Genomic DNA, 56609 nt, shown 5'->3' with positions numbered 1-56609 from the left:
ACACCCTGCAACACCACGCCAATGAGCCCTCGCCCACCTGGTCTGCTTATCCCAGCATTCCTGCACGCACCGCTTCTAGACGAGCGCGAGAACGGGGAAGACGTGCACGATTGCGTTACGGTCTGTGTGGCTGATGCGTCTGATGAATAAAGCAGCGTCAGGTGCGGATTGCCTTGGAAGCGGCCGGCGCTTGCGCTAAACACACAGTGTAGCCAGGGTCTTTCCCACTACATCAACTTGCTCTAATATTCGCCCCCCTTCCGACACCAAGCCAGGGCACAGACTGAATCATGCGCACCAATCTGCCGGTCACCCGCCACGAGCTGTTTCTTGATCCCAAGCGCCCCATTGTCACCAAGACGGATCTGAAGGGCCGCATTACCTATGCCAATCCGGCCTTTGTCGAGATCAGCGGCTTCAGCGAGGCCGAGCTGCTTGGGCAGCCGCACAATGTCGTGCGCCATCCGGACATGCCCAGCGAAGCCTTTGCCGACCTGTGGGCCACCATCCAGCGCGGCCAGCCCTGGCGCGGGCTGGTGAAAAACCGCAGCAAACAGGGTGATTTCTACTGGGTGGATGCCTATGTGACGCCCTTGCGCGAGAACGGCGAGGTTATCGGCTACATGTCGGTGCGCAGCAAGCCCGATTCCCGCGCGACCGCAGCGGCCGGCGAGCTGTATGCGCAGGTCAAGGCCGGTACGGCGCGCTTTCCGGCGACGCCGCTCGCGAAGGCGTGGCCCTTCAAGGCCAGGCTCCTGCTGGCCGGGCTGCCGCTTCTGCTGGCCCTGTTTGCACTCGCGCTGCTTGAACATGGCAGCGCGCGCTGGGGCATTGCCAGCGCGGCGGGCGTCTGGCTGCTGCTCGCGGGAGGCTGGCTGCATGCGCACTGGACGGGCACGGCGGCCACGGTGCGCCAGACGGTGCAGCGCTTTGGCGAGGGCGATTTCCGCCAGGCCGTGGCGCCAGTCGGCTGTGCGGAGATTCGCGCCATGCTCACCGAGCTGGAATCGATGCGCATCAATCTGCGCGCCCTGCTCGCCGATGTGGTGACACTCAGCTCGGACGTGAACGGCGCTGCCAGCGCGACCAGCACGGCAGCCGGGCAGCTGCGCGCGAACAGCGAGCAGGAGCTGGAAGGCATTACCCGCGTGGCCGCCGCGCTGGAGGAATTGAGCGTGTCGGTCAATGAAATCGCCGACACGACCAAGGCCGGCGCCGAGCATGCCGGGACGGCGGAACGGCTTGCCAGCGAGGGCAAGCAGCGCATCCTGGCCACCCGGGAGGCGACCGCGGCGGTCACGCAGGAGGTGGCCAGCACCCATGCGGCGATCCGGACGCTGGAAGAAGCGGCCAATTCGATCCGCTCGGTCACCGCGCTGATTCGCGACATTGCCGAGCAGACCAATCTCTTGGCGCTGAACGCCGCCATCGAGGCCGCGCGCGCCGGTGAACAGGGGCGCGGTTTTGCCGTGGTCGCCGACGAGGTGCGCAAGCTCGCCGAGCGCACCGCCGGCAATACGCAGGAAATCGAGCAGTCGGTCAATGCGCTGCTGGAGCGCACGGCCAGTACGCTGGCCAGCGTGGCCAGCACGCGCGACCGCGTCGCCGCGGCCGAAGACGCGATCGCGCTCACCGCCGCTAGCCTGGACGCCATTCGCGACGCCAGCCAGGGTGTGGCGCGCTCGGCCGCCGAGGTGGCCACCATGCTGCACCAGCAGTCGTCGGCCTCGACCGAGGTTGCGCAGAATATGGAGCTGATGACGGCGCTGACCGAACGCAACAATGCCAGCATTGCCAAGGCCGCAGGCGTGGCCGATGATCTGCACGCCACGGCGCAGGCGCTGCAGCGCCTCGTGCAGCATTTCGAGCGGCATCAGTAAGGGGAGTCTCGGCCGCAGCCTGCGGCTCAGCGTGCGAACGGTTTGCCGCCGACGCCAGAGGCAATCTGCTGCCCGGTTGGCGGGCTGCCCGCCCGGTCAGGAACCGGCAACCAGAACGCCGTAAGGCCAGCCCGGCACTTCGCCATGCCGGCATCCGGCTGCTCGCCCGAGCCGGCACGCCTGTGCGGATTTCCGTTGTCGCAGGGAGGGCTCCGGCTTCTCAGCGGTGACGCGCCGCCGGGCTGTCCGCCCCCCGGCCACTGCCCGCATTAGCCTGTCAAAGCCCCAGCATCCCCGCGCGCTCGGGCTGCCAGGTCACGCCGAGAATGACTACCCTCACCTGCCCGCCGCCGGGCGCCGGCCAGTCGATTTCCTGTCCGGCCGCCAGGCCCAGCATGGCCGCCCCCACCGGGGCCAGCACCGATACCTTGTGCGGGTTGTCGTCCATTTCATCGGGATAGCACAGCGTCAGCTCGAACTCGCGCCCGCCGGGAATGATCTGGAAACGCACGATGGAGCGCATCGTCACTACATCGGGCGGCATGTCCTCGGGATCGACCACCTGGGCGCGCGCCAGCTCGTTTTCCAGCGCCACGGCGGTGGCATAGACACTGTCCGGCGCATCGTCCAGCACGCGGTACAGGCGCTCAAGGTCAACGGTGGAGACGATGATGGGAGGCAGATTGCTCATGACAAGACTCCTGGTTGCAAGATCGCGCAAGTGCTGAATGGCAAGCGCTTCAGGCCCACGCCCATACAGGTCGGCAGATTTGCAGTACCTCCCCGGCCAAGCACAGTGGCACGGGGGCACTGGAACAACAACGCCAAGACCCCCTGCTGCCGGATATTGCTGCGTCGCTGCCGTTGCGGCTTCAAGCCATTCGGGCTGGCAGCACAGGCCAGCAGCCGCGCGTCATTCAGCAATCAAGGGTATAAGCCTGCAAGCCATTACCAGAAATGGCCATAGGCATATACCCTAATGAGCTTCAATCATGCTGCGGAATCACGTCGCGCATGTCTGCCCTGCCCGCCGCGGCGGGCACAAGGCCGTGGCTCAGTGCACGGCGGCGCGCCATTGCAGCAGTACGGCGAGCACGCTCATGGCCTGCAGGCGGGCATTGTCGGCCAGCAGCCACAGCTGCGCGGTGCGCCCGTCGGCGCTGACCTCGACATTGCCCACCCAGACCTTGTCGGCACCGATGACATCCTGCGTGCTGGTCAGCTGCGCCCGCGGCAGCACCATCAGGCCATCGTTGGCCGCCAGCGCGGCCTCGACAGACTCGGCCGTAGCGGTGGCGGCGAGATGGAGCGCCAGTGTGGCAGCCATGCCGTAGAACACCGGCACATGCAGCACCTGCAGCGTGGCGGGCGGCTGGCCGGCCAGCTTGCCCAGCTGGGCATCAAGCGCCGGACGCAGCGTGTCGCTGGCATCGGGCAGCAGGTTGAAGGCGATGCGCTTGGGATAGACCTTCTGCGCCAGCTCGCCCTGGGCAAAGAGGCCGCGCACCTGGGCCGACAGCTCGTCAACGCCGGCCTGGCCGGCAGCGGATACCGGCAGCATCACGGTGGCGGCGCTGGACTGCACCTGCACACCGGCGGCGGTCAGCGCCTGCAGCGGCCGCGCCAGCAAGAGCGCGGCCATGTGCGGCAGGCTCAGCAGCTTGCCGCTGCCCGTGGCCTGGGCGCCGGAATGGCTGGCGTCGATGACGGTCAGGCCGGCAGCCAGCGCCTCCGGGATGGCCCTGGCCGACAGGGGGGCATCGGCCAGGCAGATCAGCGCATCGGCCATGCCCCAGTCGAAATCATCCAGCCCCATCACCGGCCAGGCATCGTCGCCGTGCTCCAGCAGGCTGCCGTCATCGTCTTCGGCCAGCGGGTAGAGGGCGGAAACCGTCAGGCCGGTGCTGGCCAGCAGTTCCAGGAATGTCGGTGTTGCGCCAATCAGCGCCAGTTTCAGGCTTGCCATGGGCAGCTCCTCGCAATCAGTGCAAAGGGGGATTGTAACAGCCGCGTCAAGCCCGCCGGGATCGCCAGGTCCGCGCCGGCAGAATCGCACAACTTGCCCGGCCAGGTCTCTGGGCTTATCGTGTCCGTGGACAGGTCGGCAGGCCGTGCACATACCTGCCGCCCCATAATCATAAAGCCGATTCAGGCATTGGCCTGGATGGACATACCCGTTACCAGCATGATTGAAAGAATGACTCGGTCAAACCATGACAATCCGCTTTGACTACACCGACGAGCGCGCCGGTTTCCTGATGCTGCTGCTGCGCCTCGATATGGCCTGGGCGCTGGCTGCCGGCCTGTTGCTGGCGCCGGCGCTGTATGTGGTCAGCCCCGCGATGGCGGCGATGGCGGATGGGCGTTCTTCGGCCGGGCAAGGCATCGCGCTGGGCTTTGGCGTGTTTTCGCTGTGCCGTGCCTGCTGTTGCCATTGCGCCAGCCGCTCGGGCGGAGGCTGGCTGCTCGCGGTACTGGTGCTGAGCGTGCCGGTGTGGCTGGCACTGCTTGTGGCTCTGCTGGCCGTGCTGCTGGCCAGCGGCTTCTCGCTGGCCAGCCTGGCCGGTGCGCTCTGCGTCAGCCTGCTGCTGTTCGGGCCCTGCCTGTTGCTGCTGCCCGCGGCCTGGCGGATTGCCCGCCGCAGCGACTGAACTCAGCCGGCCAGCGAATGGGCGGCGCGCCAGCTGGCCACCGCCGGCTCGATGGCGGTCAGGCTTTGAAACAGCTCGATGCCACCCACGGGCAGCGTCAGGCCGGACAATGCGGCGCCGCCGGCCCAGATGGTCACATCGTCCGGCAGCGACTGCCGCAGGCCCAGCAGCGCGACCGTGGCATCCATCGGCTTGCAGGCCGCACTGAACGACAGCACCAGAATGTCGATCTGGTAGCGCCTTGCGGCGCCGATGATTTCATCGAAGGGCATTTCCACGCCGAAGGAAGCGCATTCGCAGCCATTGAGCCGCAACATGGCCTCGACCATCAAGAGGCCCAGGCTGTGCGATTCGCCGGGTACGGTGGTCAGCATCATGCGCGGATGCTGGCGCGGCGTGCCAAGGCGCGCCATCTGCTCGCGCAGCACGACCTTGACCGCTTCGGTGTACAGATGCTCCTGATGCACGGCAAGCTCGCCGCGCGCCCAGGCGCTGCCGACTTCCTGCGTCAGCGGCACGATGGTTTGCAGCAAAAAGCCCACGAGGCCCTGCGCCTGCAGGGCGCCGCGCAACCAGTCGCGCACGGCGCCGGCGTCGCTGCCCTGCAAATGCGTCAGCAGGGCCGGAATGGCGGGCGCCACTACCAGCGCCTCTCCCCCCGCCAGCTCCGCCCAGGCGCTTTCCAGCTCGGCCAGCGTGAGGCCGACCAGCTTGCGCGGACGACCGCCATGATCGATCAGCCGGCGCAGCAGGCGCAGGCGCTGCACGTCGTCGGCGCTGTAGACCCGGTCGCCGGCCGCATCGCGCCCCGGTTGCGGGTAGGCATAACGGCGCTCCCACTGGCGCAGCAATTCCTTGGAGACGCCGGTTTCGCGCTCGACTTCGGCAATGGAAAACAGGGGCAGATCGGTAGCGGTCATCATGGTGGCCCGGATTATCGCATGCGCGCGGCCAGCCAGCCCATCAGGGGGCCGATCACCGGCAGGTGCGCATAGAGGCCGCCGGCGGCATCCCAGTAATCGACGTGCTCGCAAACCCGGCCGTCCGCCGCCAGACGCAGGCGACTGCCGCCGTCGATCACCAGCGCCTTGCCTGCCACCACGACATGAAAGCGCCAGAGGGCGAAGGCATCGCTGCCATCGCGCCAGTGCCGCTCGATGTCAAAGCGCGGCGAGCCGGTGCTGGCGAACATGTGCCGGAAAATCGCGGCAATCGCGAAATGCCCGCGCACATCGTTGAAGGGGTCGCGAAAGCGCGCATCCGGCGCATAACAGGCCAGCAGCTCGTCCAGCGTCTCCGGGCTCAGCCGCGCGTAGGCAGCGAGCACGCGCTCAAGGCCCGCTTGCAGCACGGCATCATCCGCCGGCATCGTGTTCATCGGCCCGTCAGCCCCAGCAGACGCCGGCGCAGCGCAAAGGGAAGCAGTCGCAAGCATTTCAGCCATAAGGTAAACCGCCTTGGAAAGTGGATTTCAAACTCGCCGCGCGCCAGCCCGCGCACAATGGCGCGAGCCGCGGCTTGCGGCGTCTGCAACGCGGGCATGGCAAAGTCGTTGCGCTCGGTCAGCCGCGTGGCGACAAAGCCGGGGCAGACCAGATGCACGGCAATGCCCTTGTCGCGCAGGTCGTAATGCAGGATTTCCGCCAGATTGATGATGGCGGCCTTGTGCGGGCCGTAATTCAGCGCCTCGGGCATGCCGAAATAGCCGGCCGGGCTCGCCACCAGCACCAGCCGCCCGCTGCCTTGCGCCAGCAGCGCCGGCACGATGGCGGCCAGACCGAGATACACGCTCTCCAGATTCACCCGCAGCGCGGCGACGCTGGCCGGTGCGTCCAGCTGCCAGGCACGCGTGGGCTGGTAATCCGCAGCGCAATGCACCCATACGTCCACGCCACCCCAGGCCGAACGCAGGGTAGCGAGCGCCCTGCCCCAGTCGCCCTCTGCACAGGCATCCAGCGGCAGGCGCAAGGCCGCATCCGAGAGCGGCAGGCTGTCGAGCACGGCGGCGCGGCGCGCGCTGACGGCGACAAGTGCGCCGGCGGCATCCAGCTGCAGCGCCAGTTCGCGACCGATGCCGCTGGAGGCGCCGACAATCCACACGCGCTGGCCGCGCCAGTCGGCAAGGGGCGGGTTCATGGGCATCTTACTGATCCCGCTTCTTGAAACTGAGGAAGACCTCGCCCAGATCGAAGCCGAACTTGCGCATTACCGAGCGGTTCAGCAGTACGTCATCCTCCTGCAGCCACATCCAGTCGTCGAATTCGACCTCGTAGACCTTGCCGTCCACCGGCAGATTGAGGCGGTAGCGCCAGTGCAGCGCATTGCCGGCGACCCGGCCCTCGGCCTCGCCGACCACATCGCTGGCCGTGCCGGTGTAGCGGCCGTCCGGATGCGCGGTGATGGTCCACACGCGGCGGCCGGTGCTGCCGTCGCTGTAGCGGAAATGCTCGTCCAGCGTGCCGGTATTGCCCTGCCAGCTGGCGTCGATCACCACCTTGAAGCGCTTGACGACCGTGCCGTCGCGCTTCTGGAACTGCCCCCAGCCGTCGATGGTGCCGGTGAAATACTGCTCCAGCCGCAGCGGCGGCGCTTCGTTGCGGTAGGTGTCGACATCGACGCCGGCACAACCGGCCAGCCCCAGTGTCAGCATGCATAGCCATTTTTTCATGAGGTAGCTCCAGTGAGAGGATTGCGGCCGTGATTGCCGTTTGCTGGCCCGGCACCCGCGATCTCGCCGCCTCCGGCGTGATCGCCACCGTCCGCCGCCGCCAGCGCAGACTGCCAGCGCCACAGCAGCGCGGCGGCCAGCAGTTTCATCGTGCACGGCAGCGCCGCATAGCAGATGGCCAGGGCCAGCAGCCCGGTTTTCGCGCTGGAGGAATAGCCCAGCAGTTGCAGGAGCGGCAACGACACGCCGACGGCGAGCGCCAGCGCCAGCTTGCCGCACAGGCTCCACCAGCCGTAGCGCTGCGTGAGCAGCTCGCGCCCGGCCAGCGCGCCCAGCATGGCCGGCGGCAGGGCCAGATCGGCGCCGAGCAGCGCGCCGCTGAGCACGCAGATCACGGCAAAGATCGCCACATCGCCGGCAGCCAGCCAGGGCACCGGCAGGAACACCAGCACGGTGAGCAGCATGCCGGCCAGCCAGACGCGGAGGCGGCCAAAGCGCGCCGCCAGCCGCACCCACAGCGACAACAGCAGCACGGCGGCCAGGAAATACAGCGCCAGCAGCGGGCCGGTCCAGGCTTCAGCTGCCAGCACGTCGGCGATGAAAAACGGCGCCAGCGTTGCCGGCAGCGCCGCCGACAAGGCATTCACGAGGTATATCGCCAGGAACTTGATCAGTGTTGGGTCTGTTGGCCATACCCCCGATTTTTCGACAAGCTCCTTGCCGGACTGCCGGCTGCTGTCCTCCCCGCTGCCGGCCTGGCGTGGCAGCAGCAGCACACCGGCCAGCAGCAGCAAGCCCAGCAGCAGCAGCGCCGGAGCCTGCCAGTGCGGGCCGGCCTGCAGCACGGCCGGCAGCGTGGCGCTGGCTAGCAGTACGCCAAGCAGACCAAAGCCTTCGCGGCTGGCATTGAAACGGTCGCTGGCGCTCGCATCAGCAGCAAGCCGCCCGGCCAGCGCCAGATAGGGCAGCGTGATCAGGCTGTGTCCCAGCGCAATCGCCACCAGCGACAGGCACAACCACACGGCGAGCGCCGGCCCGGGCAGCGCGGGCGGTGCAAACAAGGCCAGGAGGCCCAGCGGCATCAGCAGCGCACCACCCCAGCGCGCCGCGGTGGCATGCGCGGGGCGGCGATCCAGCCAGCGGCCCAGCAGCGGGTCCTGCACGGTATCGAACAGGCGCGCAACCAGGATGGCCGCGCCGGTCAGTGCCAGCGCCAGGCCGAATTCGTGGTTGTAAAAGCGCGGCGCGGTCACATACAGCGGCAGCGCCACCATGGCCAGCGGCATGCCCAAGACACCGTAGGCCAGCCAGCCGCGCGACTGGGCGGCGTTCATCCCGCCTGCCCCAGCAAGGCGCGGCGCAGGTCCGGCTCGCGCGTGCGCGGATCGAGCCAGATGGCAAAGAACTTGCGGCCGAATTCCGGATCGGCGATTTCGCCCAGCAGGCGGCCCTGCTGGTAGAAGCGCGCGGGCCCGCCGGGCTGATACACGCCGGTGATTTCGTCGCCATCACGCACATCGACAAAGGCGCGACGCATGCCCTCTTCCCATTGCGCTAATGCCGGTGGCGCGCCAAACAAGCGGCGGATTTCGTCAACGCTGCTTTGCACGATGTCATCGCGCTCGATGCTGCGGCGATACACCAGCTGCAGGGCAAACGGCTCATTGAGGCTGTAGCGCCCGGCGGGCGCCCACAGCCGCGCCTCGTAGACGCGCAGCGCCAGCCAGCGCATCTCGCCCTTGCCCACCAGCGCGGGCTGCGGCATATGGCGCTCGAGCCAGCGCGGCGTTTCCGCCCATACCATGGACTGTATTGCCAGCAAGCCAAACAGCAAAATAGCTTTCATGATGATACCCATAGCAATGCGCAATACGATAACCGATTGGCAAACCTTGTCGGCCACAAAACCTTTTTGAACCACAGAGACACAGAGAGCACAGAGGAGGCAAAACCCTGAGAAAAGCGCAGAGCGGCTCCCACATTGCTCTGTGTCTCTGTGCTTATTGGTCCAGCCCTCAGAAGTTTGAACTTTCGTAGGAGCGAGCTTGCTCGCGAAGCGTTGCTGATCGCGAGCAAGCTCGCTCCTGCGACAAAAAACATCAGAGGGCCGGATCAGTAATTGGGGTTTTGCCAAGTCATCCTGCCCATCCGGCTCAGGCGTGTTCCAGCCACCAGTGCGAAACGCCGATGCTGCCGGCGCGGAAACCTGCTTCGCAGTAGCACAGGTAAAAACGCCACAGGCGGATGAAGGCTTCGTCGTAGCCCTGCTCGCGGATGGCCTCCAGCTTCGCCTCGAAGGCATGACGCCAGCGCTCCAGCGTGATGGCGTAGTCAATGCCGAAATCGCGGCGCTCGACGACCTTCAATCCGGCACGCGCCGCCTGCGCTTCGAAGACGCTGCGGCTGGGCAGCATGCCGCCGGGGAAAATGTATTGCTGGATGAAATCGGTGCCGCGCCGGTATTGCTCGAACTGCTCGTCGGCGATGGTGATCACCTGCAGCGCCGCCCGCCCCTCGCGCGACAGATGGCGCTTGAGCGTGGCGAAATAGGTCGGCCAGTAGCGCTCGCCCACCGCCTCGAACATTTCGATCGACACGATGTGGTCGTAGCGGGCGGCCGGCGGCAGGTCGCGGTAATCGGTCAGGCTGCATTGCGCAAGCCGGGCAAGGCCGGCATTGGCCAGGCGCTCGCTGGCATAGGCCAGCTGCTCGGTCGACAGCGTCAGGCCATGCACGCGCAGGCCGGCGCGCGCGGCGGTTTCGGCAAGGCCGCCCCAGCCGCAGCCGATTTCCAGAATGTGCTGGCCGGGCCGGGCATTGAGGCCTTCCAGCAGGCGCAGATACTTGCGGCGCTGCGCCTGCGCCAGATCCTGCGTGGCATCGCCATCGAAGGCGGCGCTGGAATACGTCATCGTGTCGTCCAGCCACAGGCGGTAAAAGGCGTTGCCCAGGTCGTAATGCGCGGCAATATTGCGGCGGCTGCCCTTGCGCGTGTTGGCGTTGAAGGCGTGGCGCAGGCGGTAGGCCAGCTTGCCCAGCCAGTTGCCGTCGATGGCCTGCTGCAGCGCTGCGCGGTTGGCGATGGCCAGCCCGATCAGCGCCACCCAGTCGTCGCAGTCGCACAGGCCATCGCGGTAGGCTTCGGCCAGCCCGATGTCGCCACTGGCGAGCACGCGCTCGAACACCGCCCAGTCATGCACGCGCAGCGTGACCTGCGGCTGGCCATGGCCACAGGCGCGCTGGCTGCCGTCGGGCAGATCGAGCAGCAAGAGCCCGCCCTGCAGGCGCTCCAGCTGCGCCAGCAGCAGGCGGCTGCGCCAGCCGGGCGCGCGGGGTTTGGCGGTGGAGGGACGGTCAAGCACGCGGGTATTCATGGTCTTGCCTCATTGGTTTGGTAGCCGTTCTTGCCAAAGAAGGGCACGCGCTTGCACAGCAGCAAGAGCGCATGCCAGTGAATGCGGGCCATGATGGCGAAGCTCATCAGCGGATAAGCCAGCAGCAGCCGGGCGCAGGCGGCGCGGTTCAGCGGCGCGGGTGCGCCCCACACCGCCGTCTGCAGCAATAGCCCCGCCTCGTCGTGGTAATCAATGGCGACGCGCAGGCGCGCGGCCTGCCAGTCGAGCCGGAATTCGTAATGCCCGCTGATGCGGTTGAACGGCGACACCTGCATCAGCTTGCGACAGCTGAGCGTGCCGCCCGGCACGATGGGCCCCGCATCCGCGCTGAGCAGATAGACATGCCGCTCGCCAAAGGTGTTGTTCACCTCGGCCAGCACGGCCTGCAGCTGGCCGGCACGATCCAGGCAATACCAGAAGCTGACCGGGTTGAAGACATAGCCGGCCACGCGCGGAAAGCACTGCAGCCAGATGTCGCCGTCCGCCGAGGCAATGCCGGCATCACGCAGCCGCGCGCGCGCCCAGGCCTCGGGGGCATCGTCGCCCGCGCCATGATCGCGCGCCAGCCAGGACAGGGGCCGCCAGCGATTCCAGCCAAACAGCACGCTGCTGCGCGCCTCGGGCAGCGCCGCCAGGCGAAACAGCAGAAAGCCGACGCCATAGTGGAAGCGGTGCCCGGCCGGGCGCAGGCGCCGGTGCATGACGCGGCCAAAGCAGAGGTTGAAATCGGGCAGGCCGTCAAACATCGCCGTCACCCTGCCAGGCGGCGCGCACGCCCAGCGCATTGGCCACGCGCATCCCGGCCTTCAGGCCGTCCTCGTGAAAGCCATAGCCGCACCAGGCGCCGCAAAACCAGCTGCGGCGATTGCCCTGGATGCGCCACAGCCCTTCCTGGGCGCGGATGGCCAGCTCGTCAAACAGCGGGTGGTCGTAGTCCAGATCGCGGATGACGGTGGCGGGGTCGGGTTCGCGCCAGGGATTGAGCGTGACGATCACCGGCTCGGCAAAGGGCAGCGGCTGCAGCGCATTGATCAGGTAGCTGACGCACACCGGGCGCTGCAGGTCCTCGCCGGCCGGGCCGCCCTGGTAATTCCACGCCGACCACAGCCCGCGCCGGCTGGGCAGGAAGCTGGCGTCGGTATGCACGACGGCGCGGTTGGGCTGATAGCGGATCGCCGACAGCAGCTCGGCCTCGGCCGCGCTGGCGTCGCTCAGCAGCGCCAGCGTGTCCGGCGCGTGCGTGGCGAACACCACCTGGTCAAAGTGCGCGGTCTGGCCCAGGCTGTCGATTTCCACATGGTCCTCAAAGCGGCGCACGGCGCTGACCGGGCTCGCTACGCGTACCTGCTGGATGGCCGGCAGCATGCGCGCCACGTACTCGCGCGAGCCGCCGGCCACCGTTTTCCACTGCGGGCGGTCGTTCACCTGCAAGAGGCCGTGATTCAGGCAGAACTGCAGGAAGGTGGCCGCCGGAAAGCGCAGGATTTCCGCGCTGGGGCTGGACCAGATCGCTGCGGCCATCGGCAGCAGATACCACTCGCGCATTTCCTGCCCGTAGCCGCCGCGATCAAGCAGGCGCAGCAGCGTCTGGCCGTTGTCGCGGCTCTCGGCCAGCAGTGCGGCGGCGTTGCGGTTGAAGCGCAGGATGTCGGACAGCATGCGCCAGAAGGCCGGGCGCAGCAGGTTGCGGCGCTGGCCGAACACGGTATTGAGATTGCTGCCCGCCCATTCCAGATTCAGGTGCGGCAGCGCCACGGCAAAGGACATGTCGCTGGCGACCGTTTGCACGCCCAGCTCGGCAAACAGCGCGATCAGGTTCGGATAGGTGCGCTCGTTGTGCACCAGAAAGCCGGTATCGACCGGGTGCGTGGTCCCGCCCAGCGTGACGTCGATGGTGTTGCTGTGGCCGCCGACATAGTCGCCGGCCTCGTAGAGCGTCACGTCATAGCGCCTTGCCAGCAGCCAGGCTGCAGCCAGCCCGCTGATGCCACCGCCAATCACCGCAATGCGCTCGCCTGCCTGTCTCGCTTTGTTCACGATGGTCTTCCCGAATTTTGTACAGTCAAATCTACTACTTTGTATTGTACAAAACAAGGTAATAAACGATGAAAGGCCGATTTTGTACAAGACAAGCCTGGACAAACGCGTCTGCGCCCGCAGCGCTGTCGCAGCCTGTCATCACCATGCAAACCGGCGCGCCTAAGCTCTTGCTATCCTTTCACCCTCCCCGACCATCATGAACCGCAAACACCTGATGACCCTCCCCGCACTGGCTCTCGCGCTGCTGCTGGCCGCCTGCGGCGGCGGCAATGACAATGCCACCAGCGTGCCGACCCCGACGCCCGCGCCCATCGACGTGAAGCTGCTGGCCTTCAATGACTTTCACGGCAATCTGAAACCCGGCGGCTCGGTCAGCATTCCCGACCCGCTGGACGCCAGCAAGACCGTCAGCGTCAAGGCTGGCGGCGCGGAATACCTGGCCACCTGGCTCAAGACGCTGAAAGCGAAAAATCCGAACAATGTGGTGGTGTCGGCCGGCGACCTGATCGGCGCCAGCCCGCTGCTGTCCGCGCTCTTCCATGACGAGCCGACCATCGAGGCCATGAACGAGATGGGGCTGGACCTCAATGCCGTGGGCAACCACGAGTTTGACGAAGGCGCCGAAGAGCTGCTGCGCATGCAGAATGGCGGTTGCCACAAGCTCGATGGCTGCGTGGGCAAGAGCAGCTTTGGCGGTGCAAAATTCAAATTCCTCGCGGCCAATGTCGTCGAGGAAAAAACCGGCAAGACCCTCTTTCCGGCCTACAGCGTCAAGGAATTCAAGGGCGTGAAGGTCGCCTTCATCGGCATGACGCTCAAGGGCACGCCGGGCATCGTCACGCCGGCTGGCGTGGCCGGGCTCAAATTTCTCGACGAGGCCGAGACCGTCAACAAGCTGGTGCCGGAACTAAAGGCGCAGGGCATCGAAGCCATCGTGGTGCTGATCCACGAAGGCGGCCTGCAGACGGGCAGCCTGAACGAGTGCAAAGGCATTTCCGGCCCCATCGTCGACATTGTCAGCAGGCTCGACAAGGCCGTGGACGTGGTCGTCAGCGGCCACACGCACCAGGCCTACAACTGCCAGATCAACGGCAAACTCGTGACCAGCGCCAACCAGTATGGCCGGATGATTTCCGAAATCGACCTGCAGATCGACCCGCAGACCCGCGACATCATCAAGCGCAGCGCGAAGAATGTCGTGGTCAGCAACGATGTGGCGCCCGATGCGCTGCAAACCGCGCTGATCAGCAAGTACGACCTGCTGGTCAAGCCGCTGGAAAACCGCATCGTCGGCCAGCTGAAAGCCGCGCTGAGCCGCACGGCCAACGCCGCTGGCGAATCGCTGCTGGGCAATGTGATCGCCGACGCCCAGCTGGCCGCGACCAGCGACGCCAAACTGGGCGGCGCGCAGATCGCCTTCATGAATCCGGGCGGAGTACGCGCCGATCTGACGCCCGACGCCAGCGGCAATGTCACCTACGGCCAGCTGTTCACCACGCAGCCCTTCGGCAACAGCCTGGTGACGCTGACGCTGACCGGCGCGCAAATCCGGGAACTGCTCGAACAGCAATTTGCCGGCTACAGCAACAAGCAGCCCGGCAACCGCATCCTGCTGGTATCGCGCGGTTTCAGCTACAACTGGGACAATGCCAAACCGGCCGGCCAGAAGGTTGACCCCGCCTCGATCAAGCTCAACGGTGTCACGCTGCAGGCCGGCAGCAGCTACCGCATCACGGTGAACAATTTCCTCGCCAGCGGTGGCGACAACTTTACCGTGCTGGTGCAGGGCGGCAATCCGCTGGGCGGCGCGCAGGATGTCGATGCGCTGGAAAATTACATCAAGGCCAACTCGCCGCTGACGGCGCCTGAGCTCAACCGGGTAAGCCGCAGCAACTGAGCGCCTTTCCCGTTCCCTTAAAACAACAACGCCGGCTTTGCCGGCGTTGTTGTTTTAATGGGTATTGGTCTGCAGCCGTTGCTAGAATTTACCTGTAGGGCAATACCCGCAACGATGTTCCTAATTATCAGTTTCGGGGTTTCAGCGCCTGCGGCGCTTTTTTCCGTGCCTATTAATCCGGCCCTCAGAAGTTTGAACTTCCGGAGCGAGCTTGCTCGCGAAGCGTTGCCAATCGCGAGCAAGCTCGCTACGACTGAAAACATCAGAGGGCCGGATCAATAGTTGCCCGTCAGCGCGCTCTGGCCAGCCGGCGCGGGAAGTGGAACCACACCAGCCAGCAGGCGATGAACAGGCACCACGACGCGCTGTAATTGGCCACCCGCACCGTCACCTCGCGATCCGGCGCGAGCACTGCCCAGTACAGCGCGTAGCTGGTATCGACGCAGAAATTGCCGACCATGAAGGCCGCCAGCCAGCGTTCGCGCGCAGCGAGGCACCAGTCAAAGTAAGGCATCAGCAGATAGGTAAGGCCAGCCATCAGCAGGGAGACGCCATCATCCCAGTCATTGAGCTGATACCACTTCCCGCCGGCGATCAGCAGCGCCAGACCGGCCAGAAAGCTGCCTAGCCGCCACGGCTGCAGGTAGATGCGCCACAGCGCGCGCAGATCAGGCATGGGCGCCGCCATGCCGGGCATGCCGGCAATCAAGCACCGCCAGCAGCGGCGCGTGGTCGGACATGCTGCGCCAGGGCTGACCCAGCAGCACCTCGGCCGTCTCGATGGCGAAACCGCGCGTGTAGATGCGGTCGAGATTCAAGAGCGGCAATCTGGCCGGGAAACTCTTCGCCGGCCGGCCGTGCAATGTCTCGAAGGCCTCGTGCAGGCCCAGCTCGCGCTGCAGAATGGTCGATGCCTCGTGCTGCCAGTCGTTGAAATCGCCTGCCAGCACCAGCGGCGAATGCTGCGGCACTTCCTGGTGCACGCAGTCGATCACCATGTCGAGCTGGCGACGGCGGTCGCGCGCGCGCAGGTTCAGGTGCACGCACAGCGCATGCAGCGGCTTCTCCCAGCCGGCGACATCAACCACGCAATGCAGCAGCCCGCGCTGCTCGAAGCGATGCAGCGTCAGGTCATGGTTGTGCCAGCGGCGTATCGGAAAGCGCGACAGCAGTGCATTGCCGTGATGGCCCAGCTGATAGCTGGCATTGCGCCCGTAGGTCGAGGTCCAGACCTCGCCGGCGAGGAATTCGTGCTGGGGCAGCGCCGGCCAGTGCGAAAAGCGCCGCGCATGCCGGTGATGCTCGCCCTGCACTTCCTGCAAGAAAACCACATCAGGCGACAGGTGTGCCAGTGCCTCGCGCACATCGTGCAGCACCAGCCGCCGGTTGAGCGGCGACAGGCCCTTGTGGATGTTGTAGGAGGCGACGACCAGGCGCTGCGAAGCGGAACTGGCAGAAAGGACGGTATGCGGCATAGGGGCATTATATGAGGCGGAAGACGCCGCATCGCCGGCAGTTTTCACCTTACCGGCGAGCGGCACGGGCTGCGCATGGCGTCTCATGCGTCCTGCAATTCCTGCACAAAGGCCCGCACCGCATCGGCCAGCGCGCGCTCGGCGACGGTTTGCCGGCGCCAGTGATGCCAGTACAGCGGCACGGTGATTTCCGGCGCGGGCAGCCGCTGCAGGATGTCGGCCGCCAGCGCCGGCGCCGCCTGCGGCAGCGGAACAAGTCCATAAGCCAGCCCGGCGCGCACCGCGCCGAACAGCGCGGTCGAATCGGGGATCACATGACAGGGATAATCACCGTGCTGCAGACCGTGCCGCTCGCGCAGCCAGCGCCGGTGGATGCTGTCCTGCTGGCCGAACACCGCCGCCGGCGCATCGGCCAGTGCGGCGGCGTTCAGTTCGCTGGGCAGAAAGGCCACGACGAATTCCGGTGTCGCCACCAGCACATACTCGACACTGCCAAGGGGTATCACGCCACAGCCAGCGATTTCATTTGGCTGCGTACCTATACATCCGGAAACCTCGCCGAGACGCAACTGATCGAGCGTTTGCGCCTCATCCGCCACCACGCAATCGAGCAGGATGCGCCCGGCTTGCAGCACCGGCGCCAGCGCGGCGATCAGCCCCAGTGCGAGGCTGTCGGCGTTCACGCCGATGCGCAGCGTCAGCCAGTCGTCCAACACGCCATCCACGTCCTGCTGCAGCTCGGCTTCAAGCAGCCGCACCTGGCGCACATGCGCGAGCAGCTTCTGCCCGGCCCCGGTCGCGCGCACCGGCGTATCGCGCACCAGCAGCACGGTGCCGCTGCGCTCTTCGAGCTGGCGGATGCGCTGCGAGATGGCGGATTGCGTCAGATGCAGGCGCCGCGCCGCGCCCTCGAAACTGCCCGCCGTCACCACGGCATCGAGCGCTTCCAGCAGTTTGTAGTCGAGCATTAGGCGGCCTGCATCCCGATAAGAAAGCATCGTTTTACCACGGCCGGGCGCTCTGGTTGAATAGCTGCCAACCCAAAGTCAACGCAGAGATTCCGCCATGAAACCCGTCAACGGCCCGCAACTCGTTTCCATCGCCCAAGCCCACGGCACGCCGTGCTGGATTTACGACGCGGCCATCATCCGCGAGCGCATCAGCCAGCTGCGCCAGTTCGACGTCATCCGCTTCGCGCAGAAAGCCTGCTCGAACACCCACATCCTGCGTTTGATGCGCGCACAGGGCGTGAAGGTGGATTCCGTTTCGCTGGGCGAAATCGAGCGTGCGCTGGCGGCGGGCTTTACGGTTGGCGGCGTGCATAGCGATATTGTTTTCACCGCCGACCTGCTGGATCGCGCCACCCTGGCGCGCGTGGTCGAGCTGAAAGTGCCGGTGAACGCCGGCAGCCCGCAGATGCTGGAGCAGCTCGGACAAGCAAGCCCCGGCCATCCGGTATGGCTGCGCATCAACCCGGGTTTCGGCCACGGCCACAGCCAGAAAACCAATACCGGCGGCGAAACCAGCAAGCACGGCATCTGGCACGCGCAGCTGGCTGAAGCCTACGCGCTGATCGACCAGTACGGCCTGAATCTGGTGGGGCTGCACATGCATATCGGCTCGGGCGTCGATTACAGCCACTTGTCCGAAGTCTGCGACGCCATGGTCGCCCAGGTGAAGGCCAGCGGCCGCGACCTGCAGGCCATCTCCGCCGGCGGCGGCCTGTCGATTCCCTACAGGATCGGCGGCGAGCGCATCGATACCGCGCACTATTTCTCGCTGTGGGACAAGGCACGCAAGGAAGTCGAAGCGCATCTGGGCCATCCGGTCACGCTGGAAATCGAGCCGGGCCGCTTCCTCGTTGCCGAATCCGCCAAGCTGATTTCTGAAGTGCGCGCGAAAAAAGACGCCGGCAGCAATCACTTCGTGCTGTGCGACGCCGGTTTCAACGACCTGATGCGCCCGGCGATGTACGGCAGCCACCATGAAATCAGCGTACTGACGCCGGCAGGCGAAGTACGCAACACAGAGGTGCGCCCCACCGTGGTCGCCGGCCCGCTGTGCGAATCGGGCGACGTCTTCACCCAGGAAGAAGGCGGCACGGTGATCCCGCGCGAGCTGCCGGCAGCGGAGATCGGCGACTGGATGGTGTTCCACGACGCCGGCGCTTACGGCGCATCAATGTCGTCGAATTACAATACCCGCCCGCTGATCCCGGAAGTGCTGGTAGACGGCGCCGAAATCAGGCTGATCCGCCGCCGCCAGACCGTCGCCGAGCTGCTGGCGCTGGAAGGCATCTGACAAGCCGCAACCCCTGAGCAGCAAGCGTCAATCAGCGCGGTAACCCTGACAACTGTCGCGAAAACAAGCACATCCTCTTCGCTCGGATAAGCGCCAGCGCCGCAAGGCGCTGCGCTTTTTCGCCTGCGTCGGCTTGTTTTCGCGACAGTGGCCCTTGCAGGGGGAAGGAGCCAGCATCAGCGTGACACGAGCACATTTAGCCTGATTTCATGGCAAGGGGTAGTCCTGACGCTGGCTTGAACAACGTTTCCCTGCGAACAAACTCTTGCGGGTATATCTCTGTGACCAAGTTATTACAAAGGCTGCAGAAATATACAAGCAAATAATCATATACAAACCTGTGTAAAAACTGTCACACCACGCAAAGGAAAGACTTCGCAGGTGACACCGATTCCCGGCATGCTTTCGTTCGCTTGAATCAACACGACGGCCGGACTCCTCCGGCGGCACAGGGTGCAGCATGCTCGGTTTTGTCACTTTCTTTTGCTTCAGCTGGCTCGTCATCGCCTGCCTGCTCAAATTCAATCTCGCCTGGCAGGAACGCCAGAATGGCGCCGCCAGCTTTCCCACGGTGGCAGCGAGCAGTACACGGCAAACACTCTTCACCGCCCTGCTCGCCGTGGTGGGCATGGCGCTGCTGGCGCGCGGCAGCGTGTGGCTGTATGGCTGGTTGTGCTTCATGCTGCAAAAGGGCCAGTACATCGGCTTTTTCGAGAGCTTCCGCGAAATCTGGGTGCGCTGGGATGCCTGGCACTATCTGGGCATTGCCGACAATGGCTATGTGAACAGTGGGGACGAGCGCTTCCGCCTGGTTTTCTATCCGCTCTATCCGGCGCTGATCGCGCTGCTCAAGTTCACCGGCCTCAACGCCGTGCAGGCCGGTACGCTGCTCTCGCTGGCGGCCTTTGCCGGCGCCTGCGCCATGCTTTACCGCCTGGTGCTGCGCGAAACCAATGACACGCACACCGCCTGGCACAGCTGCGTGCTGCTGGCGTTTTTTCCGTTCTCCTTCTTCTACGGCATGGTGTACACGGAAAGCCTGTTTCTGTTGCTGACCATCAGCTGTTTCTGGTTCCTGCGCGGACAGCAATGGCTGGCGGCCGGACTGGTCGGCTTGTGCGCGGCGCTGACGCGCAACCAGGGGCTGCTGCTGCTGGTGCCCATCGGCGTGGACATCGCCCTGCACTGGCGCGCCGGCACGCTGCAGCGGCCGCGTCATGCGCTGGCGGCCGTGCTGCTGGTGCCCACCGGCATCCTGCTCTACCTCGGTCTCAACTATGCCGTCAGCGGCGACCCCTTGCGCTTTGTCGAATACCAGCAGCTCAACTGGCAGCAAAGCTTCGGCTGGTTGCCCAACAATCTGGCCGGAGCCGCCGAGCGCCTGCTCACCGGCGAGCAGAATCTGGGCCTGGGTACCTGGCTGCCGACGCTGCTGATGTTCTTTGCGGCGGTCATCGTGCTGGCCGCCGGCATGCGGGTGATGCCGCTGCCCTATCTGGCCTATGCGCTGGTCTACCTGCTGATCAGTTACTCGCCCACCTGGCTGATTTCCGGCCCGCGCTATCTGGGCGGCCTGTTTCCGCTAGCCATTGCGACCGCCCTGCTGTGCCGCAAGCACCGGCTGCTGCAATCGGCCACCGATGCGGCGATGGTGTTCGGCATCGCGCTGTTTGTGCCGCTGTTGCTGCGCAATGGCGTTTACTAGGCTGTCGCTGGCGTGACGCTGCTGGCAAGCTATGATGTAGGGTTGTCATCCATACCGGGCGCCCGTCATGAACCCACGCACCCTGCTCCGCCTGGACGCACAGACCCGCTTCGAGCAACCCTTTCACGCCCTCGGCTGCGACAACTGCCGCAATCTCACCGCACTGGGCTTTGAATTCACGATGGCGTTCCAGCCCATCATGAATCTCGATACCGGCCGGCCCTACGCCTACGAGGCACTGATCCGCGGCGCCAATGGCGAACCAGCGGGTGAAGTGCTTGCCAAGGTCAACGATGGCAACCGCTACCGCTTTGACCAGGCCTGCCGCGTCAAGGCCATCGAGCTGGCGGCAGGCCTGGGCCTGCCACAGCTGCCCGACTGCCGCTTGTCGATCAACTTCCTGCCCAATGCCGTCTATCGGCCGGAAACCTGCATCCGCGCCACGCTGGAAGCGGCGGAACGCCACCGCTTTCCGACCGACCGGCTGATGTTTGAAGTCACCGAGGGCGAACAGGTGCGCGACAGCCAGCACCTGATCGGCATATTCGAAGCCTATCGCCGACATGGCTTCATTACCGCCATCGACGATTTTGGCGCCGGCTATTCGGGCTTGAATCTGCTGGCGACCTTCCAGCCCGATGTGCTGAAGATCGACATGGAACTCACCCGCGGCATCGACCAAAGCCCCAGCCGGCAGGCCATTCTGGCTGGCGTGCTGCTGACCTGCGAACGGCTGGACATCACCGTGATCGCCGAAGGCGTGGAAACACAGGGCGAGCTGGCGACGTTGTCCAGCATGGGCGTCAGGCTGATTCAGGGCTACCTCTTCGCCCGCCCGGAAATCGAAGCGCTGCCGCTGGCCCGGCCATAAGTCACCCCGCTCTCGCCAGCACATACAGTGCAGAGGCGTAGAGAAAGCAGCAACGGCTGCGATTTTCTCTGCGCCTCTGCGCCTCTGCGTTGAGGTTTTTGGGGAATGAGGGGCGTTACAAGCCTTCCCCGCTGTCCGCCTCACGGGCGGTATCGGCGGCATCGGCGCTGACGGGGACAACCAGATTGCCCAGCTCGGCCAGCGGCGGCAACTCGCGCAGGCTGGCCAGCCCCAGATCCGCCAGGAAATCCTTCGTGGTGGCCAGCAGTTCCGGCCTGCCCGGCACTTCCTTGTGGCCGACGACGTCGATCCAGCCGCGCTCCTTCAGCGTCTGGATGATGGCGCTCGACACCGTCACGCCGCGAATTTCCTCGATCTCGCCACGCGTCACCGGCTGCTTGTAGGCAATGATGGCCAGCGTTTCCATCACCGCGCGCGAATAGCGCGGCGGCTTTTCCGGCTTGAGGCGCTCAAGATAGGGCTGCATGTCCAGCCGCGCGCGAAAGCGCCAGCCATTGGCCAGCCGCACCAGCTCGATGCCGCGTCCGTCCCAGTCGCGCTGCAGCTCTTCGAGCACGGCAACCAGCTCGGCGCCTTCGGGCGGCACGCCAAACAATTGCTTCAGCTGTGCGACCGACAGCGGCTCCTGGTTCACCAGCAGCGCGGCTTCGAGGACGTTTTTCAGATGACGACGGTCGATGTCGGACATGCGCGCAAACCTTTTTTGCCTAAGCGGTACGGAACATGAAAAAACATTTCATCACAGGGGTATTGCCACACAGCCTTTATTCATAAATGGCTTCAATCCAATAGATTGCCATGTATAAGAAAATTCCGGGCATTTTGCGAGCCTGTGCTCCGCAGCGTTATCAAACCCGGCTCGCATAGATTGGCGCGTAGCCGGCATATGGCGGATTCTCTGCGGCCAGCTCGCTGCGGCCCGCCTCGGCGTCAAAGCCGGCCTGGCTGACGCGGATCAGCTTTTCCTTCACCAGCTCCAGCAGGGCCGAGAAGGTGACCACCAGCATGGGCACGCCGCAGGCGTGGTCGAACAGCGTCACGAAATCGTGGTGGCGGCCGTCGTCGAGCACGCGCAGGATATGGCTCATCTGCTCGCGCACCGAGAGTTCCGAGGTTTCGATGGTGTGGTGGCGGCGGTTTTTCGCGCGCGTGAGGATGGTCAGCCAGGCGGCCTTCAGGTCGGCAGGCTTCACTTCCGGCAGCAGCTCGACCAGCTCGCGCTCGCGTTCGAAAAGGGCAAAGGCCCAGAGGAAATCGCGGCCGGCTTGCGGGATGCGGTCCAGCTCCAATGCGGCCAGCTTCATCTGCTCGTATTCCAGCAGGCGGCGCACCAGCTCGGCGCGCGGGTCATCGCCCTCCTGCTCGGTGCTGACTGGCGTTTTCGGCAGCAGCATGCGCGACTTGATTTCGATCAGCAGCGCCGCCATCAGCAGGTATTCGGCGGCGAGCTCCAGGCGTTCGGACTGCATCGCCTCGACGTACTGCATGTATTGCGCGGTGACGGCAGCCATCGGGATGTCGAGGATGTCAACATTCTGCTTGCGGATCAGGTACAGCAAGAGATCAAGCGGCCCCTCGAAACTCTCCAGCAGCACGCGCAGCGCATCGGGCGGGATGTAGAGATCGGCGGGCAAGGCCAGCACCGGCTCGCCAAACACATGGGCAAGCGGCGCGGCCTGTGCGCTCGCCTGCACTTCGGCGGGCGCCGCCAGCTCAGACATCGCCGGCCGGCTCCTGGCGTGCCTTGCGGTGGAAATGCGCGCGCGCTGGCGGTATTGCGTCGCTGCGGCGCAGCAGCAGCAAGAGTCCCAGCAGCATCAGCAGGGCCGGGAACTGCAGGTTGAAGCCCAGCCCGTAATACTGGCGCAGGAAGGTCAGCAAGGCGCCAGCCATCAGCATGGGTCCAAGCACGATGCTGGACTTGTTCACGCCGTCGATCGCCAGTACGGCAATGCCGGAAATGGCCAGACCGAAGATCACGATCCAGCTCACCTCGGGCATGATGTTCAGTTCATTGAGCAACCACCCCGCCCCAACGACGATCAGCAGGACAGGAAAGAAAGCACCGCGCATTGATTTCTCCTTGATGAAGTTATCGGGCATGGAACACTACGCCAAATCGGGGTCAGGCAGGCGCCGTTGTGGCAAGGGGCAAAATTCGAGCCGGTTTCCGCCGTTTTTGCAGCCTTTTGCGGTTTATCGCGCCATGCAAGCACTTATATCAGCCACTGCAGCGGCATGGCGGCAATGCCCAGCAGTGGTGACATGATGACGCCAAGCAGACCGGTGGCCAGCAAGGCCAGCAAAATCCAGAAGCCATAAGGCTCGATGCGCGACACCTGCTCCGCCTGCTTCCACGGCAGCAGCGACACCAGAATGCGCCCCCCGTCGAGCGGCGGCAAGGGCAGCAGATTCAGCACCATCAGGCTGAGGTTGATGGTGATGCCCGCCTTGGCCATCAGGAACAGCGGCTGCTGGAAATCGCTGCCTTCCATGCCCGTCGCGAGCTTGAGCAGGATCAGCCAGACAAAGGCCTGCGCATAATTCGACAGCGGGCCGGCGGCGGCGACCCAGCGCATGTCGCGCTTGGGGTTGCGCAGATTGCCGAAACGCACCGGCACCGGCTTGGCCCAGCCGAACAGGAAGCCGCCCAGCGCCAGCAGCACCAGCGGCAGGATGATGGTGCCCAGCGGGTCGATGTGCTTGAGCGGATTGAGCGTCAGCCGCCCTTCCGCATACGCCGTGTTGTCGCCGAAGTGCCGGGCGGCATACGCGTGCGCGGCCTCGTGAATCGTGATGGCGAACAGCACCGGAATGGCCCAGATGCAGGCCGTCTGGATGAAGGTAGTCAGGTCAAAACCGCCCATTGGCGAAAATCCTTGTGCGTGAATGCTTGATCAAGATGGGGCTGAACCGGGCTTCCGCCAATACATCGCACCCCATGACCCTGCAGTCTTTTACATGAAATGGCTGCAGGCCTATACCCTCAGAAAACAAGCTCAGGCGCCAAAGGGGGCGAGCGAACCCTTGCCTTCGCGCAGAATCACCGCGCCGTCGCCGGACAGATCGACGACCGTCGTGGGCTCGGTGCCGCAATACCCGCCTTCGATCACCAGTTCGACCTCGTGTTCCAGGCGTTCGCGAATTTCCCAGGCATCCGTCAGCGGCAGCTCTTCCTCGGGCAGCAAGAGGCTGGACGACAGGAGCGGCTCGCCGAGTTCCTCCAGCAGCGCCAGCGCCACCGGATGATCGGGAACGCGCAGGCCGATGGTCAGCTTTTTCGGGTGCGACACGCGGCGCGGCACTTCTTTGGTCGCCAGCAGGATGAAGGTGTAATTGCCCGGCGTGGTGGCCTTCAGCAGGCGATAGGTGGCGTTGTCCACCCGCGCGTAATTGCCCAGCTGCGACAGGTCGCGACAGGCCAGCGTGAAGTGGTGCTTGTCGTCGAGCTGGCGGATGCGGCGGATGCGATCGAGCGCGTCCTTGTTGTCCAGGCTGCAGCCCAGTGCATAGCAGGAATCGGTCGGATACACCACGATACCGCCCTTGCGGATGATGTCGGCGGCCTGCTTGATCAGCCGCGCTTGCGGGTTTTCGGGGTGGATGGAAAAAAACTGGGACATGGGTTTCCGTAATCAAAGTACCGTAGGAGCGAGCTTGCTCGCGAATCCCTACTGATTGCCAGCATCACTGATCGCGAGCAAGCTCGCTCCTACAAAAAAGCAGACATCAAAAGCATTCACTCAAAGCCAGCAGGCATCCCACAAGGGGTAATCGCCAAGCCGCTCAACAATACCGGCACGCAAGGGGTTGGCCACTACATAACGGGCCACGGACAAGACATCTTCTTCGGCCCGCAAGGCATGGTCATGAAAACCGGGCTGCCAGACTTTACCAGCACCGCGACGATGGCGATTGATCATGATTGCCGATCGGGATTTGACTGCCTGGATCACGGCCGACAGATTTTGCTGCTCAAGGCGGCAAAGCCAGTGCAGATGATCCGGCATGATGACAAACGCCAGTGTATCAACCTTGCTCATGCGTAGTTCATTCACCAGTAAGCGCCCAACCCGCCAATCGGAAAATAAGGGCGTGCGCTCGGCGGTAATGCTCGTCAGCAGGTAAATCTGACCATTCTGCGAGTAGCGTCCCTTGCGCAGATTGCAGGCATGAAATTCACCCATGATGCGTCCCGCCTCAGGAGCGAGCATGCTCGCGAAAGTAATGTTTGATTGAGCTCTTGTGCTTCAAAGTACCATGCCGTTCGCGAGCAAGCTCGCTCCTACAGCTGAGCCAGCCACCTTGTCCACACCGGCTCGCAATCCATCGGCAGATCGCCGTTCAGTCCCGGTTCGCGCGCGCCTTCGCCGGTGGCGTGGTAGTCGGTGCCGGCCGAGGCCAGGTAGCCGTATTCGACGGCGATGCGGCCAAAGCGCGCGGTTTCGCCGATATTGTGGCAGCCCGACAGCACCTCGATGGCCTCGCCGCCCATGCGCTTGAATTCCACCAGCAGCACGCGCAGCGTTTCATTGCCCAGTTCATAGCGCGCCGGGTGCGCGAGCACCGCGACGCCGCCGGCGCCGCGTATCCAGTCGACCGCGTCATGCAGGCGCGCCCATTCGTGATCAACGTAACCCGGCTTGCCGCGCACCAGATACTGCTTGAATACCGATTTCATGTCCTTGCAGCGGCCGATTTCCACCAGATAGCGCGCGAAATGCGCGCGGCTGATCATTTCCGGGTTGGCCGCGTAGGTCTGCGCGCCTTCGAGCACGCCGGCGATTTTCGCCTTCTTTTCCAGCTCGGCCGCCATGTGTTCGGCGCGCTGCCAGCGCCCGGCGCGCACCGATTCCAGCCCGGCGAGCAGTTCGGGATTGTTGCGGTCAAAGCCCAGGCCGACGATGTGCAGCGTGTGCTTGCCCCAGCTCACCGAAATCTCGACGCCGTTGATGAAGGGCATGCCAAGCTGGCGCGCTTCGTCTTCGGCGTCCGCCAGCCCGCGCGTGTCGTCGTGATCGGTCAGCGCAAACAGCTGGCAGCCGCGCGCATGCGCCATGCGCACGACCTCGCGCGGCGGCTTCATGCCGTCGGAAATCGTTGAGTGGCAATGCAGGTCGATGGGGGTCATGGCGTGCAAAACCTCAGCGCAGGGGCGCCAAGGCAGGGAGCAAGGCGCAGAAAACCGGGCAATGTCATGATTTTCTCTGCGCCTCTGCGTCTCTGCGTTGGGTGTTGCTGCGCCGATCAAACACCAGCTTCATCACCAGCACGGCGCCGGCGAGGATGAGTGTCAGGGTATTGGCCACAACCACAGGCAGTGCATTGGCCAGCAGCCCATACCCCAGCCAGAGCGCGACGCCGGTGACGAAAAGCAGATACATGCCCAGCGAAATGTCGCGCGCGCTGCGCGTCTTCCATACCTGCCAGACCTGCGGGGCGAAGGCGACGGTGGTGCAGGCGCCGGCGATCAGCCCCAGCGTTTCGATGGCTTGCGGACTCATGCGGGGAAGACTCCGGTCGAGAGGTAACGGTCGCCGCGGTCGCAAACGATGGAGACAATCACCGCGTCGCGCACTTCCTGCGCGAGTTCCACGGCCGAATGCAGCGCGCCGCCCGAGGAAATGCCGGCCAGGATGCCTTCTTCGCGCGCCAGCCGGCGCGTCATCTCTTCGGCCGCGCTCTGGCTGACTTCCATGATGCGGTCGATCAGCGAGAAATCGCAGATCGCCGGCACATACTCGGCAGGCCACTTGCGGATGCCGGGAATCGATGCGCCGTCGCAGGGCTGCACGCCGATCACCTGCACCGCCGGGTTCTGTTCCTTGAGAAAGCGCCGCGTGCCCATGATGGTGCCGGTGGTGCCCATGCTGGACACGAAATGGGTGATCTTGCCGGCGGTATCGCGCCAGATCTCCGGGCCGGTGGTTTCATAGTGCGCGAGCGGATTGTCGGGGTTGGCGAACTGGTCGAGCACCAGGCCTCGGCCTTCCTGCATCATCTGCCCGGCCAGATCGCGGGCGACCTCCATGCCATCCACCAGAATCACCTCGGCGCCATAGGCTTTCATCGTCTGCACGCGCTCGATGCTGGAATTCTTCGGCATGATCAGCACCATGCGGTAGCCCATCATCGCCGCAGCCATGGCCAGCGCGATGCCGGTGTTGCCCGAGGTGGCCTCGATCAGCGTGTCGCCGGGCTTGATGGTGCCGCGCTCTTGCGCGTGGCGGATCATCGACAGCGCGGGCCGGTCTTTCACCGAGCCGGCCGGGTTGTTGCCTTCAAGCTTGACCAGAATGATGTTGCTGGGGTGGCCGGCAATGCGTTTCAGTCGCACCAGCGGGGTATTGCCGACGAAGTCTTCAAGGTATTGGTACATGGAAAATGACAATGGGCGCTCCGGATGGAAGCGCCCATTATAGCGCGGCCGGCCGCTCGCCGGCCCGCCCGGATTACTTGGCCCAGATCGCCACGCTGGTGCGCATGATCACTTCGGCCTGGTCGCCCTTCGCGGCATTGCGCAGGGTGGCTTCGTTCTGCACCTTGATCGTCTGCAGCTCGCCGCTGAGGTTTTTCACCGTCACGGTTTGCGCCTGCTGATCAACGGCGACGATGTCGGAGCGGATGCGGCGCGTCATGACGCGGCCGGCGCCGTCGGCGGTGCGCTGATAGCCTTCACCGTCGATGATGGCGCGTACGCCACTGCCGCCCTTGATCAGCAGAATGGCCAGCGTGTCGCTCGCCTTCACCGTTACCTTGTCGCCCACGTTGAGGCTGTCCAGCCGGGTGATTTCCGCCGGCACGGCCAGCAGCGCCACTTCTTCGCCATTGGCGAATTTCAGTGTGACATTGCGATTGACCTTGTCGATTTCGGACACGGTGGTTTCCACGGAATCGCGCTCGCTCACGGCCAGCACGACTTCACCGCTCTGCGCTTCCGCCATGACAGTAGCCGGCGCCAGCGCGAAGCAAGCCCCCAGAATCATTGCCATCAGTGTTTTTTGCATTGCTCTCTCCTTTGCTGTCAGTGTGATGTTGTCATATGCCAGCGCATGATAGCGCCCCTCCCGGCGGCCAGGGCGGTTTTAATACCGAAGAATCCGGGAAAAGCTGCACTTGGCAGGTGGCATCTCGGCAGGCGGGGGCAAGGCGCACAGAGGCTGGCCGACAATACCGCCAACCCCATGGCGCCAGAGGCAATGCACACGCTTGGTTGCAGGCGAATACCCTGATCACTCCGCCAGTGTGGACAGCGCCCACAGCGTGGCGGCCATCTGCAGGCGGCCGAAGCTCTCCGCGTCCAGCCCGCAGGCGGCCAGCAGTTCGGGCGACAGATCGGCATTCATTTCCCCGGCTTCCGCCAGCGCCAGCCAGGGCGAGTAAGGCGTGGGTTGCCCGGCCAGGGTCTCCACGACCAGCGCCGGCGCGCACAACTCCTGCAGCAGCAGACGGCGCGGTACGCGCAGCAGGTAATCAAGCAGCGAGAAAAGGCCGGTGAGGAAGAGCTCTTCGCATTGCGCGGGAGTGAAATGACTTGCGGCAGCGGTTTCCATCAGCCGCGCGCGCGTCAGCGCGGCTTCAAGCAGGGTGTCGTCCAGTGGTGAATGACTGCCGCCCACGAACAGTAGGAGCGAGAGCCAGCGATACACGCGCTGCTGGCCCAGCACGACCAGCGCCTGCTCGAGGCTGCTCACCGTCTGCGACAGGCCCAGCGCGGCCGAATTCACATAGCGCAGCAGGCGTACGCTCAGCACCGGATCGCTTTTCAGCTCATGCGCCACCTCGGCAAATTCGGCGCCACGGCGCACCATCTGCAGCACGCGATTGAGCTTGATGAACTCCGCCGGCAACTGCACCTGCAGTGCATCCGGGTTGGTGAATACGCGTCCGCTCAGGTAATCCACCCCGAGCTGGCGGCAGACTTCGGCGGCTTCGCGGCTATCCAGCCCGTGCATCCAGAGGGCGATGCCGGGTTTCAGTTGCCGGCCGTATTCGATGTGCTGGCTGAGCACGGCCAGATCGGGCGAAGACACGGCCAGCGCCAGCAGCTGCATGGGCTCGAGCAGGGCCGGCGGCAGCGCCTGCGCGTCACGCGCTTCCACACCGCAGACGATGCCCTGGCGCGCCAGCTCGGCCAGCATGCCCCGGCAGGTGGCCAGCTCCTGTTGCGGCTGGCCATGCAGGATGAGCTGCAGCTGGCCGGCGCCGGCCAGCCCCTGTGCCAGCAGCAGCGGCAGCCCTTCCCAGTCCAGCTCCAGCCAGATGGCGTGGCGAATGGGCTGCCCGGAAAAGACGCGCCCCAGTTCATGCAGCAGGATTTCGGCATCGCGCTGGCCATGGCTGCGCGTGTCGTTGGCATGCGGCAGCTGGCGCAGGGAGATGGCGTAGGCCACCGTTTTCCAGTGACGGTCGTAAACGGGGTAGCGGCGCAGCAAACCGGCGGCGGCCTGCGATTCGGCCAGCGCGGCAGCCGACACGCTGAGCGTGGAAGGGGCTGGCGACGTCGTTTCCTCTTGCCCGCCAAACAGTTTGCGCAACCAGCCCATTGCCCGGCCCTGAATCATGAAGAATGCTTCAGCCTAGCAGCTGATTGCGAAAATGCGGTTTCCCGCCCGCACAGGCAGAAACGACACAGCCCGGCATCGCCGGGCTGTGTCGTTTTGCGCTATAGCTCGATCAGGCTGCAGCTTGCTTGGCGCCGGCCAGGAAGAGCCAGGTTTCAATCACCGTATCCGGATTGAGCGAAATGGTTTCAATGCCCTCTTCCACCAGCCACTGCGCAAAATCCGGATGATCCGACGGGCCCTGGCCGCAAATGCCGACATACTTGTTCAGCTTGCGCGCGGCCTTGATCGACATCGACAGCATCGCCTTCACGGCGTCGTTGCGCTCGTCAAAGCTGGTCGACACCGGGCCGCCGGAGTCGCGGTCAATCCCCAGCGTCAGCTGCGTCATGTCGTTCGAGCCAATCGAGAAGCCGTCGAAATGTTCGAGGAAGCGCTCGGCCAGCACGGCGTTGGCCGGAATTTCGCACATCATGATCACGCGCAGGCCGTTCTCGCCACGCTTCAGGCCATTGCGCTCCAGCAGCTCGATCACGCATTCGGCTTCCGACAGCGTGCGCACGAAGGGAATCATCACCTCCACATTGGTGAGACCCATCTCGTCGCGCACCTTCTTCACCGCGCGGCACTCCAGCTCGAAGCAGTCGCGGAAGCTCTTGTCGACATAACGCGCCGCACCACGGAAGCCGATCATCGGGTTTTCTTCGTGCGGCTCGTATTGCGGGCCACCGATCAGGTTGGCGTATTCGTTCGACTTGAAGTCGGACAGGCGCACGATGACCTTCTTCGGCCAGAAAGCGGCCGCCAGCGTCGAAATACCCTCGGCCAGCTTGTCGACATAGAAATCGATGGCCGAGCGGTAGCCAGCGATGCGGCTTTCAATCTGGCCCTTGAGCTCGGGCGCCACATTCGGGTAATCGAGCAGCGCTTTCGGGTGCACGCCGATCATGCGGTTGATGATGAACTCCAGCCGCGCCAGGCCGACACCTTCATTGGGCAGCTGGCAGAATTCGAACGCCAGCTCCGGATTGCCGACGTTCATCATCAGCTTCACCGGCGGCGTCGGCATGGTGGCCAGCGCCACGTCCATCTTCTCGAATTTCAGCAGGCCCGCGTAGATATTGCCGGTATCGCCCTCGGAACACGACACGGTGACCTCGTCACCATCACGCAGCACGCGCGTCGCGTCGCCGCAGCCGACCACGGCCGGCACGCCCAGCTCGCGCGCGATGATCGCGGCGTGGCAGGTGCGCCCGCCACGGTTGGTGACGATCGCCGCTGCACGCTTCATCACCGGCTCCCAGTCCGGATCAGTCATGTCGGAGACCAGCACATCACCGGGCTGCACGCGATCCATCTCGGACACATCACGGATGATGCGCACCTTGCCCTGGCCGATTTTCTGGCCGATGGCGCGGCCTTCGCACAGCACTTCGCCCTTTTCCAGCAGGCGGAACTTGCTGAGCTTGTCGCTGGCGGCTTCCTGCGATTTCACGGTTTCCGGCCGCGCCTGCAGGATATACAGCTTGCCGTCGATGCCGTCCCGGCCCCATTCGATGTCCATCGGACGCTCGTAGTGTTCTTCGATGGTCAGCGCGTAGCGGGCGAGTTCTTCCACTTCGGCATCGGAGATCGAGAACTGCATGCGATCGGCCTGCGGCACCTCGATGGTCTTTACCGACTTGCCGGCGACGGCTTCGCGGTCGAATTCCATTTTCAGCGCCTTGCCGCCGAGATGGCGGCGCACGATGGCCGGACGACCGGCGCGCAGTGTCGGTTTGTGCACATAGAATTCGTCCGGATTGACGGCGCCCTGCACCACGGTTTCACCCAGACCATACGAGGCGGTGACGAACACCACCTGGTCGAAGCCGGTTTCGGTATCGATCGAGAACATCACGCCGGCGGCCCCACAGTCCGAGCGCACCATGCGCTGAATGCCGGCCGACAGGGCGACGAGCTTGTGATCAAAACCCTTGTGCACGCGGTAGGCAATCGCGCGGTCGTTGTAGAGCGAAGCAAACACGTGCTTGATGGCATCCAGTACGTTCTGGTAGCCGACGATATTGAGGAAGGTTTCCTGCTGGCCGGCAAAGGATGCATCCGGCAGGTCTTCGGCGGTGGCCGACGAACGCACGGCAACGGTCACTTCGCCGTTCCCGAAGGCTGCGTAGTGCTCGGCAATTTCCTGCTCCAGCTGCGCCGGGAATGGCGTGGCAACAATCCAGTCGCGGATCTGGCGGCCAACGCGCGCCAGCTCTTTCACGTCATCGACATCCAGGCCGGCCAGCGCCGCATCGATGCGATCGGCCAGCCCTTCGTGGGCCAGAAACACGCGATACGCCTGCGCCGTGGTGGCAAAGCCGCCCGGTACGCGCACGCCCTTGGCGGTCAGTTGCGAAATCATTTCCCCGAGCGAGGCATTCTTGCCCCCCACGGTTTCCACGTCGTGCATGCGCAATTGCGCGAAATCGATCACATAGCGTTCGGTCATCTTCAGGGGCCTCATCGTCGGACTGTTTTTTATGATGCTGCAGCGCAATAACGCCTTCAATTCTAGGCGAACGGCATTTTGCGCCAAGTAGGGTCAATGCCTTACCCGCCAGCCGGCCGCGCACTGCAGCAGAAAAGCCAGCGCCAGGTCTTTGCCCGGTTGCCAGCCATGCAATCGATTCTGCGGCAGCGACTACTATCAATGTGGTGCGTAGTGTAAATAATCGTCATAAATCGCAACGCCTGCCGCCGGCCTTCAGACAAGGCCCCGGTGATCGCGCACAATGCAGGCATCCTGTTCCAGCTCAACCGGGAGTCGCCCCCATGCGCAGAAGCGTGTTTTTCATTTCGGACCGGACCGGCATCACCTCGGAAATGCTTGGGCACTCGCTGCTCTCGCAGTTCGAGGATGTCGAATTTCACCGCCTGACCATGCCCTTTGTCGATACGCCGGAAAAAGCCGACAACGTCGCGCTGGAAATCCGCAAGCATGCGGTCATCGACGGTTGCCGGCCGCTGGTGTTCAGCACAATCTGCAACCCGGAGCTGCGCAAGCGCATTCATGTGGCCGATGCGCAGATCATCGATTTTCTGGAAATGTTCATCGGCCCGCTGGAAGACGAACTGGGGGTGAAGTCCTCGCACACCGTGGGCAAGACGCATGCCATCACCAATTACGAGGAATACAAGAACCGCATCGACGCGGTGAATTTCGCCATCAACCATGACGACGGCCTCCTGCCCCGCGATCTGGCCGAGGCCGACCTGATCCTGGTTGGCGTCTCGCGCTGCGGCAAGACACCGACCTGTCTCTACATGGCGCTGCAGTTCGGCATCAAGGCCGCCAATTACCCGCTGACACCGGAAGACTTTGGCAACCACACCCTGCCGCGCTTGCTGCTGCCCTATCGCAGCAAGCTCTTTGGCCTGACCATCGACCCGGAACGCCTTGCGCAGATCCGCACCGAGCGCAAGCCCGACAGCAAGTATTGCTCGCTGGAAAGCTGCCGTTTCGAGGTGGCCGAAGCCGAGGCCCTGCTGCGCCATGTCGGCGTGCCCTATCTGAACACCACACGCATGTCGATCGAAGAACTGGCCGCTACCATCATGCACCGCACGGGCACCGTGCGACGCACCTACTGAACACCAGACACCCAACGCCCACCATCGAACGCCAATCAGTTCAGCGGTCAGCACACAAAACGATCAACGCTGAGACGCAGAAAAGACACAAAGCTTCTGCACGGTTTTCTCTGCATCTCAGCGTTGGGTTTTGGCTGCGCTTTTGGCCTGGTTTTGGCTTTGCACCGGAATGGGCCGTTTTTCGCTAGCCGGCCAGGCCAAACGCGCCAGCCAGCGGCTTGCGCGGGGCTTCAGCTTTCGCGCGTGCCCGCGACGGGTTAGAATCGCGCCTTTGTGCATCCCGTTTTCCCGTCCCGATTCATGCGGCGGTGAAATCGGTGCGCAAAACCCAAGACAAGCCGTTCCGCTTGCCGCCCAACTCGTACAGCAGGCAGGAACCCCGCTTATTCACGACCCGTCAGACCCGGATGCCGCCTTGCCTGCCCCGCCGCAGCAAGCGACCGGGTCTCGCCCGATTTTCGGAATTGTGCCTGCATGAACCAGCGAAGCGCAGAGATTGCCCTGTTCGAATTCAAGAGCGTCAGCATGCACATGCTGTCCTTCATGCCGGTGACGCTCGATACCGGCCTGCTCGCCGCCGCCCTGCAGGACAAGCTGGGAAGCAGCCAGCACTTTTTCTCCGGTTCGCAACTGGCCATCGACTTTGACGGCTTGCCGGGCATTCCGACCGCCATCGACCTGGTTGCCGTCATTCAGTTGCTCAGGCAGTACGAATTGCAGGCCGTGGCCGCCAAGGGCGGCAATGCCGAGCAGCAGAAGGCGGCCCGCGAAGCCGGCCTGATCGTGCTGAGCAACGACGCGATCCTCGCCAGCCATGGCATCGCGACCGAAGCCACACCCACCGCGGTGACGCCACCGCCACCGGCGGCGCCCGCCAGCCCGGTTCCGGCGTTGATTGTCAGCCGCCCGGTGCGCACCGGCCAGCAGGTTTACGCGCGCGGCGGCGATCTCGTCGTTACCGCGCTGGTTTCCGCCGGCGCCGAACTGATCGCCGACGGCAACATCCATGTGTACGCGCCCCTGCGCGGCCGGGCACTGGCCGGCGCGCGCGGCGACACGCAGGCGCGCGTCTTCACGACCTGCATGGAAGCCGAGCTGGTGTCAATTGCCGGTGTCTACCGCACGCTGGACGAAAGCCTGCCGGCATCGATACGCAATCAGCCAGCCCAGGTGTATCTGGATCAAGACAAGCTGGTGATTAGCTCGCTGACTGGTACCCAGTAACGTATCTCTCCAGCAATCTATACCTATCCAAGCAATTCAAACATTCAATATCTACCAGGGGATTTGCAAGTGGCAAAAATCGTCGTCGTGACTTCCGGCAAAGGCGGTGTGGGCAAGACCACTACCAGCGCCAGTTTTGCTTCCGGCCTTGCGCTGCGCGGTTTCAAGACCGCCGTGATCGACTTTGACGTGGGGCTGCGCAATCTGGACCTGATCATGGGCTGCGAGCGCCGCGTGGTGTACGACTTCGTCAATGTGATCCAGGGTGAAGCCACCCTGCGCCAGGCGCTGATCAAGGACAAGCACTGCGACAACCTTTACATCCTGCCGGCCTCGCAAACCCGCGACAAGGAAGCGCTGTCCAAGGAAGGCGTGGAGAAGGTGCTCAAGGACCTCGAACATGACGGCTTTGACTACATCATCTGCGACAGCCCGGCCGGCATCGAGACCGGCGCCTTTCTCGCGCTGTATTTCGCCGAGGAAGCCGTGGTCGTCACCAATCCGGAAGTCTCGTCCGTGCGCGACTCCGACCGCATCATCGGCATTCTGGATGCCAAATCGCGCAAGGCCGAGGAAGGCGGCACGGTGAAAACACACCTGCTGATCACCCGCTACAGTCCCAAGCGGGTCGACAGCGGCGAAATGCTGTCGCTCGACGACGTGCAGCACCTGCTGCGCATCCCGCTGATCGGCGTCGTTCCGGAGTCCGAAACCGTGCTGCAGGCGTCCAACGCCGGCAACCCGGCGATTCATCTGGCCGGCTCCGATGTGTCGGAAGCCTACAAGGACGTCGTTGCCCGTTTTCTGGGCGAGGAAAAACCGCTGCGTTTCATCGAAGTTCCGAAGCAGCCGTTCTGGAAACGTCTGTTCGGAGGTTAAGGCATGTCGATTCTCAGTTATTTTTTCGGTGAAAAGAAAAAGACCGCCTCGGTCGCCCGCGAACGCCTGCAGATCATCCTGGCGCACGAACGCGCCGGCCGCAGCGGCCCGGACTATCTGCCGCAGTTGCAAAAGGAACTGATCGAGGTCATATCGAAGTATGTCGCCATCAATCCGGACGACATCAAAGTACAGCTCGACAAGAAAGACGAATTTGAAGTGCTGGAAGTCAATATCGTGCTGCCGGAACACCACCGGCGCTGATCTGTCCTCCCGCTGACAGCCCCCTGCCACAGCCCCGGCTCAACCGGCGCTGTGGCTTGGCATTTATATAGGTAAGACTCATGTCCATCGTCATCAAGACCGCCGAAGACATCGCCGGCATGCGCATCGCCGGCCGGCTGGCCTCCGAAGTCCTCGACTACATCACGCCCTTCGTGGCGCCCGGCGTCACGACGGCCGAACTCGACCGGCTCTGCCACGAGTACATGGTGAACGTGCAGGGCAGCATCCCCGCGCCGCTGAACTATTGCCCGCCCGGCTACACCCCTTACCCGAAGTCGATCTGCACCTCGGTAAACCAGGTGATCTGCCACGGCATTCCCGGCGACAAGCCGCTGAAGAACGGCGACATCGTCAATCTGGACATCACCGTGATCAAGGACGGCTACCACGGCGATACCAGTCGCACCTTCCTGGTTGGCGATGCGGTGGCCAGCCATGCCAAGCGCCTCACGCAGGTGACGTATGACTGCATGTGGCTGGGCATCGACCAGGTGCGCCCCGGTGCGCGACTGGGCGACATTGGCGCGGTGATCCAGAAATACGCCGAAAAGGCCGGCTATTCGGTGGTGCGCGAATTCTGCGGCCACGGCATCGGCAAGGTCTTCCACGAAGAGCCGCAGGTGCTGCACTACGGCCGCGCCGGAACCGGCGTCGAGCTGGTGCCGGGCATGATCTTCACCATCGAGCCGATGATCAACGCGGGCAAGCGCGAGATCAAGCAGATGAACGACGGCTGGACCATCGTCACCAAGGACCGCTCGCTGTCGGCACAGTGGGAACACACCATCCTCGTCACCGAAACTGGCCACGAGGTATTGACTGTATCGGAAGGCGCACCAAAGCGTCCCGAGCAATACATGCTGGGGTAAAAAACAATCATGCGCTCCGTTTCCGCCCTGCGCGATGACTACGTCCAGAGCAAGGCTGCCTTGCGCGCGGCGCTGGACCAGCCGCAAACGCTGCTGGCACTGCCCGCGCAGCTGACCGCGCTGACCGACCGCATCCTGGGCGAACTGTGGGGGCGCTATGAGTTTCCGGCCGAACTGCTGCTGGTGGCCGTGGGCGGCTACGGCCGCGGTGAGCTGTTTCCGCATTCCGACATCGACCTCCTGATCCTGCTGCCCGACCAGCCCGCGCCGGCGCTACTGGAAAAGCTGGAAGTGCTGGTCGGCGAGCTGTGGGACACGGGGCTGGAAGTCGGCCATTCGGTGCGCACCATGGCCGACTGCCTCAGCGAGAGCGAGAAGGACATTACCGTGCAGACGGCGCTGCTGGAAGCGCGCCTTCTGTGCGGCGATGCCGGACGCTTTGCCGCCTTCCAGGAGACGGTGTATCGCCACATTGATCCCAAGGAATTCTTCGACGCCAAGCTGCTCGAGCAGCAGGCGCGCTATGGCAAGTTCCAGAACGCCACCTACAAGCTGGAACCCAATCTGAAGGAAGCGCCGGGCGGCTTGCGCGATCTGCACCTGATCGGCTGGATTGCCGCCAGCCAGCGCCTGGGCCGCGACTGGCACGCGCTGGCCGAGCTGGGCATGCTCACCGCTGAAGAAATCCAGAAGCTCAGCCGCGCCGAAACGGTGCTGCGCAGCTATCGCATCGCACTGCACTGGCTGGCCAGGCGGCGCGAAGACCGCATCCTGTTTGATTACCAGCACCAGCTTGCCAGCCAGTTCGGCTTTGCCGACACGGTGACGCACGGCAAGATCACGCTGCGCGCCAGCGAGGCGCTGATGGCCGATTACTACCTCGCCGCGCGCGTGGTCACCCAGCTCACCCCCTTGCTGCTGCAGGCCTTGCGCGCGCGCATCGTCAGCCAGCTCGACGGTGCACCCGTCGCCATCAACGAGCGCTTCCAGCGCCGCGGCAACCTGCTGGAAATCACCGCGCCCGACGTCTTCGAGCGCGTGCCGGCGGCGATTCTCGAACTTTTCCTGCTCTACGAGCGCGAACGCGAAGTGGCCGACATTGCGCCGGCCACGCTGCGTGCGCTGTGGCACGCCCGTCTGTTGATCGACGACGCCTTTCGCGCCGATCCGCTCAACAAGCAGCATTTCATCGACATCTTCCGCGAGCCGCGCGGGCTGACGCGCGTGCTGCGCCGCATGAACCAGTACGGCGTGCTCGGCCGCTACATTCCCGAATTCGGCCATATCGTCGGGCGCATGCAACATGATTTATTTCACGTCTATACGGTCGACGAACACACGCTGATGGTGCTGCGCAACCTGCGCCGCTTTGCGGTGCCGGCCTTCACGCACGAATACCCGCTGTGCTCGCGGCTGATCGAGGAATGCGAGCACCCCGAGGTGCTCTACCTTGCCGCGCTCTTCCACGACATCGGCAAGGGGCGCGGCGGTGATCATTCGCAACTGGGCCGCGACATTGCGCGGCGCTGGGTGGATGCGCAACCGCTGGCGCCCGAAGACCGTGACCTGGTGGTCTGGCTGGTCGAGCACCATCTGACCATGTCCTCCGTCGCGCAGAAACAGGACGTCTACGACCCCGATACGGTGGAGGAGTTTGCCGCGCTGGTCCAGACACCGCGAAGGCTCAACGCCCTATACCTGCTTACCGTCGCCGACATACGCGGTACCAGCCCCAAGGTCTGGAATGCCTGGAAGGCCAAGCTGCTCGAAGACCTCTACCGCGCCACGCTGAAACTGCTGGCCAGCCAGAACCTCACGGGCCACTCCTGGGTTGCCGAGCGCCAGCAGGAAGCCTTGCGTCTGCTGCAGCTCTACGGCCTGCGCCAGGATGCCCACCAGGATTTCTGGAACGAGCTCGACACCGTGTACTTCCTGCGCCACGATGCGCGCGAAATCGCCTGGCACACCCGCCAGCTGTTCAGCCGGGTCAACGCCCCCGAACCCATCGTGCGCGCCAAGCTGTCGGAATCGGGCGAAGGCCTGCAGGTACTGGTCTACACGCCGGATCAGCCCGATCTCTTCGCGCGCATCTGCAGCTTTTTCGAGCGCGCCGGCTACAGCATCTTTGACGCGCACATCCACACGACGCACAACGGCCACGCGCTCGACAGCTTCTATGTGTTCATCGCCGACAGCCGCAATACCAATTACCGCGACCTGATCAACTACGTCGAATTCGAACTGGCCGCCAGCATCGCCAGGGCCGCACCGCTGCCTGCGCCCCAAAAGGCGCGTGTGTCGCGCCAGCAGAAGCATTTCCCGGTGCAGCCGCATGTGCTGATCCGCCAGGACGAGCGCGGCAAGTATTTCGTGCTGGCGATTGCCGCCGGCGACCGGCCAGGGCTGCTGTCGACGATTACGCGCATCTTGGCCGCGCGCCGCATCGCCATCCAGAGTGCCAAGATCATGACGCTGGGCGAACGCGCCGAGGACAATTTCCTCATTTCCGGCCCGCTGTTGAACGATGAACGCGCCGTGCAGCAACTGGAAACCGAACTGCTGCAGGCGCTGCAGCCACAATGAGCGCGAACCCGGCAACGGTGATGAGCGCGGAACTGCTGTGCTGCTATGCCGAGCTCGACCTGGACCCACAGCTGCCGGCATCGCTTGGCCTGCCCGTCTACCGGGAAGCGACCGAGCTCGTCGAGCTGCCGCCCGACCGCTGGCAGCGCATCCCGCTGCTCACCCCGGCCACGCGCGATGCCTGGCTGGCGATGCAGGCCGCCGCCGCGGCCGACGGCGTGACGCTGGAGCTGATCTCGGCATTTCGCAGCTACCGCTACCAGGCCGGACTGATCGCGCGCAAACTCGCTGCCGGCCAGACGCTCGCCGACATCCTCAGGGCATCGGCGCTGCCGGGCTGCAGCGAGCACCACACCGGCCGCGCCATCGACCTGGCTACCGACGACGGCATGCCGGTACTTGAGCCGCAATTCGCCGACACGCCGGCCTTTGCCTGGCTGACGGCGCGCGCCGGCGAATTCGGCTTCGTCATGTCCTTTCCGCCCGACAACCGCTGGGGCGTGATGTTCGAACCCTGGCACTGGTGCCACCAGTCCTGAAACGGCAGGACTCGCGCCGCCGCAGGATCGGATTCCAGCATGTTCCAGCTATGCTGAAAACCGGCCAACCGGGATGCGCACCATGAAATCACTGCTTGTTGTCCTGCTGCTTGCCGGCTGCGCGACGCCATCCGCCGCCCCGCTGCCAGTCAGTACGCAGCCCGAACCACCTGCGCCGAAGGTCGCGGAGGAGGCTGTTGCACAGGCCGTTCCCGAGCCCCCCGTCACCGGCGGCTGGCCTGCGCGCATGATCGCGCTGGCGCAGGCTGAATGGGAGTTCTTTGGCCGGCAAACCGTCGTCATCGACGGCGAAGCGATGAGCATGCCGAATGTCGGCGCATGGGAAGACGACGGCCCGGCCTACAGCGCGCGCGTTAACCGCTACTGGCGGGCGGTCGGCAGACCGGCGCTGGATGGCGACGACTGCCGCGAGCCGTGGTCAGCGGCCTTTATGAGCTGGGTCATGCAAAATGCCGGCCTGCCCGCCTGGCTGTTTCCGCCCAGCGCCGCACACCGGGTTTACCTCAACCACCTGCTGGCCGGGCGCGGCAATGCGGCCAGCGTGCTAAAACCCCGCAGCATCGCCGAATACAGCCCGAAGCCGGGCGACCTGGTCTGCGCTGCCGGCGCGCCGGCGCCACCATTCGCAGCGGGCACGCCACTGCCCGCCATGCCTGGCGGCGCGCTGCACTGCGACCTCGTCGTCGCGCGCGATGGGCGCAGCATCCACGCCATCGGCGGCAATGTACGCAACTCCGTCTCCAGAACCACCCTGACACTGAGCCCGGATGGCTATCTGGAGGCCAGCCGCCGGCGCAGCTGGTTTCTGATCATCGAAAACCGGCTGGATTGGTAGTCTTTGTTTCGCCGACAGCACATACCCATCAATGTAATGAGCTGTAGCCATTTCATTCAATTGGTAACAGTCATATACCCAATAAATCCACCTGATCAGATCGCCAACTCGGCAGTCCATCCTGTGACAACGCGCATCTTGCCAAGGCAGCCAGCGCTGCTGCAGCAAACGGCTTCCCGGCAATCAATCCCGCCAAGCCCGCCACACCCTGACAAAATGCTTGCCAAATTTGTAGACCAGCCACCCGGCGATCAGGTAAAACTGCACCGTTTTCCGCAGCCCTCTTCCTTCCCAAACCGGACATCGCCATGACCCAGAAACAAAAACTGCTCAGCGCACTGCTGTTCGCCTTTTTCCTGCTGATCGCCAACGTCGTCATCGGCTTCGCCAGCCGGCTCGCATCCACAGCGGGAGAGCGGGTGTCGATCACCGCCGGGATGGAGGAGCTGCCCGAGCTGCGCCTGCCCACGCTGGCGATGGATTTTGCCTCGCTGGGCTATGTCGAGCGCGCGCAACAGCGGCAATACCATATGCATACCGGCCGCGTCGCGCCCGGCGACGCCGGCATGCCAGGCTGGATTGATGCGCTGCTGTCCTTCTGCGCGGTATTTGGCCTGTTCGCGCTGGCCAAGTGGCTGGTGAAGCGACACTTTCCGGCCTGATGGCATTTGGCAAATGCCATTCGCCCGGGAACCATGTCGGGCTTCGTTATGCTCAAGCCAAGCGACGAGCGGGTGATGGGATGGCTGGCAAGGCGCCGATACGCCAGCGGCGGACTGCGGCGCTGCGGATTGATGATATCCGCCACTGTCCCATCACAAGCCATTACGGGAATTCAATCCAAGGACATGTTCCAATGAAAGAGGTGCTTGCTCTGGCATTCCTGCTTTTTTCTGCCGCCGCTTACGCCGAAGAATCATGCCTTTATCCCAGTAAAAGGGATGGAGGAAGCCTGGATCAGTTCACGGACTGTGGTGTGATCGAAGGGGACCGCTTCAGAATCGGGAAGCAGCATGCCGGAAATATCGCTTATGACAAGAAGGGACTGGCCTGCATCCTTTCCCCCCAAGGCGCGTTTTACCTCCATAAAAGCGGACGGTCACAGCGAACGGTCGTTTTCGACAACGGGTGTGATTATTTCGAAAAAGGCTTGGCCAGCGGCCTGGTCGAGAACAAGATGGTGCTGATCAACGAAAAGCTGGATATCGTGCTGCGCCCCGGCTTTGACTGGCTTGCCTACCATGCACACGGACATTTCAAAGTATGCAATGGCCCATTCACCGAGGAAAAACAAGGTGAAATCAGGCTGCGCAAGGGTGGGCAATGCGGACTGATGGACAGCAAGGGTAATCTGGTAATGGCACCAGAGCACCGCATCGAAGGCCGCGCCGCCTTCGACCAGTATCTGCTCACCCACAACGGCTGCCCACCGCCGCCGGTCACCACCAAAGAGGCGGCGCTCTGCCACGCGAAGTGGCATATTGCCGATATGGACGGCTACTCCACTGACTGGCAGCGCCATGAAATAACACGCGCTGACAAGGTATGGCTAATCACCTTCAACCAACAACGCAACAAGGACGGGCCTGCTACCCTCACCCTCGATGCAGAAAGCGCAGGCTGGCGTTTGTTGAATAGCCAATCGCACCAGGAAGCACTGCGGGAAGCCCGTCAATAAACAGGCGGCAACACGCAGCTTGGGTTGAGCGCAGCGAAGCCCAACATTTCCGCGCCAGAGCAAACGCGAGCGCGGCATCTGGCTGCGGCGCTATTGGGAACAGCAGTTGCACGACGCCAACGACCTGAATCGCCACATCGACTACATCCACCACAATCCGGTAAAACATGGTCTGGTCAGCACAGCCAGCGCCTGGCCGCACTCGTCAATCCACCGCTATATCCGTGCGGGCATCTTGCCGGAAGATTGGGAGCATGACGGGGAGACGGATGGTGAATTTGGCGAATGACAGCCGCGCGGGAGCCATGTTGGGCTTCGCTGCGCTCAACCCTAGCTACGAGCTACGAGCCAAAACGCTAAGTCTCCATGAGGAACAACATGATGAAACGACTCGAGGGCAAGACCGCCTTGGTCACCGGTGCAGCGCGCGGAATCGGGTCTGCAATTGCCACCGCCTTTGTCGAGAACGGCGCTTTTGTCTATCTGACCGACATTGATGATGCCCTGGGTCAGGAAATGGCCGCCAGCCTCGGCGAACAGGCGCGCTATCTTCACCTCGACGTGCGAGACGAAGGTCAATGGCAGTCTGTCATGGCGCAGATTATCGAGGAATGTGCCGTCTTGAACGTGCTCGTCAATAACGCGGGTATTACGGGCTTCGAGGAGGGTTGTTTTGTGCATGATCCGGAGCATGCCTCACTAATGGATTGGCATGCAGTGCATCGTACTAACCTCGACGGCGTCTTCCTTGGCTGCAAGCAGGCCATTCAGGCCATGCGCCGTTCGGCGAGCGTCGGGGCGATCATCAATATTTCCTCCCGTTCCGGCCTGGTCGGCATTCCTGCAGCGGCGGCTTATGCGTCATCGAAAGCGGCCGTGCGCAACCACACCAAAACCGTGGCGCTATACTGCGCCGAACAGGGTTTGCCAATCCGTTGCAACTCGATTCACCCGGCGGCCATCCTGACTCCCATGTGGGAGCCAATGCTCGGGGAAGGGCCCGAACGTGAAATCAGGATGCGCGAATTCGTGCAGGACTGCCCGATGCGACGCTTCGGCCGTCCGGAGGAAGTAGCGGCTGTGGCCGTTATGCTCGCTTCTGACGAGGCGGCCTACATGAATGGATCGGAACTGAACATCGATGGTGGCATCCTGGCCGGGACTGTCGCTACTCCGAAGACTGCTTCAGAGACTTGACAACTTACTGTCCGTTTCCGGCCATGCCCTGTGGGTTGGGTTGAGCGCAGCGAAACCCAACATTTCCGCGCCAAATCAGCCAGAAGGAACACCCATGCCACCATGCCCTACCGCCGCTTGCAAACCGCCGGCGCGTCGCATTTCTTCACGGCGGCGCTCGCCGACCGGCGCAGCGCCCTGCTCGTCGAACACATAGCCGTATTGCGACAGGCTGTCCGGCTGGTTCGCCAGCGCCACCCGTTCATGATTGACGCGATGGTTGTGCTGCCCGAGCACCTGCACTGCATCTGGACGTTACCCGAAGGCGACCGGGATTGCCCGCTGCGCTGGGCACTGATCAAATCGCCGTTTTCCCGCCCGATCGCCCGTGGCGAGCGCATCGGCGCATCACGCCAGAGCAAACGCGAGCGCGGCATCTGGCTGCGGCGCTATTGGGAACAGCAGTTGCACGACGCCAACGACCTGAATCGCCACATCGACTACACCCACCACAATCCGGTAAAACATGGTCAGGTCAGCACAGCCAGCGCCTGGCCACATTCATCAATCCACCGCTATATCCCTGCGGGCATCTTGCCGGAAGATTGGGAGCATGGCGGGGAGATGGATGGTGAATTTGGCGAATGACAGCCGCGCGGGAGCCATGTTGGGCTTCGCTGCGCTCAACCCAACCTACGAGCTGCGAGCTAGGATCTGATATTTTCATGTCTAAAACTCATATAATCGAAGAAATTGCAGAATGGCTAAAAATCAACGCCTGCAAAGTCCATGATTCGTTAAATTGCGGAACATCTGACACCCCTGCCTCATGGCCGGACAATCTTCGTGAATACTATCGTCACTTCAATGGTCAGAAAGGAAATTCCGACTTTCTTTTCCAAGAGGATGGGAACTGGCTCTCGTTTGAAGATGCTTTGAGAGCACAAAAAATCCTTCTTGACACAAAGGAACAATACGACCTTGACTGGATAAAAGACTGCTACGTTCCGATTGTGGCCTACATTGAACAGATGGACTCCGCGACTGTTATTGATCTTGAAACAGGGCTCATCGGCAACATCGACATTGAGCTGCACGAATTCTCAGTTTTGTTCGAAAATATCGACAACCTATTTGCAGACCTGCTGCAAAATCTTCAATCAAATGGCTTTACGCCAGACGAAGAATTTTATATTCGCACTACGCAAGAGCTTGACGGCATTGATCAAGAATTGGCACTTAACATTGAAGCGGAGCACCGCCAACTCAATCCCGATCCATCGTTTGAGCAACTCTTTGCCTGGGGAATGGATTTATTCCGCCACAAAGGCGACCCACAGTATGGCAAAGCCAATAAGCACATCATGCAGCTTGCAAAAAAATACTTTGAACAAATACCCACTCCTTTTCTGTCAACGAAACAGCTCCGCGACATCGCTATTTTCAATCGGCGTTATCAGCAAATCATCGAAGAAGCTGGCGCTTAGACCGGCTTGAACAAAGCGAACCCCATCAGAGAACAACTAAGCCGTCCACTTCTGAACCGATTTCTAGGGCACAAATCTCGACGAGAGTTTGTGCCCCTTGCGACACTCCGCCCATGACCCCTCGCCCGCTTGATCTGCTTTCCTTCCCGCTTTCCGGCATGAACCTGATCGAGGCCAGCGCCGGCACGGGGAAGACGTACACGATTGCCGCGCTGTATGTGCGCCTGGTGCTGGGCCACGGCTGCGAGGCGCGGCTGCCGCCCGAGGTGCTGGTGGTGACGTTTACCGATGCGGCGACCAAGGAACTGGCCGAGCGCATCCGCGCGCGATTGCGTGATGCGGCGGCGGCATTTCGCAACAAGCAAGCAGACGAACGCGATGTATTCCTCTGTAGCCTTTTGCAATCATTGCCTGCAGAGCAATACCCTGACTACGTATCGCGGCTTGAGCTGGCGGCCGACTGGATGGACGAGGCGGCGGTGTCGACCATCCACAGCTGGTGCTACCGCATGCTGCGCGAGCACGCCTTTGCCGCGAACAGCCTGCTGGAACTGGAGCTGGATCAGGACGAGAGCGAGCTGCAGGCGACGGCGGTGCGCGATTTCTGGCGGCAGTTTTTCTACCCGCTACCTGCGGGTCTGCTGCTGACGCTGCTTGGCGAAAAAACCGGCACGCCAGATGATTTCCTGAAGAAACTGGGTGATCTGCTGCGCACGCCCCCGCAGACGGTGTGGCAGGCCAACGGCAGCACGCTGACGCCTGACGCCCCGCCGCTGGCCGAGCTGCAGGACTGGCAAGGCCAGCTGCCGGCACTGGAAAGCACCGCGCGCGCCGCCTGGCAGCAGCACTGGCAGGACGACGCAGCGGGCATCGTTCATGCACTGACCAGCGCCATCGAGGGCAAGCGACTGAATGGCGCATCGTACAAGCTGGCAAATCTGGATGCCGATCTGGCGGCACTGGCACAGTGGGCGGCCGGCACGCAGGCGCTGCCGGACAAACTGGTGCAGAAGTACAGCGCCAACGGCTTCAAGCTGAACAAGGGCCAGGCGGCACCCGAGCACAAAGCCTTTGCCGTGCTGGATGCGCTGGCCGGGCATCTGAGCAACAAGCCCGCCATCCCGCTGCCGCAGCTCTACGCGCACGCCGCCGACTGGGTGCGCGCGCATATCGCACGCGCCAAGGCGCAGCGCGCCCGGCTGGGCTTTGACGACCTGCTGCTGAAGCTTTACGACGCGCTGCATGCCGACGGCGGCGATGAGCTGGCGCAGCTGATCCGCCAGCAATTCCCCGTGGCCTTCATCGACGAATTCCAGGATACCGACCCTATCCAGTACGCGATTTTCCGGCGGGTGTATGCGCCTTTATGTGGGAGCGAGCTTGCTCGCGAACAGGCGGATATCGCGAGCAAGCTCGCTCCTACGGGGCTTGGTTTCGTGATGATTGGCGATCCGAAACAGGCGATTTACGCCTTCCGCGGCGGCGACATCCACACCTACCTGCGCGCGCGGCGCGAGGCCGGCGGCGTGCCGTGGATGCTGGGCACCAATTACCGCTCAAGCGCGGCGATGATCGCGGCGGTGAATGCGCTGTTTGCATTTGGAGAGCAACAGGATTCCGGCGCCTTTGCCTGCGGCAAGGACGAAGCCAATGCCCTGCCCTTCAGCCCCGTGGGCCATACCGGCCGCGCGGGTGAATTGCTGCTCGACGGTGCGCCGCTGCCCGCCATGCAGTGCTGGGTCGGCGACACGGTGCTGGACAATCAGGACGACTACCGGCAGCACATGAGCGCCGCCTGCGCCAACGAGATTGCGCGGCTGCTGACGCTGGCGGCGGAGGGTCGAATGACCCTCAAGGGCCGGGCGCTCGCCGCCGGCGACATCGCCGTGCTGGTGCGCAGTCGCAAGGAGGCGCAGGTGGTGCGCGAGCACCTTGCAGCACTGCGCATCGGCTCGGTGTTCCTGTCGGATCGTGACTCGGTCTTCGACAGCGGGGAAACCTGGCAGGTGCAGCTGTGGCTGCAGGCCGCCTGCACGCCGCAGGACGAACGGCTGGTGCGCGCGGCGCTGGCCACACCGCTGCTGGGGCGTGACGACGCCGAGATCGTGCGCGTGCAGAGCGACGAACTGGCCTGGGAAGAAGACCTGGAGCGCTTTCGCCTGTATCACCAGCTGTGGCAGGCGCAGGGCGTGCTGCCGATGCTGACCCGGCTCATCGCCGATTTCGCGCTGCCGGCGCGGCTGCTGCCGCTGCCCGGTGGCGAGCGCATGCTGACCAATGTGCTGCACCTGGCGGAGCTGCTGCAGAGCGCTGCCGAAACGCTGGATGGCGAACACGCGCTCTTGCGCTGGCTGCAGGAGCAGCGCGCGAGCGAATCAAGTAACGACGCGCACATCCTGCGCCTGGAAAGCGATGCCGAGCTGGTGCAGGTGATCACCATCCACAAGTCCAAGGGGCTGGAGTATCCGCTGGTCTTCCTGCCCTGCATGGGCGGCTTCAGCGAGGGCGGCAAGGGCGCGGCGCGCTACCACCACAACGGCCAGACCATCGTCGACATCCAGCCCGGCGACTTTGCCAAGGCACAGCGCAAGGCCGCCGAAGAACAGGAAGCACTGCGCATTCTCTATGTGGCGCTAACGCGCGCGCGCGAAGCCTGCTGGCTAGGGCTGACGCCGTACCTTCATAGAAAAGCCGCCGGACTGCCCAGCAGCGCCATCGGCTACCTGCTGGGCGGCAAGCTCGACAGTGAAACGGCGGTGCGCGAGGCAATTGCCGCGCTGGGCAGCCCCGACTGGCACTGCGTGCCGCTGCCTGCCCCCGCCGCACCGCTCGCGGCCGGCAACCCCAGCACCAGCCCCGGCAGCGTGCGCCGCTTCAGTGGCCGCATTGAACGCGACTGGTGGATCGCCAGCTACAGCGCGCTGACCAGCGAACGCACACAGACTCGGCACGTGTTCAACCCGACCGACATCCCCCGGCACGCGGTGCTCGATGAACTGCTGGCTGAAAGCGCCGCCGCAGCCAGCACGCAGATTCCCTCGCTGCTGCGCGAATTTCCGCGTGGCGCTGTGCCCGGCACCTTCCTGCACGAGCTGCTGGAATGGGCCGCCAACGAGGGCTTTGCCGAGCTTGCTGATCGCAGCGAGCGCACACGGCTGCAGGTGCAGCAATTCTGCCAGCGCCGCGCGATGGCCGACTGGGGCGAAAGGCTGGGCGACTGGCTGCTGGGCTTCATCACGCACCCCATCGCCCTGCCCGACGCGCCGCCGCTGCGACTGGCCGAGTGCAGCGAACTGCGCCCGGAAATGGAATTCTGGCTACCAGCAGGGTATTGCCCCACAGCCAAACTGGATAAAAGCGTAACAGCCAATACACTCATTGGTATTCAGCGGCCCGCGCTGGAGGCTGGCCTGCTCAAGGGCATGCTCAAGGGCTTCATGGATCTGGTACTGTGCCACGCCGGGCGCTATTACGTGCTCGATTACAAGTCGAACTATCTGGGCGACAGCCTGGCCGACTATGCGCCGCCAGCGCTGAAACACGCGATTGCCGAGCACCGCTACGAGCTGCAGTACACGCTCTACCTGCTGGCGCTGCATCGCTTGCTGCAGGTGCGCATTGCCGATTACGACTACGACACGCACATTGGCGGCGCGATCTACCTGTTCCTGCGCGGGCTCAACCCCGACGACGCCAGCGCCGGCCACGGCGTGCACACCGACAAACCACCGCGCGCGCTGATCGAGGAACTGGATGGGCTGTTTGTGCACGAGGTGATTCATGCGTGACGCCATCCTCGCGGCCTTTCCCGTGCAGCCCTTTCCGGCCGGAGAAGCCCTGCTGACCGACACCTATGACGACGAAGGCACTGGTGCCCTCTTTGCCCGTCGCAACTGGGATGAACTGGCGGCTGCCGAACTGCGCTACACCTCGCTGGTATTTCTTAGCCCTGCGGCATTTGCCTATTACCTGCCGGCGTTATTACTGGCAGCACTTGAGGATCCGGGCAGCAATGTTGTTGATGCGCTGCTTGCCCGATTGCTCCCCCCGAAGAATGACCCCAGCCGCTCAAGCTATGCCTGCTGGTGGCAACGTCTTACTCCTCAACAACAGCATGCCGTCATTGCCTTCTTGATTGAACAGAGCAGGCAAATGGATGGTTTGCTGCTCGATCCGCTTGCGCTAGCCTCCTTGAAAAACTCCGCAGGCTTCAATACTGACCACTCAGCATGCTAATTCCCATCCATCAACTCACCTTCCTCGCCCCGCTCGACCGCGCGCTGACGCAGCTGCTCGCCAGCGAGGCCAATGCCGGGCCGCTGGTGCAGCTGCTCGCCGCGCTGACCAGCCGCGCGCTGGCCAGCGGGCATGTCTGTCTGGAGCTGGAGCGCCTGTTCAGCGACCCCGACAGCCTGTTCACCGGCGCGGATGACGCGAGCGATTCGTCCGAGAAGGCGCCGCAACCTCCATCCGCGCAGCTCGCCCCCTTGCTTGCCGGCCAGACACCGGCCAGCTTGGCCGCCGCGCTGGCGAGCGAACCCCGATGCGTCGGCGACGGCAGCGGGACCACGCCGCTGGTGCTCGATGGCTTGCGTCTCTATCTGCTGCGCAACTGGCGCATGGAGCGAGCCTTGGCACAGGCCGTGGCTGGCCGGCTGGCGGCGGGTACTGCCGACGTCCCCGCGACACTGGCCCCGCAGCTGGCGACGCTGTTTGCCGGCAACACCCAGGACCCGGACTGGCAGCGCCTCGCGGTGGCGCTGGCCACGCGCGCGCCGCTGCAGGTGATCACCGGCGGGCCGGGTACCGGCAAGACGACGACGGTGCTGCGGCTGCTGGCCCTGTTGCAGGAAAATGCCCTGGCAGGCCACGGCCGCGCGCTGCAGATCCGGCTGGCGGCGCCGACCGGCAAAGCCGCCGCGCGGCTTTCCGAATCAATTCGCAAAGGTATCGCCCAGCTACCCACCAGTGATCTGGTCAAGAGCCACATCCCCGACAGGGTATCCACCCTGCACCGCCTGCTGGGCGCGCAAGCCGGCACACGGCGCTTTCGCCACCACGCGCAAAACCCGCTGCCGGCCGATGTGGTCGTCGTCGATGAAGCCTCGATGATCGACCTCGACCTCGCGCATTCGCTGTTCATGGCGCTCGCGCCGAATACCCGGCTGATCCTGCTGGGCGACAAGGATCAGCTGGCGTCGGTCGAAGCCGGCGCGGTGCTGGCCGAGCTGTGCCGCGAGGCCAGCGCCGGTGCGTATTCCGCAGCGACGGTCGCCTGGCTGGCGCAAGCCACCGGCCAGCACATCCCGCAGCCCTACCACGGCCAGGGCTCGCCACTGGCGCAGCAGACGGTGATGCTGCGCGAATCGCGGCGCTTTGCCAGCGACAGCGGCATCGGCCAGCTGGCCACAGCGGTGAATGCCAACGACTGCGAAACGGCACAGCGCCTGCTGGCCGGCGGCGGCGCCGACATCGCGCAGCTGGCGCTGGCGCCCGGCGCCGGCGAGCTCACCGGGCTGCTGACTGCCCCCGCGGCCAGCTACCGCGCCTTTTTGCTCACCCTGGCGCAGCCCCCGGCCACGGCCAGCTGGGCTGCGGGTGAACTGACTTCCGAGTGGGCGGCGTGGCTGAAAACACTGCTGCTCCGTTTTGACGACTGCCGCGTGCTGTGCGCGCTGCGCCAGGGGCCCTGGGGGGTGAGCGGGCTGAACACCCGCATTGCCGGCTGGCTGCAGGATGCGGGGCTGCTGAAGCTGCCCGCGCAGGCGCACAACCAGTGGTATGCCGGACGGCCGGTGCTGGTGCAGGCCAATGATTACGGCTTGAACCTGATGAATGGCGACATCGGCATTACGGTGGCGCTGCCCGCGCCGGAGGGCAATGGCGTCGTGCTGCGCGTGGCCTTTCCGGAGGATTCGGACACCGGCGTGCGGCTGGTGTCGCCCGCGCGGCTCGCCAATGTCGACACGGCCTGGGCGATGACGGTGCACAAGTCGCAGGGCTCGGAATTCGGCCATGCGATCCTGCTGCTGCCCGATCGCGACAGCCCGGTGCTGACCCGCGAGCTGATCTACACCGGCATCACCCGCGCCAAATCGCGCTTCACCCTGGCCGGCCCACAACTGGCCCTGCTGCCGCAGCTGATTGCACGGGCGACGCGGCGCAGCAGCGGGCTGGGCGCGCAACTAGACCGACTCTGGACAACGCCATGACCCGCACGCTCCCGCTCCTGGTCACTACCTTGCTTGCACTGTGCAGCTGGCCCGCGCTTGCCAACCCCTTGCTTAATTGCCCCGAAAAGGAAAGCAGCGCCTTGCAGCAGGCACCTGCCGAAGTCAGCCGCGTGGCGCCACACATGCTGCTGATACGCTGGAGCAAGGGCATAGCGCAATTCATCGACCAGCCGCCGCACGATGAGCCATGGTCCGGCCGGCACTGGTTTTACTGCGGGCAGGATGCCGCCAGCGGCCTGCACCTGATTCGACTGGAACACGAATCGCTGTCCAGTGGCGTACTGTTCGACCCGGCCAGCGGCCGGCGCATTGCCGCAGGCCATACCGTGCTGCTGGAGCCCGACGGGCAGCGTTTTCTGGCCATCCGCCAGCCCAATGGCCTGGATGGCGAAGCCTGGCTGCTGCGCAATCGCAAGAATCGCACGCTGTGGCAGGGGACGAATCTGATCAGCGCCGGCAGCCGCAGCCTGGCCGAACTCAGTGACCCGCACTGGAATCCGCAAGGCAAGCTCGCAGCCACGCTGCGCTGCCACAGCCAGCCGGAGCACGCATACACGGTCAGCCTGCAGGCAGATCGCTGGCAGCCTTTGCCAGGGTGCGCCCGCAAGGCCAAGTAAGCTCGGGCAATCCCCGGTAACATTTCGTGCGAAGGCCATATTCTTTGACGCGATGCAAAGTGACAAGCCGGCCAACTGCGTATAAATTCCGCCACTTTTTAGTAAAACGACAAGGCAGGAATCACCCTATGGCCCCGACCTCGCAGGAAACCATCGTACGCGACCAGACCTCCAACCCGGCCCCGCTGGGCTTGCTGGGTTTTGGCATGACCACCATGCTGCTGAACCTGCACAACATCGGCCTGTTTGGCCTGTCCAGCATGATTCTGGCCATGGGCATCTTCTACGGCGGCATTGCCCAGGTGATCGCCGGCGTGATGGAGTGGAAAAAGGGCAATACCTTCGGCACCGCCGCGTTTACCTCGTATGGCCTGTTCTGGCTGAGCCTGGTGGCGTTGATCCTGATGGGCCAGCATGGCGTGGGCGATGCGAATTCGGCCGCCGCCATGGGCAGCTACATGCTGATGTGGGGCCTCTTCACCGCCTGCCTCTTCATCTGCACGCTGCGCATGAATCGCGCCACGCAGATCATTTTCGGCTCGCTGGTGCTGCTGTTCGCCGTGCTCGCGGTCGAGAAATTCACCGGCAACGAGGCACTGCAACCGCTGGCCGGCTGGATCGGGCTGTTCTGCGGCGGCTCGGCCTTCTACTCGGCGATCGCCCAGATCATGAACGAGGTGCATGGCCGCGACGTGCTGCCGCTGGGCCAGGGCGCACACTGAGCGTTGTCAGGCTGGCATGAAGCATGAAAAAACGGTGGCCTTGCCACCGTTTTTCTTAGCGCCGCTTGGCCGCCCAGGCCCTGAATTCGGGCTTGCCGGCCAGCCAGGCATAGAAGTCCTGCTCCACCAGCTTGTCGGGGTCGAATTCCATTGCAAACTGCTGCTCATAGCGCGTCAGCACCTTCAGGAGTCGCGCTGCATCCTTGTTCGTGCTTTCCACGGTCATCAAGCCATACCAGCCATTTTTGACCGTCGGCTCCAGCGCCACGCTGCGCTCGCAGGCCTTGCGGGCGGCTTCCAGCTGCCCGGCCTCCAGTTGTGCAGTGCAGCGCAGATAATTGGTTGCGCCGTCTTCCACCACGCGCTGCTCGAAGGCTGCAATCGCCGCCAGCATGCGCGGGTAATCCTTCTGGTAGAAATAATGGTCGATCAGCATGAATTGCACGCTGGCCTTGTCGCCATGCAGGCGCGCCAGCCTGGCGAGGCTTTGCCTATGCCGGCTTTCATCCAGTTGCGTCGCCAGTGCCGCCATGGTCGTGGCACCCTCGACGCTGTCGCGAAATTCGGCAGGCAGCTTCTGCATGGCGGCATACGCCGCATCAAACTTGCCGGCATTGAGCGCGCGCCCCATGTCCTGCATGGCCTGCAAGGCGCCTAGCTCCAGCGTTTTGCGATTGAACAGCAGCGTGCCAAGCTGGTCAGGTTCGACCATGGACAGCAGCAGGCGGCTCATCGTCTTGCTGATCAATGCACTGCGGCTGTGCAAGTACCAGTCAAAGACGCGACCCTGTTCGTTGACGTAATAGTCGATGTATTCATAGCCGCCATGTTCATCGTCGGCGGAGCGAAAATCGATGCGCAGGGTCTGGATACTGCCCTTGCCCAAAGGGCGCGATTTTACGAGATAGGCGATACCATGGTTCAACTCCAGCAAGTTCATGCTGGTATCGACCATCCGCCGGCCAGCCTCCGGGCTGGTAAAGCCGCGAACAAAATCGGCCTTATCCTTGGCGCCAAGCTGGATCCCGGCGGTCACGCGTTCGGCCAGAGCCGGCATATCGATCATCGCCAGCAGGGCCATGCGATCACGCTCGTTCAACAGCTTGCCTATCCGTTTTCCCTGGGCCGCCAGCTCCGGGACATCGGCACTGGCCTGCTGCGCCAGCCCCTTGGCAGGCAGGAGTGCGGGCACACCGCACAGCAGCAAGGCGGCCAGCGTGGCCCCCAGCACGTTTTTCAAACGCATGACAGTCGCTCCCAATCTGGAGAAGGACGTCATCGTGCCCTCAGATTTCATTTGCCGCAAGAAATGCAGACGGCGTGCGGCCGATCAGCGCGCCTTGCTCCGCGTCGCCGCCCAGCGTTTGAATTCCGGCGTAGCAAGCAGCCAGGCGTTAGCCGGGTCACCCTGCAAATCATCCGGGGTAATGCGCATGGCAAATTGCTGCTCGTAGCGCGCCAGCAGTGCAAGCACAGCGGCAGCATCCCGACGCTGGCTTTCCAGTGCAAACAGGCCATCCCAGCCGTATTGGCTATCGGGCTCTAGCACGATGCTCTTTTCGCAGGCAGTGCGGGCCGGCCCAAGCTCACCGCTTTGCAGATGCACCATGCATTTCAGGTAGCTTGTCACGGCATCCACGACCACGTGGCGCTCGAAGGCTTCGACGACCGCCAGCATGCGCGGATAATCCTTCTGAAAGCTGTAATGGTGATAGAGCCATAGGCGACCGTCGTGGCTACTGCCATGCTGGCGCCCCAGCTGTGCCAGGGCACTGCGGAAGGTGGCATCATCCAGCCGGGAAGCATAACGCGCCCGCTGCACGGCCCAACCCAGAGTCGCCCGGTATTCGGCTGGCAGCTCCTGCAGAGCTCCATAAGCCCGGCGCCAATCGCTTTTCGCAACCGCAGCACTGAAGGATTGCTGCGCGCGCAACGCCTGCTCATCCATGACGGGCCTGCCAAGGAGGATGGTTTTCCAGTGCCGTTTGTTCAACAGCGACTGAAACAGTTCGCCGAGCTGATCGCTGGCCAAGCCTCCCTGATCATGATCCACCCAGTCACGCACGCGCCCGTGCTTGTCCAGCATGAAGCTGAAATAGCTGAACATTGTCTCTTCCTGCGGTGCCTCGGCTTGCGCGAAATAATCGATGCGCACAATCTGCAGGCTGCCCGTTGGCAGCGGCCGGGATTTCACCAGGCGTGCGACCGCCGTCTGTGCTTCGAGTCGCCCCTGGAGCTCACCGAACACGCGCTGCGTGTCCGGCCGCATGGTCGCGAGTAATTTCTGCAGGGCTTCGCGCCTGCGGCTGTCGATGACCAGGCCCCTGATCATCCGTTCCGTCAGCGCCGGCCAGTCAAACTGGGCGTCAAGGGCTTGGATATCGTTGTCATTCAACAGCTCGACCAGATGCAGGCCCGATGCGCGCAGAGCCGGGTTGGGACGCGCCTGCTGTGGCAGATTGGCAGCAAGCGCGAGGGATGGGGCCAAGCAAAGACCAGCCAGCAAGGCAATGCAAAGAGTACGCAGCATGGGGGGACAAGAAAGAGTGGGGCCGGCCAAGGGATGTGACAGGTCGATCAGAGCCGAATCCTAAGCAAGCATTACTGGCAATGCAAGCAACGAGCGAGCCGCCCTCCCCCTGGGCGGCCCGACATGCACCTTGCAGCGGCTTACTTGGCCAGTGCCTGGGCCAGAACATCCGGGCGGCGCAGGCTCTCGCCCTTGCTGGCCCATACCTGCTCCTTGCCCTTGCTGCGCAGCCCGGCTTCCAGCTTGCGGTTTTGTGCATCGATCAGCAGCCAGGCGGTGTCGCCCTTGGGTTCGCTGGCCAGGGTATAGAGCACGCCATCCTGCACTTGCAGCGGACCGGCCTTTTGCATGGCGCTCTGCCAAGCCGGCAAATCCTGGCCCAGCAGTTTTTGCAGCTCGGGCATGATGGGACTGACCGGCGTCAGCAGGCCCAGCGTCTGCGGCGTCGCACCGGTCAGTGTGGCGAGCATCGCCCAGTCCGAATCCGGTTTCAGCGCCTGGCTGAGGGTCACGATCTGCGACTTGACCTGGCTCGCGACGGCGCTACTGCTCACGCCCAGCGGTGCGAGCTGGTTATCCACCTCGCTGGCAAGCTGGTCAATGGCCTGGTCGGTTTGCTGCTTGACCTCGGCGGCAACACGGCCGGCGACGGCAGAGGCGGCCTGCTTGCTCAGCTCTTCGGCCTGCTCGCAACCAGCCAGCAAGCTGGCGCCCAGGGCCAGAACGGACAATCTCATATAAGGCTTGATGACCATGCTTATGCTCCTTGGCAAGCGTTGGTTTGATGGAAGTGGCTGAGACTCAGGCAACCCTCACCGGCAGCGCCGTGTGGCATGTCCGGTGCCCAGAGCCTGATTTGCGCAAAAGCGGATGCCGATCTGTGTGGGCTAGCAGCCAGCGCAGAAGATGACCTGCCCGGCACCGGCACATACCGGCATTGTCAGCACACTGCCATGCAGACCGGGCTCATCGCTGGCAGTTCCCCTCGCAAGGAAAATGAGGTGTATGTGAGAAGCTTCAATACCTGGCGATGTATATGCCAATGAGCATTTAGGGAAAATGGCTTTGGCTGTATACCCCACCAGGAAAACAAAGCCGACTACCCTGCGTCGCATCTGTACAACAGCAAGCGTCACCAGAACGAACGTTCTACTTTACAAGGCACCAGCAAGAGCCATAATTCAGAACGTTCGTTCTACATTGATTACGGAGCCCATCATGTCCACCCAGCGCTTTCGCCTGACCGATACCGCCCATGCCCAGCGCTATGCGCTGAACGTGCCTTACACAATTCTGGAAAATCTGGCGCAACCACATCTGCGCGGGGCATCGCGTCTCTTCGGTGCAGCCGATCTGGCGCGGCTGCCGGAAAACCAGCGCATGCAGGCAGCTGCCTATTTGGGGGTTTTTGTCGTCGCCGATGGCCAGGGCTGCATCACCGGCATTTTTCGCCGGTCAGCACGGTTGGCCAACCCAGCCCAGGCCGCTTTCCTGCCGGCGCAAAGCAGCTGCGCCGCAGCACAAGGCTGGGCGCAACGTCAGGCGCTAGCCCGGATTTTTCATGAGTTCGGGGTCGGCGGAGGGCTTAAAGCCGCATAGGATATGCTTTCCAGACCGATCCACAGACAACTCCGCCGATGCCAAAGTGTACCGCACCTGAACTCCCGTTTGGCCGTCTTGGCCGTTGCCAGATCGAGGCCAATTTCACTGGCGGCGCACTCAGTTCCGATGGCGGACTGATGTTGCTGCGCCAGACTGATCACCGCATCGGTTTGTCAGAGGCCGTCGCCAAGGCGCTACACGATCCGCGCGATCCCGACCGCATCA

Annotated in this window: 56 protein-coding genes; 27 read left to right on the top strand and 29 right to left on the bottom strand. The window is 63.7% G+C overall.

Features of this window, described 5'->3' with window-relative positions:
• The first annotated feature begins 290 nt into the window (after nt 1-290).
• Nucleotides 291-1880, top strand: coding sequence for a methyl-accepting chemotaxis protein (locus C515_RS0109940; RefSeq protein ID WP_028455412.1), 1590 nt, complete (start codon nt 291-293; stop codon nt 1878-1880).
• A gap of 277 nt (nt 1881-2157) precedes the next feature.
• Here the strand turns inward: C515_RS0109940 and rnk are convergent, their stop codons facing one another.
• Both rnk and C515_RS0109930 read right to left on the bottom strand, forming a co-directional pair.
• Nucleotides 2158-2571, bottom strand: coding sequence for a nucleoside diphosphate kinase regulator (gene rnk, locus C515_RS0109935; RefSeq protein WP_028455411.1), 414 nt, complete (start codon nt 2569-2571; stop codon nt 2158-2160).
• A 363-nt stretch (nt 2572-2934) separates the two neighbouring features.
• Nucleotides 2935-3846 carry an Asd/ArgC dimerization domain-containing protein gene (locus C515_RS0109930; RefSeq protein ID WP_028455410.1) on the bottom strand — a complete coding sequence of 304 codons (912 nt, stop codon included), beginning with the start codon at nt 3844-3846 and terminating at the stop codon, nt 2935-2937.
• A 247-nt stretch (nt 3847-4093) separates the two neighbouring features.
• Here C515_RS0109930 and C515_RS0109925 point away from each other — a divergent pair, with 247 nt between their 5' ends.
• Nucleotides 4094-4531: a hypothetical protein gene (locus C515_RS0109925; RefSeq protein WP_028455409.1), complete on the top strand. Its 438-nt coding sequence runs from the start codon at nt 4094-4096 to the stop codon at nt 4529-4531.
• Nucleotides 4532-4533: 2 nt separating this feature from the next.
• Here C515_RS0109925 and C515_RS0109920 read toward each other — a convergent pair whose 3' ends face one another.
• From C515_RS0109920 to C515_RS0109880, 9 genes are all read right to left on the bottom strand, one after another.
• Nucleotides 4534-5454, bottom strand: coding sequence for a MerR family transcriptional regulator (locus C515_RS0109920; RefSeq protein ID WP_028455408.1), 921 nt, complete (start codon nt 5452-5454; stop codon nt 4534-4536).
• Between the two features lie 11 nt (nt 5455-5465).
• On the bottom strand, nt 5466-5909 hold the full coding sequence (locus tag C515_RS0109915) for a nuclear transport factor 2 family protein (protein ID WP_245575021.1): 444 nt from the start codon (nt 5907-5909) through the stop codon (nt 5466-5468).
• Entirely contained in the window at nt 5906-6667 is a 762-nt protein-coding gene (locus C515_RS0109910; RefSeq protein WP_081686879.1) for an SDR family NAD(P)-dependent oxidoreductase, read from the bottom strand. Before C515_RS0109910 ends, C515_RS0109915 begins: the two co-directional genes overlap by 4 nt.
• Nucleotides 6668-6674: 7 nt before the next feature.
• Nucleotides 6675-7199 carry a DUF3833 domain-containing protein gene (locus C515_RS0109905; protein WP_028455405.1) on the bottom strand — a complete coding sequence of 175 codons (525 nt, stop codon included), beginning with the start codon at nt 7197-7199 and terminating at the stop codon, nt 6675-6677.
• A complete protein-coding gene (locus tag C515_RS20505; RefSeq protein ID WP_051304830.1) occupies nt 7196-8533 on the bottom strand; it encodes an MFS transporter in 1338 nt (445 codons plus the stop codon). Before C515_RS20505 ends, C515_RS0109905 begins: the two co-directional genes overlap by 4 nt.
• Nucleotides 8530-9045: a chalcone isomerase family protein gene (locus tag C515_RS0109895; protein WP_245575020.1), complete on the bottom strand. Its 516-nt coding sequence runs from the start codon at nt 9043-9045 to the stop codon at nt 8530-8532. Before C515_RS0109895 ends, C515_RS20505 begins: the two co-directional genes overlap by 4 nt.
• Nucleotides 9046-9352: 307 nt before the next feature.
• Complete coding sequence (locus tag C515_RS0109890) at nt 9353-10573, bottom strand: SAM-dependent methyltransferase (RefSeq protein ID WP_028455403.1); 1221 nt, start codon at nt 10571-10573, stop codon at nt 9353-9355.
• Complete coding sequence (locus tag C515_RS0109885; protein ID WP_051304828.1) at nt 10570-11340, bottom strand: DUF1365 domain-containing protein; 771 nt, start codon at nt 11338-11340, stop codon at nt 10570-10572. The genes C515_RS0109890 and C515_RS0109885 overlap by 4 nt, the downstream gene beginning before the upstream one ends.
• Nucleotides 11333-12631: an NAD(P)/FAD-dependent oxidoreductase gene (locus tag C515_RS0109880; protein ID WP_245575019.1), complete on the bottom strand. Its 1299-nt coding sequence runs from the start codon at nt 12629-12631 to the stop codon at nt 11333-11335. Before C515_RS0109880 ends, C515_RS0109885 begins: the two co-directional genes overlap by 8 nt.
• A gap of 199 nt (nt 12632-12830) precedes the next feature.
• Here C515_RS0109880 and C515_RS0109875 point away from each other — a divergent pair, with 199 nt between their 5' ends.
• Complete coding sequence (locus tag C515_RS0109875) at nt 12831-14531, top strand: bifunctional metallophosphatase/5'-nucleotidase (RefSeq protein WP_043648995.1); 1701 nt, start codon at nt 12831-12833, stop codon at nt 14529-14531.
• 289 nt (nt 14532-14820) lie between these two features.
• Here C515_RS0109875 and C515_RS0109870 read toward each other — a convergent pair whose 3' ends face one another.
• The 3 genes from C515_RS0109870 to C515_RS0109860 form a co-directional block, all read right to left on the bottom strand.
• Nucleotides 14821-15207 carry a hypothetical protein gene (locus C515_RS0109870; RefSeq protein ID WP_144290419.1) on the bottom strand — a complete coding sequence of 129 codons (387 nt, stop codon included), beginning with the start codon at nt 15205-15207 and terminating at the stop codon, nt 14821-14823.
• On the bottom strand, nt 15200-16006 hold the full coding sequence (locus C515_RS20500) for an endonuclease/exonuclease/phosphatase family protein (protein WP_051304827.1): 807 nt from the start codon (nt 16004-16006) through the stop codon (nt 15200-15202). The genes C515_RS0109870 and C515_RS20500 overlap by 8 nt, the downstream gene beginning before the upstream one ends.
• A gap of 83 nt (nt 16007-16089) precedes the next feature.
• A complete protein-coding gene (locus tag C515_RS0109860; protein WP_028455398.1) occupies nt 16090-16974 on the bottom strand; it encodes an ArgP/LysG family DNA-binding transcriptional regulator in 885 nt (294 codons plus the stop codon).
• Between the two features lie 97 nt (nt 16975-17071).
• Here C515_RS0109860 and lysA point away from each other — a divergent pair, with 97 nt between their 5' ends.
• From lysA to C515_RS0109845, 3 genes are all read left to right on the top strand, one after another.
• Nucleotides 17072-18307 (top strand): diaminopimelate decarboxylase, encoded by a 1236-nt coding sequence (gene lysA / locus C515_RS0109855; protein ID WP_028455397.1) that lies wholly within the window; start codon nt 17072-17074, stop codon nt 18305-18307.
• A 460-nt stretch (nt 18308-18767) separates the two neighbouring features.
• Nucleotides 18768-20012 carry a mannosyltransferase family protein gene (locus C515_RS0109850; RefSeq protein ID WP_028455396.1) on the top strand — a complete coding sequence of 415 codons (1245 nt, stop codon included), beginning with the start codon at nt 18768-18770 and terminating at the stop codon, nt 20010-20012.
• Nucleotides 20013-20079: 67 nt separating this feature from the next.
• Nucleotides 20080-20883 (top strand): EAL domain-containing protein, encoded by an 804-nt coding sequence (locus tag C515_RS0109845; protein ID WP_043648992.1) that lies wholly within the window; start codon nt 20080-20082, stop codon nt 20881-20883.
• 115 nt (nt 20884-20998) lie between these two features.
• Here the strand turns inward: C515_RS0109845 and scpB are convergent, their stop codons facing one another.
• From scpB to ppsA, 12 genes are all read right to left on the bottom strand, one after another.
• Nucleotides 20999-21592: an SMC-Scp complex subunit ScpB gene (gene scpB, locus C515_RS20495; RefSeq protein ID WP_043648989.1), complete on the bottom strand. Its 594-nt coding sequence runs from the start codon at nt 21590-21592 to the stop codon at nt 20999-21001.
• A 160-nt stretch (nt 21593-21752) separates the two neighbouring features.
• Nucleotides 21753-22625, bottom strand: coding sequence for a segregation and condensation protein A (locus C515_RS20490; RefSeq protein WP_081686875.1), 873 nt, complete (start codon nt 22623-22625; stop codon nt 21753-21755).
• Nucleotides 22618-22977, bottom strand: coding sequence for a hypothetical protein (locus C515_RS0109830; protein WP_043648986.1), 360 nt, complete (start codon nt 22975-22977; stop codon nt 22618-22620). The genes C515_RS20490 and C515_RS0109830 overlap by 8 nt, the downstream gene beginning before the upstream one ends.
• 143 nt (nt 22978-23120) lie before the next feature.
• Nucleotides 23121-23771 (bottom strand): site-2 protease family protein, encoded by a 651-nt coding sequence (locus C515_RS0109825; RefSeq protein WP_043648983.1) that lies wholly within the window; start codon nt 23769-23771, stop codon nt 23121-23123.
• Between the two features lie 132 nt (nt 23772-23903).
• Nucleotides 23904-24527, bottom strand: a complete 624-nt coding sequence (locus C515_RS0109820; protein ID WP_028455392.1) for an L-threonylcarbamoyladenylate synthase — start codon at nt 24525-24527, stop codon at nt 23904-23906.
• Nucleotides 24528-24647: 120 nt separating this feature from the next.
• Nucleotides 24648-25091 (bottom strand): REP-associated tyrosine transposase, encoded by a 444-nt coding sequence (locus tag C515_RS0109815; protein ID WP_028455391.1) that lies wholly within the window; start codon nt 25089-25091, stop codon nt 24648-24650.
• Between the two features lie 98 nt (nt 25092-25189).
• The gene (locus C515_RS0109810) at nt 25190-26035 is read right to left on the bottom strand and encodes a 3',5'-nucleoside bisphosphate phosphatase (RefSeq protein ID WP_028455390.1); all 846 of its coding nucleotides are present in this window, start codon (nt 26033-26035) and stop codon (nt 25190-25192) included.
• Between the two features lie 64 nt (nt 26036-26099).
• On the bottom strand, nt 26100-26408 hold the full coding sequence (locus C515_RS0109805; protein ID WP_028455389.1) for a SemiSWEET transporter: 309 nt from the start codon (nt 26406-26408) through the stop codon (nt 26100-26102).
• The gene (gene cysM, locus C515_RS0109800; RefSeq protein WP_028455388.1) at nt 26405-27283 is read right to left on the bottom strand and encodes a cysteine synthase CysM; all 879 of its coding nucleotides are present in this window, start codon (nt 27281-27283) and stop codon (nt 26405-26407) included. Before cysM ends, C515_RS0109805 begins: the two co-directional genes overlap by 4 nt.
• 73 nt (nt 27284-27356) lie before the next feature.
• Nucleotides 27357-27911: a hypothetical protein gene (locus C515_RS0109795; RefSeq protein ID WP_028455387.1), complete on the bottom strand. Its 555-nt coding sequence runs from the start codon at nt 27909-27911 to the stop codon at nt 27357-27359.
• 225 nt (nt 27912-28136) lie between these two features.
• Entirely contained in the window at nt 28137-29450 is a 1314-nt protein-coding gene (locus tag C515_RS22535) for an EAL and HDOD domain-containing protein (protein ID WP_051304825.1), read from the bottom strand.
• A 130-nt stretch (nt 29451-29580) separates the two neighbouring features.
• Nucleotides 29581-31962, bottom strand: coding sequence for a phosphoenolpyruvate synthase (ppsA, locus tag C515_RS0109785; protein WP_028455386.1), 2382 nt, complete (start codon nt 31960-31962; stop codon nt 29581-29583).
• A 323-nt stretch (nt 31963-32285) separates the two neighbouring features.
• Between ppsA and ppsR the strand changes: the two genes are divergently transcribed.
• From ppsR to C515_RS0109695, 19 genes are all read left to right on the top strand, one after another.
• Complete coding sequence (gene ppsR, locus C515_RS0109780; RefSeq protein ID WP_028455385.1) at nt 32286-33104, top strand: posphoenolpyruvate synthetase regulatory kinase/phosphorylase PpsR; 819 nt, start codon at nt 32286-32288, stop codon at nt 33102-33104.
• Nucleotides 33105-33578: 474 nt separating this feature from the next.
• Nucleotides 33579-34328, top strand: coding sequence for a septum site-determining protein MinC (gene minC / locus C515_RS0109775; protein WP_028455384.1), 750 nt, complete (start codon nt 33579-33581; stop codon nt 34326-34328).
• Nucleotides 34329-34397: 69 nt separating this feature from the next.
• The gene (gene minD / locus C515_RS0109770; protein ID WP_028455383.1) at nt 34398-35207 is read left to right on the top strand and encodes a septum site-determining protein MinD; all 810 of its coding nucleotides are present in this window, start codon (nt 34398-34400) and stop codon (nt 35205-35207) included.
• 3 nt (nt 35208-35210) lie between these two features.
• Entirely contained in the window at nt 35211-35471 is a 261-nt protein-coding gene (gene minE / locus C515_RS0109765) for a cell division topological specificity factor MinE (RefSeq protein WP_028455382.1), read from the top strand.
• Nucleotides 35472-35551: 80 nt separating this feature from the next.
• On the top strand, nt 35552-36361 hold the full coding sequence (gene map, locus C515_RS0109760; RefSeq protein ID WP_028455381.1) for a type I methionyl aminopeptidase: 810 nt from the start codon (nt 35552-35554) through the stop codon (nt 36359-36361).
• 9 nt (nt 36362-36370) lie between these two features.
• On the top strand, nt 36371-38944 hold the full coding sequence (locus tag C515_RS0109755; protein WP_028455380.1) for a [protein-PII] uridylyltransferase: 2574 nt from the start codon (nt 36371-36373) through the stop codon (nt 38942-38944).
• Complete coding sequence (locus C515_RS0109750; RefSeq protein ID WP_211234029.1) at nt 38941-39483, top strand: M15 family metallopeptidase; 543 nt, start codon at nt 38941-38943, stop codon at nt 39481-39483. The genes C515_RS0109755 and C515_RS0109750 overlap by 4 nt, the downstream gene beginning before the upstream one ends.
• Before the next feature lie 82 nt (nt 39484-39565).
• Entirely contained in the window at nt 39566-40339 is a 774-nt protein-coding gene (locus C515_RS0109745) for a DUF2272 domain-containing protein (RefSeq protein WP_211234028.1), read from the top strand.
• A 308-nt stretch (nt 40340-40647) separates the two neighbouring features.
• Nucleotides 40648-41001, top strand: a complete 354-nt coding sequence (locus C515_RS0109740; protein WP_028455377.1) for a hypothetical protein — start codon at nt 40648-40650, stop codon at nt 40999-41001.
• A gap of 194 nt (nt 41002-41195) precedes the next feature.
• Nucleotides 41196-42017 (top strand): hypothetical protein, encoded by an 822-nt coding sequence (locus tag C515_RS0109735; protein WP_144290418.1) that lies wholly within the window; start codon nt 41196-41198, stop codon nt 42015-42017.
• A 106-nt stretch (nt 42018-42123) separates the two neighbouring features.
• On the top strand, nt 42124-42306 hold the full coding sequence (locus C515_RS20480) for a hypothetical protein (RefSeq protein ID WP_051304824.1): 183 nt from the start codon (nt 42124-42126) through the stop codon (nt 42304-42306).
• A gap of 89 nt (nt 42307-42395) precedes the next feature.
• Nucleotides 42396-43214: an SDR family oxidoreductase gene (locus C515_RS0109725; protein WP_028455375.1), complete on the top strand. Its 819-nt coding sequence runs from the start codon at nt 42396-42398 to the stop codon at nt 43212-43214.
• A 102-nt stretch (nt 43215-43316) separates the two neighbouring features.
• On the top strand, nt 43317-43841 hold the full coding sequence (locus tag C515_RS0109720; RefSeq protein ID WP_028455374.1) for an REP-associated tyrosine transposase: 525 nt from the start codon (nt 43317-43319) through the stop codon (nt 43839-43841).
• Between the two features lie 77 nt (nt 43842-43918).
• Nucleotides 43919-44680 carry an SMI1/KNR4 family protein gene (locus tag C515_RS0109715; protein WP_144290417.1) on the top strand — a complete coding sequence of 254 codons (762 nt, stop codon included), beginning with the start codon at nt 43919-43921 and terminating at the stop codon, nt 44678-44680.
• A gap of 113 nt (nt 44681-44793) precedes the next feature.
• Nucleotides 44794-48468, top strand: a complete 3675-nt coding sequence (gene recB / locus C515_RS0109710; RefSeq protein WP_028455372.1) for an exodeoxyribonuclease V subunit beta — start codon at nt 44794-44796, stop codon at nt 48466-48468.
• A complete protein-coding gene (locus C515_RS20475) occupies nt 48461-48916 on the top strand; it encodes a DUF6714 family protein (RefSeq protein WP_043648979.1) in 456 nt (151 codons plus the stop codon). Before recB ends, C515_RS20475 begins: the two co-directional genes overlap by 8 nt.
• Nucleotides 48910-50892 carry an exodeoxyribonuclease V subunit alpha gene (gene recD / locus C515_RS20470; protein ID WP_051304822.1) on the top strand — a complete coding sequence of 661 codons (1983 nt, stop codon included), beginning with the start codon at nt 48910-48912 and terminating at the stop codon, nt 50890-50892. Before C515_RS20475 ends, recD begins: the two co-directional genes overlap by 7 nt.
• Nucleotides 50889-51530, top strand: coding sequence for a hypothetical protein (locus tag C515_RS0109700; RefSeq protein ID WP_028455371.1), 642 nt, complete (start codon nt 50889-50891; stop codon nt 51528-51530). Before recD ends, C515_RS0109700 begins: the two co-directional genes overlap by 4 nt.
• 128 nt (nt 51531-51658) lie before the next feature.
• Entirely contained in the window at nt 51659-52252 is a 594-nt protein-coding gene (locus tag C515_RS0109695; protein WP_028455370.1) for an acetate uptake transporter, read from the top strand.
• Between the two features lie 55 nt (nt 52253-52307).
• Here the strand turns inward: C515_RS0109695 and C515_RS0109690 are convergent, their stop codons facing one another.
• The 3 genes from C515_RS0109690 to C515_RS0109680 all read right to left on the bottom strand — a co-directional run bounded on the left by C515_RS0109690 (nt 52308) and on the right by C515_RS0109680 (nt 55537).
• The gene (locus C515_RS0109690) at nt 52308-53498 is read right to left on the bottom strand and encodes a tetratricopeptide repeat protein (protein WP_028455369.1); all 1191 of its coding nucleotides are present in this window, start codon (nt 53496-53498) and stop codon (nt 52308-52310) included.
• A gap of 84 nt (nt 53499-53582) precedes the next feature.
• Nucleotides 53583-54740, bottom strand: coding sequence for a hypothetical protein (locus tag C515_RS0109685; protein ID WP_028455368.1), 1158 nt, complete (start codon nt 54738-54740; stop codon nt 53583-53585).
• A gap of 182 nt (nt 54741-54922) precedes the next feature.
• Nucleotides 54923-55537 (bottom strand): Ivy family c-type lysozyme inhibitor, encoded by a 615-nt coding sequence (locus C515_RS0109680; RefSeq protein ID WP_028455367.1) that lies wholly within the window; start codon nt 55535-55537, stop codon nt 54923-54925.
• Between the two features lie 463 nt (nt 55538-56000).
• On the opposite strand from C515_RS0109680, the gene C515_RS0109675 reads away from it, so the two are divergent.
• Entirely contained in the window at nt 56001-56381 is a 381-nt protein-coding gene (locus tag C515_RS0109675; RefSeq protein WP_028455366.1) for a hypothetical protein, read from the top strand.
• Nucleotides 56382-56419: 38 nt separating this feature from the next.
• On the top strand, nt 56420-56609 hold a 190-nt coding region (locus tag C515_RS23540), incomplete at its 3' end, for a transposase (RefSeq protein WP_211234027.1).

It is taken from the genome of Chitinilyticum litopenaei DSM 21440, assembly GCF_000428145.1.
Taxonomy (GTDB): domain Bacteria; phylum Pseudomonadota; class Gammaproteobacteria; order Burkholderiales; family Chitinibacteraceae; genus Chitinilyticum; species Chitinilyticum litopenaei.
Note: the sequence above shows the minus strand (reverse complement) of the source record. Positions and strands in the feature narration are given on the sequence as shown.

Coding starts and splice junctions, on each gene's coding strand:
- C515_RS0109695 (WP_028455370.1), top strand. CDS start 51,659: ATGGCCCCGACCTCGCAGGAAACCATCGTACGCGACCAGACCTCCAAC.
- C515_RS0109805 (WP_028455389.1), bottom strand. CDS start 26,408: ATGAGTCCGCAAGCCATCGAAACGCTGGGGCTGATCGCCGGCGCCTGC.
- map (WP_028455381.1), top strand. CDS start 35,552: ATGTCCATCGTCATCAAGACCGCCGAAGACATCGCCGGCATGCGCATC.
- C515_RS0109680 (WP_028455367.1), bottom strand. CDS start 55,537: ATGGTCATCAAGCCTTATATGAGATTGTCCGTTCTGGCCCTGGGCGCC.
- C515_RS0109745 (WP_211234028.1), top strand. CDS start 39,566: ATGAAATCACTGCTTGTTGTCCTGCTGCTTGCCGGCTGCGCGACGCCA.
- C515_RS0109675 (WP_028455366.1), top strand. CDS start 56,001: ATGTCCACCCAGCGCTTTCGCCTGACCGATACCGCCCATGCCCAGCGC.
- C515_RS0109725 (WP_028455375.1), top strand. CDS start 42,396: ATGATGAAACGACTCGAGGGCAAGACCGCCTTGGTCACCGGTGCAGCG.
- C515_RS0109715 (WP_144290417.1), top strand. CDS start 43,919: ATGTCTAAAACTCATATAATCGAAGAAATTGCAGAATGGCTAAAAATC.
- C515_RS0109930 (WP_028455410.1), bottom strand. CDS start 3,846: ATGGCAAGCCTGAAACTGGCGCTGATTGGCGCAACACCGACATTCCTG.
- C515_RS22535 (WP_051304825.1), bottom strand. CDS start 29,450: ATGGGCTGGTTGCGCAAACTGTTTGGCGGGCAAGAGGAAACGACGTCG.
- C515_RS0109915 (WP_245575021.1), bottom strand. CDS start 5,909: ATGAACACGATGCCGGCGGATGATGCCGTGCTGCAAGCGGGCCTTGAG.
- rnk (WP_028455411.1), bottom strand. CDS start 2,571: ATGAGCAATCTGCCTCCCATCATCGTCTCCACCGTTGACCTTGAGCGC.
- lysA (WP_028455397.1), top strand. CDS start 17,072: ATGAAACCCGTCAACGGCCCGCAACTCGTTTCCATCGCCCAAGCCCAC.
- C515_RS0109700 (WP_028455371.1), top strand. CDS start 50,889: ATGACCCGCACGCTCCCGCTCCTGGTCACTACCTTGCTTGCACTGTGC.
- C515_RS0109925 (WP_028455409.1), top strand. CDS start 4,094: ATGACAATCCGCTTTGACTACACCGACGAGCGCGCCGGTTTCCTGATG.
- C515_RS0109885 (WP_051304828.1), bottom strand. CDS start 11,340: ATGTTTGACGGCCTGCCCGATTTCAACCTCTGCTTTGGCCGCGTCATG.
- C515_RS0109830 (WP_043648986.1), bottom strand. CDS start 22,977: ATGCGCGGTGCTTTCTTTCCTGTCCTGCTGATCGTCGTTGGGGCGGGG.
- C515_RS0109905 (WP_028455405.1), bottom strand. CDS start 7,199: ATGAAAAAATGGCTATGCATGCTGACACTGGGGCTGGCCGGTTGTGCC.
- C515_RS0109735 (WP_144290418.1), top strand. CDS start 41,196: ATGAAAGAGGTGCTTGCTCTGGCATTCCTGCTTTTTTCTGCCGCCGCT.
- C515_RS0109845 (WP_043648992.1), top strand. CDS start 20,080: ATGAACCCACGCACCCTGCTCCGCCTGGACGCACAGACCCGCTTCGAG.
- C515_RS0109875 (WP_043648995.1), top strand. CDS start 12,831: ATGAACCGCAAACACCTGATGACCCTCCCCGCACTGGCTCTCGCGCTG.
- C515_RS0109940 (WP_028455412.1), top strand. CDS start 291: ATGCGCACCAATCTGCCGGTCACCCGCCACGAGCTGTTTCTTGATCCC.
- recD (WP_051304822.1), top strand. CDS start 48,910: ATGCTAATTCCCATCCATCAACTCACCTTCCTCGCCCCGCTCGACCGC.
- scpB (WP_043648989.1), bottom strand. CDS start 21,592: ATGTCCGACATCGACCGTCGTCATCTGAAAAACGTCCTCGAAGCCGCG.
- C515_RS0109870 (WP_144290419.1), bottom strand. CDS start 15,207: ATGCCTGATCTGCGCGCGCTGTGGCGCATCTACCTGCAGCCGTGGCGG.
- C515_RS0109850 (WP_028455396.1), top strand. CDS start 18,768: ATGCTCGGTTTTGTCACTTTCTTTTGCTTCAGCTGGCTCGTCATCGCC.
- cysM (WP_028455388.1), bottom strand. CDS start 27,283: ATGTACCAATACCTTGAAGACTTCGTCGGCAATACCCCGCTGGTGCGA.
- C515_RS0109820 (WP_028455392.1), bottom strand. CDS start 24,527: ATGTCCCAGTTTTTTTCCATCCACCCCGAAAACCCGCAAGCGCGGCTG.
- C515_RS0109895 (WP_245575020.1), bottom strand. CDS start 9,045: ATGAAAGCTATTTTGCTGTTTGGCTTGCTGGCAATACAGTCCATGGTA.
- C515_RS0109720 (WP_028455374.1), top strand. CDS start 43,317: ATGCCCTACCGCCGCTTGCAAACCGCCGGCGCGTCGCATTTCTTCACG.
- minC (WP_028455384.1), top strand. CDS start 33,579: ATGAACCAGCGAAGCGCAGAGATTGCCCTGTTCGAATTCAAGAGCGTC.
- C515_RS0109810 (WP_028455390.1), bottom strand. CDS start 26,035: ATGACCCCCATCGACCTGCATTGCCACTCAACGATTTCCGACGGCATG.
- C515_RS0109910 (WP_081686879.1), bottom strand. CDS start 6,667: ATGAACCCGCCCCTTGCCGACTGGCGCGGCCAGCGCGTGTGGATTGTC.
- minE (WP_028455382.1), top strand. CDS start 35,211: ATGTCGATTCTCAGTTATTTTTTCGGTGAAAAGAAAAAGACCGCCTCG.
- ppsA (WP_028455386.1), bottom strand. CDS start 31,962: ATGACCGAACGCTATGTGATCGATTTCGCGCAATTGCGCATGCACGAC.
- C515_RS0109740 (WP_028455377.1), top strand. CDS start 40,648: ATGACCCAGAAACAAAAACTGCTCAGCGCACTGCTGTTCGCCTTTTTC.
- C515_RS0109890 (WP_028455403.1), bottom strand. CDS start 10,573: ATGAATACCCGCGTGCTTGACCGTCCCTCCACCGCCAAACCCCGCGCG.
- C515_RS0109750 (WP_211234029.1), top strand. CDS start 38,941: ATGAGCGCGAACCCGGCAACGGTGATGAGCGCGGAACTGCTGTGCTGC.
- C515_RS0109690 (WP_028455369.1), bottom strand. CDS start 53,498: ATGCGTTTGAAAAACGTGCTGGGGGCCACGCTGGCCGCCTTGCTGCTG.
- C515_RS0109825 (WP_043648983.1), bottom strand. CDS start 23,771: ATGGGCGGTTTTGACCTGACTACCTTCATCCAGACGGCCTGCATCTGG.
- C515_RS0109920 (WP_028455408.1), bottom strand. CDS start 5,454: ATGATGACCGCTACCGATCTGCCCCTGTTTTCCATTGCCGAAGTCGAG.
- C515_RS0109755 (WP_028455380.1), top strand. CDS start 36,371: ATGCGCTCCGTTTCCGCCCTGCGCGATGACTACGTCCAGAGCAAGGCT.
- C515_RS0109860 (WP_028455398.1), bottom strand. CDS start 16,974: ATGCTCGACTACAAACTGCTGGAAGCGCTCGATGCCGTGGTGACGGCG.
- C515_RS20490 (WP_081686875.1), bottom strand. CDS start 22,625: ATGTCTGAGCTGGCGGCGCCCGCCGAAGTGCAGGCGAGCGCACAGGCC.
- C515_RS0109795 (WP_028455387.1), bottom strand. CDS start 27,911: ATGCAAAAAACACTGATGGCAATGATTCTGGGGGCTTGCTTCGCGCTG.
- C515_RS20505 (WP_051304830.1), bottom strand. CDS start 8,533: ATGAACGCCGCCCAGTCGCGCGGCTGGCTGGCCTACGGTGTCTTGGGC.
- recB (WP_028455372.1), top strand. CDS start 44,794: ATGACCCCTCGCCCGCTTGATCTGCTTTCCTTCCCGCTTTCCGGCATG.
- C515_RS0109815 (WP_028455391.1), bottom strand. CDS start 25,091: ATGGGTGAATTTCATGCCTGCAATCTGCGCAAGGGACGCTACTCGCAG.
- C515_RS20475 (WP_043648979.1), top strand. CDS start 48,461: ATGCGTGACGCCATCCTCGCGGCCTTTCCCGTGCAGCCCTTTCCGGCC.
- C515_RS20500 (WP_051304827.1), bottom strand. CDS start 16,006: ATGCCGCATACCGTCCTTTCTGCCAGTTCCGCTTCGCAGCGCCTGGTC.
- ppsR (WP_028455385.1), top strand. CDS start 32,286: ATGCGCAGAAGCGTGTTTTTCATTTCGGACCGGACCGGCATCACCTCG.